General features: G+C 63.2%; 50 protein-coding genes and 1 tRNA gene (2 of these 51 cut by a window edge). 19 read left to right on the plus strand and 32 right to left on the minus strand.

Annotated features, from left to right (window positions below):
- The 6 genes from AC1D08_RS19470 to AC1D08_RS19495 form a co-directional block, all read left to right on the plus strand.
- On the plus strand, positions 1-372 hold the final stretch of the coding sequence (locus tag AC1D08_RS19470; protein ID WP_457150360.1) for an aldehyde dehydrogenase family protein. It extends 1,017 nt beyond the left edge of the window; only the last 372 of its 1,389 coding nucleotides appear in the window; the start codon falls outside the window, past its left edge; the stop codon is at positions 370-372.
- Positions 373-389: 17 nt separating this feature from the next.
- The gene (locus AC1D08_RS19475) at positions 390-1,562 is read left to right on the plus strand and encodes an iron-containing alcohol dehydrogenase (RefSeq protein WP_457150359.1); all 1,173 of its coding nucleotides are present in this window, start codon (positions 390-392) and stop codon (positions 1,560-1,562) included.
- Positions 1,563-1,804: 242 nt separating this feature from the next.
- A complete protein-coding gene (locus AC1D08_RS19480) occupies positions 1,805-2,911 on the plus strand; it encodes an ABC transporter substrate-binding protein (RefSeq protein ID WP_477227980.1) in 1,107 nt (368 codons plus the stop codon).
- 63 nt (positions 2,912-2,974) lie between these two features.
- The gene (locus tag AC1D08_RS19485) at positions 2,975-3,889 is read left to right on the plus strand and encodes an ABC transporter permease (RefSeq protein WP_457152572.1); all 915 of its coding nucleotides are present in this window, start codon (positions 2,975-2,977) and stop codon (positions 3,887-3,889) included.
- Positions 3,886-4,677 carry an ABC transporter permease gene (locus tag AC1D08_RS19490; RefSeq protein WP_184876711.1) on the plus strand — a complete coding sequence of 264 codons (792 nt, stop codon included), beginning with the start codon at positions 3,886-3,888 and terminating at the stop codon, positions 4,675-4,677. The genes AC1D08_RS19485 and AC1D08_RS19490 overlap by 4 nt, the downstream gene beginning before the upstream one ends.
- A gap of 30 nt (positions 4,678-4,707) precedes the next feature.
- Entirely contained in the window at positions 4,708-5,772 is a 1,065-nt protein-coding gene (locus AC1D08_RS19495) for an ABC transporter ATP-binding protein (RefSeq protein WP_457152573.1), read from the plus strand.
- Between the two features lie 39 nt (positions 5,773-5,811).
- Here AC1D08_RS19495 and AC1D08_RS19500 read toward each other — a convergent pair whose 3' ends face one another.
- Positions 5,812-6,438, minus strand: coding sequence for a glutathione S-transferase family protein (locus AC1D08_RS19500; protein WP_457152574.1), 627 nt, complete (start codon positions 6,436-6,438; stop codon positions 5,812-5,814).
- A 126-nt stretch (positions 6,439-6,564) separates the two neighbouring features.
- Between AC1D08_RS19500 and AC1D08_RS19505 the strand changes: the two genes are divergently transcribed.
- The 3 genes from AC1D08_RS19505 (at position 6,565) to AC1D08_RS19515 (ending at position 9,972) form a co-directional block, all read left to right on the plus strand.
- The gene (locus tag AC1D08_RS19505) at positions 6,565-8,115 is read left to right on the plus strand and encodes a cation:proton antiporter (RefSeq protein ID WP_457152575.1); all 1,551 of its coding nucleotides are present in this window, start codon (positions 6,565-6,567) and stop codon (positions 8,113-8,115) included.
- Between the two features lie 92 nt (positions 8,116-8,207).
- Positions 8,208-9,119, plus strand: a complete 912-nt coding sequence (locus AC1D08_RS19510) for an endonuclease/exonuclease/phosphatase family protein (RefSeq protein ID WP_477423771.1) — start codon at positions 8,208-8,210, stop codon at positions 9,117-9,119.
- A gap of 7 nt (positions 9,120-9,126) precedes the next feature.
- Positions 9,127-9,972: an EamA family transporter gene (locus AC1D08_RS19515; RefSeq protein WP_457152577.1), complete on the plus strand. Its 846-nt coding sequence runs from the start codon at positions 9,127-9,129 to the stop codon at positions 9,970-9,972.
- 9 nt (positions 9,973-9,981) lie between these two features.
- On the opposite strand, the gene AC1D08_RS19520 is transcribed toward AC1D08_RS19515, so the two are convergent.
- From AC1D08_RS19520 to AC1D08_RS19585, 14 genes are all read right to left on the minus strand, one after another.
- Entirely contained in the window at positions 9,982-11,199 is a 1,218-nt protein-coding gene (locus AC1D08_RS19520) for an MFS transporter (protein ID WP_457152578.1), read from the minus strand.
- 90 nt (positions 11,200-11,289) lie between these two features.
- Positions 11,290-11,607, minus strand: a complete 318-nt coding sequence (locus AC1D08_RS19525) for a Dabb family protein (RefSeq protein WP_095084596.1) — start codon at positions 11,605-11,607, stop codon at positions 11,290-11,292.
- Positions 11,608-11,617: 10 nt separating this feature from the next.
- On the minus strand, positions 11,618-13,246 hold the full coding sequence (locus AC1D08_RS19530; RefSeq protein WP_477423773.1) for a GMC family oxidoreductase: 1,629 nt from the start codon (positions 13,244-13,246) through the stop codon (positions 11,618-11,620).
- Positions 13,247-13,259: 13 nt separating this feature from the next.
- The gene (locus AC1D08_RS19535) at positions 13,260-14,021 is read right to left on the minus strand and encodes a 3-ketoacyl-ACP reductase (RefSeq protein WP_457154397.1); all 762 of its coding nucleotides are present in this window, start codon (positions 14,019-14,021) and stop codon (positions 13,260-13,262) included.
- Positions 14,018-15,535, minus strand: coding sequence for a GMC oxidoreductase (locus AC1D08_RS19540; RefSeq protein WP_457154398.1), 1,518 nt, complete (start codon positions 15,533-15,535; stop codon positions 14,018-14,020). Before AC1D08_RS19540 ends, AC1D08_RS19535 begins: the two co-directional genes overlap by 4 nt.
- Positions 15,536-15,540: 5 nt before the next feature.
- Positions 15,541-16,656, minus strand: coding sequence for an ABC transporter ATP-binding protein (locus AC1D08_RS19545; protein ID WP_457154399.1), 1,116 nt, complete (start codon positions 16,654-16,656; stop codon positions 15,541-15,543).
- Between the two features lie 4 nt (positions 16,657-16,660).
- Entirely contained in the window at positions 16,661-17,605 is a 945-nt protein-coding gene (locus AC1D08_RS19550; RefSeq protein WP_095084591.1) for a carbohydrate ABC transporter permease, read from the minus strand.
- Complete coding sequence (locus tag AC1D08_RS19555) at positions 17,602-18,558, minus strand: carbohydrate ABC transporter permease (protein WP_095084590.1); 957 nt, start codon at positions 18,556-18,558, stop codon at positions 17,602-17,604. The genes AC1D08_RS19550 and AC1D08_RS19555 overlap by 4 nt, the downstream gene beginning before the upstream one ends.
- Positions 18,559-18,647: 89 nt before the next feature.
- Positions 18,648-19,901 carry an ABC transporter substrate-binding protein gene (locus AC1D08_RS19560; protein ID WP_095084589.1) on the minus strand — a complete coding sequence of 418 codons (1,254 nt, stop codon included), beginning with the start codon at positions 19,899-19,901 and terminating at the stop codon, positions 18,648-18,650.
- A gap of 59 nt (positions 19,902-19,960) precedes the next feature.
- Positions 19,961-21,472 (minus strand): aldehyde dehydrogenase family protein, encoded by a 1,512-nt coding sequence (locus AC1D08_RS19565; RefSeq protein WP_457153390.1) that lies wholly within the window; start codon positions 21,470-21,472, stop codon positions 19,961-19,963.
- Between the two features lie 15 nt (positions 21,473-21,487).
- On the minus strand, positions 21,488-22,264 hold the full coding sequence (locus AC1D08_RS19570) for an enoyl-CoA hydratase/isomerase family protein (protein ID WP_457153389.1): 777 nt from the start codon (positions 22,262-22,264) through the stop codon (positions 21,488-21,490).
- A complete protein-coding gene (locus AC1D08_RS19575) occupies positions 22,257-23,858 on the minus strand; it encodes an acyl CoA:acetate/3-ketoacid CoA transferase (RefSeq protein ID WP_457153388.1) in 1,602 nt (533 codons plus the stop codon). The genes AC1D08_RS19570 and AC1D08_RS19575 overlap by 8 nt, the downstream gene beginning before the upstream one ends.
- The gene (locus AC1D08_RS19580; RefSeq protein ID WP_457153387.1) at positions 23,855-24,871 is read right to left on the minus strand and encodes a Gfo/Idh/MocA family protein; all 1,017 of its coding nucleotides are present in this window, start codon (positions 24,869-24,871) and stop codon (positions 23,855-23,857) included. The genes AC1D08_RS19575 and AC1D08_RS19580 overlap by 4 nt, the downstream gene beginning before the upstream one ends.
- Positions 24,868-25,926: a LacI family DNA-binding transcriptional regulator gene (locus tag AC1D08_RS19585; protein ID WP_095084585.1), complete on the minus strand. Its 1,059-nt coding sequence runs from the start codon at positions 25,924-25,926 to the stop codon at positions 24,868-24,870. Before AC1D08_RS19585 ends, AC1D08_RS19580 begins: the two co-directional genes overlap by 4 nt.
- A gap of 241 nt (positions 25,927-26,167) precedes the next feature.
- Here AC1D08_RS19585 and AC1D08_RS19590 point away from each other — a divergent pair, with 241 nt between their 5' ends.
- Together AC1D08_RS19590 and AC1D08_RS19595 are read left to right on the plus strand one after the other, a co-directional pair.
- Complete coding sequence (locus AC1D08_RS19590; RefSeq protein ID WP_477423776.1) at positions 26,168-27,328, plus strand: dihydrodipicolinate synthase family protein; 1,161 nt, start codon at positions 26,168-26,170, stop codon at positions 27,326-27,328.
- A 57-nt stretch (positions 27,329-27,385) separates the two neighbouring features.
- The gene (locus tag AC1D08_RS19595; RefSeq protein ID WP_477395315.1) at positions 27,386-28,210 is read left to right on the plus strand and encodes a M15 family metallopeptidase; all 825 of its coding nucleotides are present in this window, start codon (positions 27,386-27,388) and stop codon (positions 28,208-28,210) included.
- A 62-nt stretch (positions 28,211-28,272) separates the two neighbouring features.
- Here AC1D08_RS19595 and AC1D08_RS19600 read toward each other — a convergent pair.
- Together AC1D08_RS19600 and cpdR are read right to left on the minus strand one after the other, a co-directional pair.
- Positions 28,273-28,347, minus strand: a tRNA-Val gene (locus AC1D08_RS19600).
- Between the two features lie 221 nt (positions 28,348-28,568).
- A complete protein-coding gene (cpdR, locus tag AC1D08_RS19605) occupies positions 28,569-28,931 on the minus strand; it encodes a cell cycle two-component system response regulator CpdR (protein WP_006199474.1) in 363 nt (120 codons plus the stop codon).
- A 163-nt stretch (positions 28,932-29,094) separates the two neighbouring features.
- Here cpdR and AC1D08_RS19610 point away from each other — a divergent pair, with 163 nt between their 5' ends.
- Both AC1D08_RS19610 and hisN read left to right on the plus strand, forming a co-directional pair.
- Positions 29,095-30,036 (plus strand): N-formylglutamate amidohydrolase, encoded by a 942-nt coding sequence (locus AC1D08_RS19610; protein WP_457154182.1) that lies wholly within the window; start codon positions 29,095-29,097, stop codon positions 30,034-30,036.
- Between the two features lie 316 nt (positions 30,037-30,352).
- Positions 30,353-31,126: a histidinol-phosphatase gene (gene hisN / locus AC1D08_RS19615; protein WP_095084986.1), complete on the plus strand. Its 774-nt coding sequence runs from the start codon at positions 30,353-30,355 to the stop codon at positions 31,124-31,126.
- Between the two features lie 16 nt (positions 31,127-31,142).
- On the opposite strand, the gene AC1D08_RS19620 is transcribed toward hisN, so the two are convergent.
- The 3 genes from AC1D08_RS19620 to AC1D08_RS19630 all read right to left on the minus strand — a co-directional run bounded on the left by AC1D08_RS19620 (position 31,143) and on the right by AC1D08_RS19630 (position 32,586).
- On the minus strand, positions 31,143-31,973 hold the full coding sequence (locus AC1D08_RS19620) for a helix-turn-helix domain-containing protein (RefSeq protein ID WP_477423826.1): 831 nt from the start codon (positions 31,971-31,973) through the stop codon (positions 31,143-31,145).
- A 202-nt stretch (positions 31,974-32,175) separates the two neighbouring features.
- Positions 32,176-32,427 (minus strand): DUF1127 domain-containing protein, encoded by a 252-nt coding sequence (locus AC1D08_RS19625; RefSeq protein WP_457154181.1) that lies wholly within the window; start codon positions 32,425-32,427, stop codon positions 32,176-32,178.
- Positions 32,428-32,430: 3 nt separating this feature from the next.
- Positions 32,431-32,586, minus strand: a complete 156-nt coding sequence (locus AC1D08_RS19630; RefSeq protein ID WP_167392101.1) for a hypothetical protein — start codon at positions 32,584-32,586, stop codon at positions 32,431-32,433.
- 175 nt (positions 32,587-32,761) lie between these two features.
- On the opposite strand from AC1D08_RS19630, the gene AC1D08_RS19635 reads away from it, so the two are divergent.
- Positions 32,762-33,274 (plus strand): DUF1579 domain-containing protein, encoded by a 513-nt coding sequence (locus AC1D08_RS19635; RefSeq protein WP_477227996.1) that lies wholly within the window; start codon positions 32,762-32,764, stop codon positions 33,272-33,274.
- 18 nt (positions 33,275-33,292) lie between these two features.
- Here AC1D08_RS19635 and AC1D08_RS19640 read toward each other — a convergent pair whose 3' ends face one another.
- Positions 33,293-34,270 carry an alpha/beta fold hydrolase gene (locus AC1D08_RS19640; RefSeq protein ID WP_477423778.1) on the minus strand — a complete coding sequence of 326 codons (978 nt, stop codon included), beginning with the start codon at positions 34,268-34,270 and terminating at the stop codon, positions 33,293-33,295.
- 478 nt (positions 34,271-34,748) lie between these two features.
- Here AC1D08_RS19640 and AC1D08_RS19645 point away from each other — a divergent pair, with 478 nt between their 5' ends.
- The gene (locus AC1D08_RS19645; RefSeq protein WP_023759726.1) at positions 34,749-35,216 is read left to right on the plus strand and encodes an Hsp20 family protein; all 468 of its coding nucleotides are present in this window, start codon (positions 34,749-34,751) and stop codon (positions 35,214-35,216) included.
- Between the two features lie 67 nt (positions 35,217-35,283).
- On the opposite strand, the gene AC1D08_RS19650 is transcribed toward AC1D08_RS19645, so the two are convergent.
- Both AC1D08_RS19650 and AC1D08_RS19655 read right to left on the minus strand, forming a co-directional pair.
- Entirely contained in the window at positions 35,284-36,153 is an 870-nt protein-coding gene (locus tag AC1D08_RS19650) for an MBL fold metallo-hydrolase (protein ID WP_477423780.1), read from the minus strand.
- 36 nt (positions 36,154-36,189) lie between these two features.
- Positions 36,190-37,239: a threonine aldolase family protein gene (locus tag AC1D08_RS19655; protein WP_095084577.1), complete on the minus strand. Its 1,050-nt coding sequence runs from the start codon at positions 37,237-37,239 to the stop codon at positions 36,190-36,192.
- Between the two features lie 468 nt (positions 37,240-37,707).
- Between AC1D08_RS19655 and gltB the strand changes: the two genes are divergently transcribed.
- Both gltB and AC1D08_RS19665 read left to right on the plus strand, forming a co-directional pair.
- Complete coding sequence (gltB, locus tag AC1D08_RS19660; protein WP_477423782.1) at positions 37,708-42,444, plus strand: glutamate synthase large subunit; 4,737 nt, start codon at positions 37,708-37,710, stop codon at positions 42,442-42,444.
- 141 nt (positions 42,445-42,585) lie between these two features.
- Positions 42,586-44,040: a glutamate synthase subunit beta gene (locus AC1D08_RS19665; protein WP_457150803.1), complete on the plus strand. Its 1,455-nt coding sequence runs from the start codon at positions 42,586-42,588 to the stop codon at positions 44,038-44,040.
- Positions 44,041-44,135: 95 nt separating this feature from the next.
- Here the strand turns inward: AC1D08_RS19665 and AC1D08_RS19670 are convergent, their stop codons facing one another.
- Together AC1D08_RS19670 and AC1D08_RS19675 are read right to left on the minus strand one after the other, a co-directional pair.
- A complete protein-coding gene (locus AC1D08_RS19670; protein WP_457150802.1) occupies positions 44,136-45,371 on the minus strand; it encodes an SGNH/GDSL hydrolase family protein in 1,236 nt (411 codons plus the stop codon).
- A 125-nt stretch (positions 45,372-45,496) separates the two neighbouring features.
- Positions 45,497-46,717, minus strand: coding sequence for a lytic murein transglycosylase (locus AC1D08_RS19675; protein WP_457150801.1), 1,221 nt, complete (start codon positions 46,715-46,717; stop codon positions 45,497-45,499).
- Positions 46,718-46,926: 209 nt separating this feature from the next.
- Here AC1D08_RS19675 and galU point away from each other — a divergent pair, with 209 nt between their 5' ends.
- Complete coding sequence (gene galU / locus AC1D08_RS19680; protein ID WP_457150800.1) at positions 46,927-47,832, plus strand: UTP--glucose-1-phosphate uridylyltransferase GalU; 906 nt, start codon at positions 46,927-46,929, stop codon at positions 47,830-47,832.
- A gap of 157 nt (positions 47,833-47,989) precedes the next feature.
- On the opposite strand, the gene AC1D08_RS19685 is transcribed toward galU, so the two are convergent.
- Positions 47,990-49,780, minus strand: a complete 1,791-nt coding sequence (locus AC1D08_RS19685; protein ID WP_457150799.1) for an outer membrane beta-barrel protein — start codon at positions 49,778-49,780, stop codon at positions 47,990-47,992.
- A gap of 229 nt (positions 49,781-50,009) precedes the next feature.
- Here AC1D08_RS19685 and AC1D08_RS19690 point away from each other — a divergent pair, with 229 nt between their 5' ends.
- Positions 50,010-51,011 carry a KpsF/GutQ family sugar-phosphate isomerase gene (locus AC1D08_RS19690; protein ID WP_477423784.1) on the plus strand — a complete coding sequence of 334 codons (1,002 nt, stop codon included), beginning with the start codon at positions 50,010-50,012 and terminating at the stop codon, positions 51,009-51,011.
- 4 nt (positions 51,012-51,015) lie between these two features.
- On the opposite strand, the gene AC1D08_RS19695 is transcribed toward AC1D08_RS19690, so the two are convergent.
- From AC1D08_RS19695 to omp10, 6 genes are all read right to left on the minus strand, one after another.
- Entirely contained in the window at positions 51,016-51,480 is a 465-nt protein-coding gene (locus AC1D08_RS19695) for an NfeD family protein (protein WP_457150797.1), read from the minus strand.
- A gap of 13 nt (positions 51,481-51,493) precedes the next feature.
- Positions 51,494-52,444 carry an SPFH domain-containing protein gene (locus tag AC1D08_RS19700; protein ID WP_095084570.1) on the minus strand — a complete coding sequence of 317 codons (951 nt, stop codon included), beginning with the start codon at positions 52,442-52,444 and terminating at the stop codon, positions 51,494-51,496.
- Between the two features lie 118 nt (positions 52,445-52,562).
- Positions 52,563-53,777: an NAD(P)/FAD-dependent oxidoreductase gene (locus AC1D08_RS19705; protein WP_457150796.1), complete on the minus strand. Its 1,215-nt coding sequence runs from the start codon at positions 53,775-53,777 to the stop codon at positions 52,563-52,565.
- 52 nt (positions 53,778-53,829) lie between these two features.
- Complete coding sequence (gene hemH, locus AC1D08_RS19710; RefSeq protein ID WP_457150795.1) at positions 53,830-54,894, minus strand: ferrochelatase; 1,065 nt, start codon at positions 54,892-54,894, stop codon at positions 53,830-53,832.
- Positions 54,895-55,032: 138 nt separating this feature from the next.
- On the minus strand, positions 55,033-56,958 hold the full coding sequence (locus AC1D08_RS19715; protein ID WP_477423787.1) for a 5'-nucleotidase C-terminal domain-containing protein: 1,926 nt from the start codon (positions 56,956-56,958) through the stop codon (positions 55,033-55,035).
- 192 nt (positions 56,959-57,150) lie between these two features.
- Positions 57,151-57,262, minus strand: partial view of an outer membrane lipoprotein Omp10 gene (gene omp10 / locus AC1D08_RS19720; protein ID WP_457154080.1) — the end only. 266 nt of this gene lie beyond the right edge of the window; the window shows 112 of its 378 coding nt (coding positions 267-378); its start codon lies beyond the right edge, outside the window — the gene reads right to left on this strand; its stop codon occupies positions 57,151-57,153.

The raw sequence follows: 57,262 nt of genomic DNA on the forward strand, positions 1-57,262 counted from the left end.
AAGGCCGGCTCGCCCTATCTGGCGCCGGAAGTGCTGACGCAAGTCGACCATCAGATGAGCGTTATGCGCGAGGAGAGTTTTGGGCCGATCGTCGGCATCATGAAGGTGCGCAACGATGAAGAGGCGATCGCGCTGATGAACGACAGCCCCTATGGGCTGACCGCTTCGATCTGGACCCGCGATACAGAGCATGCCGTGGCGATCGGCAACCGCGTCGAGACCGGCACGGTGTTCATGAACCGCTGCGACTACCTCGATCCGGCCCTGGTCTGGACCGGCGTCAAGGACACCGGCAAGGGTGCTGCCTTGTCGGCCATCGGCTACGACAACCTGACCAGGCCGAAATCGTTCCACCTGCGCGAAGCCATCTGATTTTCGAAAGACAAAAAATGTCCAAGCTCATCTCCAAATGGAACTACCCCACCACCGTTCGCTTCGGCGCTGGGCGCATCAAGGAACTGCCTGAGGTGTTGGCGGCTACCGGCATCAAGCGGCCGCTGTTCGTCACTGATCCCGGCCTGGCGAAACTGCCGGTCGTTGCCTCGACCCTGAAGATCCTCGACGATGCCAAGGTCCCCTACGGCGTCTTCTCCGAAGTGAGGCCGAACCCGGTCGAGTCCAATCTGACCGCCGGCATCGCGGTGTTCAAGAAAGGCAAGCATGACGGCGTCATCGCCTTCGGCGGCGGCTCGGCGCTCGATCTCGGCAAGCTGATCGCCTTCCAGGCTGGCCAGACGCGGCCGGTTTGGGACTTCGAGGATGTCGACGACTGGTGGACGCGCGCCAATTCCGACGCGATCGCGCCGATCATCGCGGTGCCGACCACGGCCGGCACCGGATCGGAAGTCGGCCGCGCCGGCGTCATCACCAATGAAGCGACGCACACCAAGAAGGTCATCTTCCATCCTAAATTGCTGCCGGCCATCGTCATCGCCGATCCGGAACTGTCGGTCGGGATGCCCGGCTTCATCACCGTCGGCACCGGCATGGATGCACTTGCCCACTGCCTCGAGGCCTATTGCGCGCCGGGTTACCATCCGATGGCCGACGGCATCGCCGTCGAAGGTGTCCGGCTGGTCTTCGAGAACCTGCCGAAGGCCTATGCCAACGGCAAGGATCTCGTCGCGCGTGCCCATATGATGAGCGCCGCCGCGATGGGCGCCACCGCCTTCCAGAAGGGGCTGGGCGCCATCCACTCGCTGTCGCATCCGGTCGGCGCGCTGTACGACACCCATCACGGCATGACCAATGCGGTGTTCATGCCCTATGTGCTGGCCTTCAACCGGGACTCCATCGAGGAGCGCATCGGCCGGCTTGCCGCCTATTGCGGCATCAAGGGCGGCTTCGACGGCTTCGCCAAGGCGATCATCAAATTGCGCAAGGAACTCAAGGTGCCGCATGCGCTTCCGGGCCTGATCAAGGGGCTCGACATGGACAAGAAGCGCAAGGGGCTGATCGCCGATATGGCGGTGGTCGATCCGACCGCTGGCGGCAACCCGGTCAAGCTGACCAAGAAGGCGGCCCTGACCTTGCTTGAAAACGCTATCGGCGGCACGGTGTAAGACGGCTTTCTTGTTGAAAATTGATCTGGAAAATCAGGGCAAACCAAGGGGGAAAGGATGAAACACATGGCGGAAAGTAATTAGCCGGAAAAATAAGTGATGGCTAATTGCTACAGCCGGTTAAAAAGAGTTAAATTTTCGCGCTGCGAGCAGCCGGTTTCACAAAGCTTTCATCTGGCTGTCACATGAAAACGATACCGGATCGCAGGCGTCCAACGGCGTCAGTTCAACGGAGAGAACACATGTTCAAATTCACGGGGAAAGTGCTTTCCCTTACGGCCGCGACCCTTATGGCGTCGTCGGTGATTTCGTCCGCGGCTTCGCTGGACGATCTCGTCAAGGCCGCTAAGGCTGAAGGCCAGCTCACCACCATCGCCTTGCCACATGACTGGTGCGGCTACGGTGACGTCATCGCCGGCTTCAAGGCGAAGTATCCCGAAATCACTGTCAACGAGCTCAACCCCGATGCCGGCTCCGGCGACGAGGTCGAGGCAATCAAGGCGAACAAGGACAACAAGGGTCCGCAGGCGCCTGACGTCATCGACGTCGGCCTGTCCTTCGGCCCGTCCGCCAAGAAGGATGGTCTGATCCAGCCTTACAAGGTGTCGACGTGGGACTCGATCCCCGATAGCGCCAAGGATGCTGAAGGCTACTGGACCGGCGACTATTACGGCGTGCTGTCCTTCCAGGTGAACAAGGACATCGTCAAGGAAGCTCCGGCTGACTGGGCCGATCTGCTGAAGCCGGAATTCGCCAACACGGTCGCACTCGCCGGCGATCCGCGCGCGTCGAACCAGGCCATCCAGGGCGTCTATGCTGCTGGCCTGTCGTCGGGCGCCGCTGCTGGTGAAGCCGCCGGCACCGCTGGCCTCGACTTCTTCAAGAAGCTCAACGCCGCCGGCAATTTCGTCCCGGTCATCGGGAAGGCCGCGACGCTGGCCCAAGGCCAGACTCCGATCCTGATCACCTGGGACTACAACGCGCTCGCCGGCCGTGACACGCTGAAGGGCAACCCGCCCGTCGACGTCGTCGTGCCGAAGACCGGTGTCGTTGCCGGTGTCTACGTGCAGGCGATCAGCGCTTACGCGCCGCATCCGAACGCTGCCAAGCTGTGGCTGGAATACCTCTACTCCGACGAAGGCCAGATCGGCTGGCTGAAGGGCTATTGCCACCCGATCCGCTTCAACGATCTCGCCAAGAATGGCAAGATCCCCGCGGACGTGCTGGCCAAGCTGCCGCCGGCCGAATCCTATGCCGCGGCGGTGTTCCCGACGCTGGACGAGCAGGCCAAGTCCAAGGAAGCCATCACCAAGAACTGGGATGCCGTCGTCGGCGCCAACGTCAAGTAACTCAGACCATGCCGGGCGGCCTCGAGGCCGCCCGGCCCTTTTCTCAAAGACGGTAGCCGGCGCATGACCGATATCCCAATGTCAGACCACGCTGTTGCCGGGAAGACCGCGCCTCCCGCCGAGGCACGCAGCATGAGGCTGCCGACGCAATGGCTCGGCGTTGCTCCCTTCTTCATCTTCGCCATCATGTTCCTGATCCTGCCCACGCTCTATCTGATGCTGGGCGCTTTCCAGAACGATGCGGGTGAGTTCACCTTCGAAAATATCGCAGCACTGGCGCAGCCGTCGATCGTTGCCGCCTACTGGATCTCGATCAAGGTCAGCCTTGCCTCATCGTTGATTGGTGCCTTCGCCGGTCTCGCCATCGCCATCGCCATCGTGCGAGGCGGTCTGCCGGAATGGATACGCTCCGCGACGCTGACCTTCTCCGGGGTCGCTTCCAATTTCGCCGGTGTGCCGCTGGCCTTTGCCTTTATCGCCACACTCGGCCGGCTGGGGCTTGCCACGGTGATCCTGAACACCTTGTTTGGCCTCAATATTTACGCTCACGGCTTCAACATCCTGTCGTTCTGGGGGCTGACGCTGACCTATGTCTACTTCCAGATCCCGCTGATGGTGGTGATCATCGTGCCGGCCATCGACGGCTTGAAGAAGGAATGGGGCGAGGCCGCCGCGACCCTCGGTGCAACCATGGCGCAGTACTGGCGCATGGTGGTCATTCCGGTGATCTGGCCAAGTTTCCTTGGCACCGTCATCCTGCTGTTCGCCAACGCCTTCGGCGCTATCGCCACCGCCTATGCGCTGACAGGCTCGTCGCTCAACATCGTGCCGATCCTGCTCTATGCGCAGATTCGCGGCGACGTGCTGCATAATGCCCATCTTGGCTACGCGATCGCCTTCGGCATGATCTTCATCACCGGCCTAGCCAATGTCTTCTATATCTGGTTCCGGACCCGTTCCGAGAGGTGGCTCAAATGAAGTCGGGAAAGTTCTGGGCCTGGGTCGTCTTCGCGCTGGGCGCGGCCTATTTCTTCATCCCGCTGATCGCGACGGTGGAGTTTTCCATGCGCATGCGGCGTGGCGCGTACTCCTTTGACGCCTACAAGGTGGTGTTGGGCGATCCTCGCTTCCAGGCGACCTTCGGCTATTCAGTGCTTGCCGCCGTCTTCACCATCATCCTCGGCGTGCTGATCGTGGTGCCGGCCGCCTACTGGATCCGGCTGCGCCTGCCGCAGCTGCGGCCGCTCGTCGAGTTCATCACGCTGTTGCCGCTGGTCATTCCGGCCATCGTCATCGTGTTCGGCTATATCAGGATGTACGGATCGAACTCGCCGCTGCCGTTCCTGGCCAGCGATACCGGTACGAACGCCCTGCTGGTTATCGGTTATGCCACGCTGTCGCTGCCCTATATGTACCGTGCGGTCGACACCGGGCTCAGAACCATCGATGTGCGAACGCTGACTGAGGCGGCGCAGATCCTTGGCGCCGGCTGGTCGACGATCATCACGCGCGTTATCCTGCCCAATGTGCTGATCGCGGTGTTGTCGGGTGCGTTCCTGACCTTCGCGATCGTCATTGGCGAGTTCACCATGGCCAGCCTGCTCAACCGGCCCGCTTTCGGTCCGTATCTACAGAACATAGGCGCCAACCGCGCCTATGAGCCGGCGGCCCTTGCCATCATCGCCTTTGCCATCACCTGGGGCTGCATGTCGCTGATCCAGATCCTGTCCCGTTTCGCGCCGAGATCGGCGAACCGCCCCAATTGATCGAAAAGTACTGATCGAAAGAGCAACACCATGGCCGACCCGTTCCTCTCCATCCAGCACGTGCGAAAATCCTTCGGTGCCACCACGGTGGTGGAGGATTTCAATCTCGACGTCGAGCGTGGCGAATTCGTCTCGTTCCTCGGCCCGTCCGGCTGCGGCAAGACCACCGTGCTGCGCATGGTCGCCGGCTTTGAGGAGCCGACTGCCGGCAAGATCGTGGTTGGTGGCAAGGACATCACGAGGCTGAAGCCCAACCAGCGCAATGTCGGCATGGTGTTCCAGGCCTATGCGCTGTTCCCGAACCTGACGGTGGCACAGAACATAGGCTTCGGCCTGAAGGTTGCCGGCATGCCTAGGGCGGACATCGATGCCCGAGTCGCCGAGATGCTCGGCATCATCAAACTGCCGCAGATGGCGGACCGCTATCCCTATCAGCTCTCGGGCGGCCAGCAGCAGCGCATAGCGCTGGCCCGCGCCATCGCACCGAAGCCGAAGCTGCTGCTGCTCGACGAGCCGCTTTCGGCGCTCGACGCCAAGGTGCGCGTGTCGCTGCGCGAGGAAATCCGCTCGATCCAAAAGAAGCTCGGCATCACCACCATTTTCGTCACGCATGATCAGGAAGAGGCGCTGTCGATCTCGGACCGCATTGCTGTCATGTATGGTGGCAAGGCTGAACAGGTCGGCACGCCGTTCGAGATCTACAACCGTCCGGCAACCAAGTTCGTCGCCAATTTCGTCGGTACGCTGAACGTGCTCGAAGGCAAGGTCACCGATGCTGCGTCCGGCAAGGTGCAGGTCGACACGCAGGAAGTCTCGCTCAAGGGCAAGCTCAACGGCTCGAAGTCCGGCGACACCCTGTCGCTTGCCCTGCGTCCGGAAGCCATTTCGCTAGGCCTTCAGCCCGGTCGCGACTCCAGCCTTTCCGGCGAGATCTCCGAAGTGCATTTTCTCGGCTCTGTGATCCGGGTTCGCGTCGGCATTGGCGGCAACACCGTGTCGCTCGATACGTTCAACAGCCCGGCCACACCGCCGCCCGCTGTCGGCGAAAAGGCCGAGATTTCGTTCTCGTCGAGCGATATGCTGGTGCTGCACTAGGCGGTAGAGCGGACGGGGCAGAGGAAGAACCAAGCCCCCTCAGGCCGGCGCTATGAATGGCTGCATGACTGTCTGAAAGACCGGCAGCGCTTCCATTTTTGCGGCATGTGCGTCCAGCGCCGGGAAGTCGGCCAGCGACACAAGCCCGGGATGCGCCTCGCCGATGAAGCGGAGCACGGCGGCAACCGCGATGTCGGCATGGCCAATGCGGTCGCCGAACCAGTAAGGTGTCGACCTTCCCTGACGATCGGTTTCCAGGACTGCAAGGACAGCCTCGATCTGTGTGCGGCAGCGCCCGGCCCAAAGGTCGGATACTTTCTCATGCAGCCGCGTCTCATAGAACAGGCTGACCGCCTTGTCGCCGAGGCCGGTTGCCAGGGCTGATATCCGCAGCGCCTGGTGACGCGCCGGTTCGGCCGTCGGAAACATCCTCCGCTCGGCCGGAACGAGGCTGTCGAGATAGTCGAGCATCAAATGGCTTTCGATCAGCACCTCGCCATTGTCCAGCACCAGGGTCGGCACCCGGGTCAGCGGGTTGTAGGGCCGGATCTTGTCGGCAGCGCCGAAGGCCGACCACGGACGGTGCTCGTAGGCGATGCCGTATAAGGTCATCGCAATGCCGATGCGGCGAACGAAGGGGGAGTCAAATTGGCCAATCAGGATCATGGTCGGTGCCTTACGCTGCAAGTGACCGCTGGACATACTGCCACGGGGCTTGTGCGCAATAGCCAATCAACAGCATCTTGCTGGCTTGCCACTGCCGACAATGCAGCATCACGGGGGTAACAGGCCATGGCTCTTTTCGAACTGACGCTTGTCCTGCTTTTGACTGCCGTTGCGCTGACGGCGCTGTCGCGACGGCTGGAGATTCCCTATCCGTCCCTGCTGGCCTTGGCCGGGGTTGGGATTGCCTTCGTGCCTGGTGCGCCAATGATCGAGATCGATCCGGAACTGGCTCTTGCCCTGTTCATCGCGCCGGTGCTTCTGGATGCCGCCTACGACACATCGTTGCGGGATCTCAACCGCTACCGGCTGCCGCTCGCGCTGCTGGCGCTCGGCGCCGTCGTCTTCACCGCGGCGGTCGTTGCTTTCGTCGGCTGGAAGATGGCCGGGCTGCCGATCGCGGCGGCAATCGCGCTCGGCGCCATCGTCGCGCCGCCCGATGCGGTCGCGGCGAGCGCCGTACTCGGGCAGTTCAAGGTGCCGCACCGCATCACCGCCATCCTGCAAGGCGAGAGCCTGCTCAACGATGCCACGGCACTCCTGATCTACCGCCTGGCGGTTTCGGCAGCGCTCGGCTCGATCATGCTGAGCAACGCCATCCCGACGATTCTGCTGTCGACGATCGGCAGCCTCGTCGCGGGTTATGTGCTTGGCCGCTTTTCGCTGCTGACGCTCAGCCGGATCGAGGATGCGGCAAGCAGCACCGTGGTGCAATTCGCCGGGACATTCGGGGTGTGGATACTGGCCGACAGGCTGGGCCTGTCCGCCATCATCACTATCGTCGTCTACGCCATGACCATAGCGCGGATGGCGCCGCGCCGCATGTCGGCCAGGCGGCGCGTCAGCACCTATTCGGTGTGGGAATCGGCGGTCTTCGTGCTCAACGTGCTGGCCTTCGTGCTGATGGGCCTGCAGGCACGATCGATCGTCGGCCGCCTCTCCGGCGAAGGGCAGGGCGAAGCCTTTCTATTCGCTGCAACGGTGCTGGCCGTCGTCATCGTGGCACGCCTCGTCTGGGTGGGGAGTTACGTTGCGATCATCCGATGGTTGGCCCGCTTCGGAAGCGAAGACCAAAGGCGAGATGTGCCGACGTTTGGCGGCGCGGTGCTCGTCGGTTGGTGTGGCATGCGGGGGCTGGTGACGCTGGTGGTGGCCATTGCTCTGCCGGCGGGTTTTCCCGGCCGCGATCCAATCGTGCTTGCCGCCTTCGCGGTCGTTCTCGGCACGCTGGTGCTGCAAGGCATGACGCTGAAGCCGCTGCTGCGGATACTCAACTTCGACCCGGACAGAACGATCGACAATGAGGTGGCGCAGGCGCGGGTGGCCATCATGCAGGCCGCCCTTGACGTGTTGAGCCGCAAGACATCGGCCGCTGCTGCTGTTGTGCGCGAGCAGTATGAGGCGCAGCGCCTGATCGCTCAAAACCCGGAGGACGCACAGGCGGCCACCGAATATGACCGGCTGCGCCTCTATGCCATCAACCGCCAGCGCGACACGCTCGAGGAACTGCGCCGCAACGGCACAATCGGTGACGAAGCCTATCACCGGCTTGAAGAGGAAATCGACTGGTCGGAACTGGCGGCATCGCCAGCTGGAAGTTTCCAGCCGCTGACGACGTGAGATATCTGGCCCAAGCCGCTGCCATTTCCCTGCACATTGCAACCAATCTGCCGAACCGCTACTGCCATCATCGAAAATGAGCCGGATAAGCAATGAAGCTGGTCAGCTACAACATCCAGTACGGGTTCGGCAGCGACGGCCGCTACGATCTTTCGCGCGCCGCGCGCATCGTCGCCGGCGCCGACATCATCGCGCTGCAGGAAGTCGAACGGCACTGGCAGCGCAGCAACTACGACGACCAGCCGGAGCTTGTTTCCCGCCTGCTGCCGGACTATCACTGGGTCTATGGTCCGGCCTTCGACATGGACGCCAGCGAGCAGCGCGACGGCCGTCTGATCAACCGGCGCCGGCAGTTCGGCACGATGGTGCTGTCGAAGCTGCCGATTGTCTGGTCGCGGCTGCACGCGCTGCCGATGCGCAGCACGCTGCGGCCGCTCAACACGCGCAACGCAGCACTTGAATGCATGATCCGCACGCCGGCCGGCCCGGTTCGGGTGTTTTCGTTGCATCTCGCCCATATCGCGGCGGAGGAGCGGCTGGAACAGATCGATTACCTGTTGGGCGAACATCGCCGTGCGACCCGCGAGGGCGGACCCTGGAGCGGCATCGATGACGAGCCGTCGCGCAACTGGAGCAATGGCGAGCCGGAGCCGGAGAACCCGCTGGAAGCCATCTGGATGGGCGATTTCAACATGGAGCCGGGCAGCGTCGAATATAGCCGCATCGTCGGCAGCACGCCCTATCATCGCGGCGCCGCCTACCTCGATGGCTTCGTCGATGCCGCCGCCGTTGCCAGCCAGCCGACCGCGGATTTCCACACCCATGTGAAGACCATCGACGGCAAACTGGCCAAACGCCGGCTTGACCATTGCTTTGTCGGCGGCATGTTTGCCGGGCGCGTCCGCTCGGTCGGCGCCGATGTCGGCGAGGTCGCATCGGACCATTTCCCCCTACGGCTCGACATCGATCTCGAAACACCGCTCGCCGTGCTGCGCGGCGGATGAGCCGGCAATGACGCCCTTCGTTTTCTTCGCGGTGCTTGCCGCCGCCGCCATGCACGCGATCTGGAATGCGCTGGTCAAGGTGCATCTCGACCGCTTCCTGTCGATCACGCTGATGACGCTGGGAATGGGCGCTGCTGCCCTTGTCGTGTTGCCTTTCGTCGAAGTGCCGAAGGCGCAGGTGTGGCCCTACATCATCGCCTCGGTGATCTTCCACATGGGCTACCGGACCTTCCTGATCGGCGCCTACCAGGCCGGCGATTTCGCCCAGACCTATCCGCTGGCGCGCGGCACAGCACCTTTGCTGGCAGCCCTTGGCGGTATGTTCGTGGTCGCCGAGGTGCCGGCACCGCTTGCCATTCTGGGTATTTTTCTGCTGTCGACCGGCACGCTGGTGATGTCGTTTCGCGGCGGTGCGCATCTGGAAAAGCTGAACCTGCGCGCGGTCGGCTTTGCGCTGGGCACCTCGATCTTCATCGCCAGCTACACGCTGTCCGACGGCAGCGGCGCGCGGCTGGCGGCCACAGCGCAAAGCTATGCAGCCTGGCTGTTCATCTGCGATGCCCTCGGAGCGCTGGTGCTATGCCTTATCTTCCGTGGGCCGAAAGCGCTGCCGGTGCTGGCGCGCGACTGGAAGGTGGGCCTGTTCACCGGCGTACTCAGCGGTGCGGCCTACTGGATCGTGATGTGGGCAATGACCAAGGCGCCGATCGCATCGGTGGCGTCGCTGCGCGAGACCTCGATCTTGTTCGCCATGATGATCTCGGTCTTCGCCCTCGGCGAGAAGATGACGGGCTGGCGCGCGGCCGCCGCGCTCAGCATTGTCGCCGGCGTTGTTGCGCTCCGACTGGGCTAGCTGCCGCCGTTAGCCCAGCACGGTCATCACTTGGCCGCGTCGCTCCGGACTGAAGCGGATGACGACGATGATGCAGACGGCAACCACGCCGGCAAAAAGCGCAAGCGCATATCCGTAGCTGCCTCCAGGGGCTTCCGCGATGCCTGCCTGGTAAGGGCCGCCATAGGACGCCGCGAGATTGCCGGCCTGATAGATGAAGCCGGGCAAGGTCGCACGCACGGACCCCGGCGAAAGCTCGTTGAGATGCACCGGGATGACGCCCCAGGCGCCCTGGACAGCGACCTGCATGACGAAGGCGCCGATGGCGAGCATGAAGGGCGTGGTGCTGTAGGCCCACAGTGGAATCGACGGCAAAGCAATCAGGCACGCCAGGGTGATGGCGTTGACGCGGCCGATCTTCTCGGACAGCGCGCCGAATGCCAGGCCGCCAACGATGGCGCCGATGTTGGCGACGATGGTGATCCAGCTCACCGTATGCGGATCGAAGCCGTGCTGCTTCTTCAGGAAGGTTGGGTAGAGGTCCTGTGTGCCATGGCTGAAGAAGTTGAAGAACATCATCAGCACGACGGCATAGAGGGCGACGCCCCAGTGCTTTTGCAGCGTCTCCAACAGTCCCGGCCTGGCGGTCTTCTGCGCGTCGACGAAGGCCGGCGATTCCGGCACGTGCGAGCGGATGAACAGCACGATCAATGCCGGCACGAAGCTGAGCAGGAACATGGCGCGCCAGCCGATCGTGTAGCCGCCGATCGTCTGCTGATAGAGCAGGCCATAGACCACTGCCGCCAAGAGGTAGCCCGTCGGATAGCCGCATTGCAGGATGCCCGAGACCATGCCGCGCGCGCTGGGCGGGATAGACTCCATGGCGAGCGAACTGCCAAGTCCCCATTCGCCGCCCATGGCAATGCCGAACAGGGCGCGCAGTGCCAGGAAGATGCCGAGATTGGGCGAGAAGGCGGCCAGCGCGCCAATCACCGAATAGCTGACGATGTTGAGCATGAGGATGGGCTTGCGCCCGTATTTGTCGGCAAGCATGCCGAAGAAAAAGGCGCCGATGAAGCGTGTCGCCAAAGTCAGGAACAGCGCCTTCGATACGGCTGGGACATCGGTCTGGAATTCAGTCGCAATATCCGTGAGCAGGAATGTCAGGAGGAAGAAATCGAAAGCGTCGAGCGTCCAGCCCAGAAATGAAGCCAGGACGGTTTTCTTCTGTTGGGAATTGAGGTTCAAGACGTTCCTCCTTTACCGTCCCCGGGCAACGATATGTCGCCCGGTCGGCAAAAGAGAACAGCCGTCAGCCGGCTTTCGAAAAACCGGCGGTCACTTTTTCGTAAGATCGAGATCGAAGACCATCAATCCGTCGGTGCCGCCTTCGAGAGCGGCGACCAGTCGGGCGCCGGCGCGCTGATGCGCCTCATGCACCAGATAGGCGTCGCGGGTGGCGGCATCGCGGAAATCGATGGTGAAGCCATGCGTGAAGCCGCGGCCGAACGGCTCGGGGCTGACATTGGCGCTGAATTGGACCGCTTCCATGCCCTCCACCACCTGTCGCAGCGCTTCGAGATCGGCATGGATTGCCATGCGCTCGGCGGCGGGAACATCGTTGCGAAACCTGGCGAACACACAGTGCCTGATCATTTTTTTGCTCCTAAGCCGCCCGGTTTCCGGAAAACACGGCCGGCGGCAGCGGTTCGCGGTCGAGGATCAGATCGGCACCCTTTTCGCCGACCATGATGGTCGGCGCATTGGTGTTGGAGGAGGGCACGCGCGGCATCACCGAGGCGTCGCAGACCCGCAGGCCGTCGATGCCGCGCAGCCGAAGATCGGGTGTCACCACGGCCATGTCATCATGGCCCATGCGGCAGGTGCCGACCGGATGATGGTCGGTCTTGGAACTGCGGCAGGCATAGTCGAATAACTCGTCGTCGCTAGCGAGCGACGGGCCGGGCAGCACCTCGCGCAACACGTAGGGCGCAAGCGCCCTCTGCCGCATGATCTCGCGCGCCAGCCGCAGTCCCTTGATCGACATGGCGCGATCATAGGGATCGGACCAGTAGTTCGGATCGATCAGCGGATGCTCGGCGGGGTCGGCGCTCTTCAGCCGCACCGTGCCGCGCGAGCGCGGCCGCAGGAAGGCGGAATTCAAGGTGACGCCCGGGTTGTTCAGCTTCTCGACACCGGCCTCGATGCCGGAGCCCAAGCCGAGATGGAACTGGATGTCGGGCGAGGCTGCAGTCGGGTCGGCGTACCAGAAGCCGCCGGTCTCGAACAGGCTGGAGGCCACCGGTCCCTTCTTCAGCAGCAGGTATTGCAGGCCGGCCCAGGCTGTGCGGTGCAGCTTGGCGTAATTGTCATAGGTGTGGTCGCCGGTGCATTCGGCGATGACGAACAGGTCGAGATGGTCCTGCATGTTGGAGCCGACGCCGGGCAGGTCATGCACCGGCGTGACGCCGACCGATTTCAGATGGTCGGCCGGGCCGATGCCCGACTGCATCAACAGCTTCGGCGAGCCGATGGCGCCGGACGAGACGATCACCTCTCGGTCGGCGCGCAGGATTTTCTTCTCGCCGCCCGGCCTGTCGACGATCTCGACGCCGATGGCGCGGCCTCTCTCGACGACGATGCGCGTCACCAGCACATCGGTCCTGACAGTAAGGTTCCTGCGAGCGCGGATCGGCTTCAAATAGGCGACCGAAGCGGAGGAACGCCTCGCGTCCTTCTGGGTCAATTGGTAGTAGCCGACGCCCTCCTGGCTGGCGCCGTTGAAATCCGGGTTGAAGGGAATGCCCATCTCCTGGCCGGCGCGGAAATAAGCCTCGCAGATCGGCAGTGGCGAAATCGGGTTCGACACGCCGAGCGGGCCCTGGTCGCCATGAAAGTCGTTGGCGTAGCGCTGGTTGTTTTCGGCGCGCTTGAAATAGGGCAGCACATCGCGATAGCCCCAGCCGGCGAGACCTTCTTCCTTCTCCCAGGCGTCATAGTCGCGGGCATTGCCGCGCGTGTAGATCTGGGCGTTGATGGAAGAACCGCCGCCGACCACCTTGGCCTGCGTGTACCAGAAGACGCGGTCCTTCATGTGCTTCTGCGGAACGGTCGACCAACCCCACGAAGCAATGCCCTTGGTCATCTTGGCGAAGCCCGCCGGCATATGAATGTAGGGATGCCAGTCCTTGCCGCCGGCTTCCAGCAGCAGCACCTGATGCGTCGGATCCTCGCTCAACCGGTTGGCCAGAACGCAGCCGGCCGGGCCGGCGCCCACGATGATGTAGTCGGTCATGACACTATCCACCTTACAGCCGCGGCACGGAGAGCGCGCCGTCGACATTGATGATCGAGCCGGTCGAAAAGCCGAGCTTGCCGCCGGCAAGCGCCGCCACCACGGCGCCGATGTCCGATGCTTCGCCCCAGCGCTTTGCCGGCACCAGCCCGCCGTCGATCAAGGCGTCGTATTTGGCGGTGACGCCCGATGTCATGTCGGTTCGGATGATGCCCGGCCGCACCTCGAACACAGCGATGTCTTCGGCGGCGAGCCTGAGTGCCAGGGTCTTCACCCACATCGACAGGCCGGCTTTCGAGATGCAGTAGTCCGGCCGTTCCGGCGACGCCATTTCGGCGCTGACCGAGGTGATGGTGATGATCGATTTCGGGTGATCTCCGGGTACAGCCAGCATCGCCTTGGCGACGGCCTGGCTGAGGAACACGGTGCCGCGCAGATTGATGTTGAGCGCCTTGTCGAAATTCTCGGGCTTCAACTCCAGGAGGTCGCCGCGCACCACGGCGCCGACACCGGCATTGTTCACCAGGCAGTCGATGCGGCCGAAGGTGCGCATCGTGGCATCGACCAGTGCCGCATGGCCGCCGAGATCGGCGATGTCGCAGCTGACATAGGCGAACTGCGCGCCGTGCGTGGTGATGTCCTCGGCTAACCCGTCAGCGGGTTTTTCGGCAAGGTCGGCGACGAGGATGTCGAAGCCGGCATCGGCAAGCGCCTGGGCGCAGGCAAGGCCGATGCCGCGCGCGCCGCCAGTGACGATGGCCGCCGGGCGGGTCATGCGGAAAGCTCGCTCTTGCGAATATGCGCGGCGACACGCAGCGCTTGCGCGGCGATCGACAGCGCCGGATTGACGGCGGCCGAATTCGGCAGGAAGCCGCCATCGACAACGAACAGATTCCGATGATCGAAGGACCGGCAGAACGGGTCGAGCGGCGCGCTGGCCGGATCGTCGCCCATCTTCACCGTGCCGCACTGGTGCGACGGCGTGCGCTTGTCAAAGGGGCGCGACAGCACGATCGGATAGCCGCAGGCGCGGAAGTTTTCGCGCATCACCTTGGTCAAGCCGTCGAGCGACTGCATGTTGGAGCGCCGCCATTGCATGATGATGTCCTTGCCGTCGACCATGATGCGGCTTTCGGGATCGGGCAGGTCCTCGCACATCAAGTACCAATCGACGGCATGGCCGGCCATGAAATCGAGCGCAAATTTGGGCGCGAATTTCACATTGGCGCTGAGGATGTTGCCGTCGATCTTGCCGAGCAGCTGGACGTTGCCGAGCGGCTTGCCGCCCTTGCCGTCGGAAAGGTAATAATCGTTCAGCATCAGCGTCTTCTGGTAGACGGCATCGTTGCGGCGACGCGGATCGATGGCCAGCATGGCGCTGGAATTATGGTTCATGAAATTGCGGCCGACCTGATCGGAGCGGTTGGCGAGGCCCTTGCCACCGCCCTTGCCGTTGGCGGGTGACGGCGAGCGCAGCAGGATGACGGCGGAATTGACCGCGCCGGCGGAGAGGATGACCAGCTTCGGCGTCAGCTTTTTCAACGCGCCATTCTGGCGATAGTGAACAGCGACGATGGTTTTGCCGTCGGCCGAGGCTTCGAGATACTCGACATAGGCGCCGGTCTCCAACTTTATGTTCGGGTCGGTCAGCGCCGCCGTCAGCGGTCCCGTTTGCGCGTCGACCTTGCCTTGGCCGGTGTTGGGAAACGCGTCCCAGCCGGTCTTGCCCTCCTTCAGCCAGGTGTCGATGTCGACGCCAAGCGGCAGCGAGGCCGGGTGCAGGCCGAGGCCCTTGAGCTCGGCGCGGGCGCGCGCGATCGGCGCCTCGTCGGGCACAGGCTTGAAGGCATAGGGGATCGAATGGAACGGCTCGGTCGGGTCCTCGCCGAGTGAGCCACGCACACGAAACAATTGCTCGGCCTTCGAATACCAGGGCTCGAATTCTTCATAGGAAAACGGCCACGCCGGCGAGACGCCGCCGAAATGCTCCATGGCCGCAAAATCTTCCCTGCGGTAGCGGATCAGCACGGCGCCGTAGAATTTCGAATTGCCGCCGACATAGTAATAGTTGCCGGGGTTGAAGGCCGCACCGCCGGCCTCGCGCCACATCTCCTTCGGCCGATAATGACCGTCGACGAAGATGGAACGCGTGTCGCGCGCATGCGGCGTTGCCGTCAACGGTTCGCCGCGCTCCAGCATCAGGATCGAGGCGCCGCTGCCGGCCAGACCGGAGGCGATCGTGGCGCCGCCGATGCCGGAGCCGATTATGACGATATCGGGATTTGTCATCTCGGTCAGAGAATGCGGTTTTCGGTCGCCGGATCGAAGAACACCGCTTTGGTCAGGTTGAAGGCGAGCGGGGTGTTGGTGCCGGGCTGGATGTTGGCGTCGGCGCGCAGCCTCGCCACCACGCCCTTGCCGCCGAGATTGGTGACGGCGAAGGTGTCGGAGCCTGCCGGTTCAACGACCTCGATAAAGCAGTCGGCAGTGGCGATGTTCGAGGCATTGCGCTCGGCGCCTTCCGGATCGGTCAGGGCTTCGGGGCGGACGCCGAAGATGATCGGCTTGCCCTGGAATGCCGACAGGCCCGCCGGCGCATTGGCCATCGGCAGCGAGATCGGCTCGCGCGCCTCGCGCTGCAGCACGACGGACAGCGCATTGCCGTTGGTGCCGATCGTCGCCGGGATCAGGTTCATCGCCGGCGAGCCCATGAAATCGGCGACAAAGAGATTGGTCGGGTTGTTGTAGATCTCGGCCGGCGTGCCGAACTGCTGCACCTCGCCGTCGCGCATGACGGCGATCTTGGTCGCCAGCGTCATCGCCTCGATCTGATCGTGGGTGACATAGACGATGGTGGTGCCGGTGGTCGCATGCAGGCGCTTGATCTCGATGCGCATGTCGACACGCAGCTTGGCGTCGAGGTTGGACAACGGCTCGTCGAACAGGAACAGTTTTGGGTCGCGCACCAGCGCCCGGCCCATGGCGACGCGCTGGCGCTGGCCGCCAGAAAGCTGGCTCGGCTTGCGCTGCAGCAGGTGGCCGATCTGCAGCACCTTGGCCACCTTGTCGATCGCCTTCTGCCGCTCTGCCGCCGGCACGCCGCGCATCTCCATGCCGAAGGAGATGTTTCCGGCCACTGTCATGTTCGGATAGAGCGCATAGCTCTGGAACACCATGGCGATGTCGCGCTTGGACGGATGCAGATCGTTGATTGCGCGGCCTTCGACGCGGATTTCGCCCGAGGTGATCGTCTCCAGGCCGGCGATGGTGTTGAGCAAGGTGGACTTGCCGCAGCCGGACGGGCCGACCAGCACCAGGAAGCCGCCCTTATCCAGTTCGACATCGATCCCCTTGAGGATCTCGACCTGGCCGAAGCGCTTTCTCAGGCCATCAATTTCCAGAAAAGCCATCAGATTATCCTTTGACGGCGCCCGCCATCAGACCGCGCACGAAATAGCGGCCGGCGAGCACATAGACGAGAAGGGTTGGCAATGCGGCGATCATCGCGGCCGCCATGTTGACGTTGTATTCGACGACGCCGGTCGAGGTGTTGACGACGTTGTTGAGCGCCACCGTCATCGGCATCGCGTCGCCGGTGCCGGCATAGGCAGAGGCGAACAGGAAGTCGTTCCAGATGTTGGTGAACTGGTAGATGACGGTGACGACGAAGATCGGCATCGAGTTCGGCAGCATGATGCGACGGAAGATCTGGAAGAAGGAGGCGCCGTCGACCTGCGCCGCCTTGACGAGTTCGGTCGGGAACGCCTCGTAATAGTTGCGGAAGAACAAAGTGGTGAAACCGATGCCGTAGACGACGTGGACGAAGACGAGATTGACCGTCGCGTTGCCCAGGCCGAAGCTCGTTCCGACCGAGTTCTGCAGCGACACGCCGAAACGGCCAAGGCTGCCGAGGATCGTCGCCATCGGCAACAGCACCGACTGGAACGGGATGAAGCAGGCGAACAGCATCAGCCCGAACACCAGCGTTGCGCCGCGGAAGCGCCATTTGGTCAGCACGTAGCCGTTGAGGGCGCCGAGCATCGTCGAGATCAGCACGGCCGGAACCACCATCTTGATGGAGTTCCAGAAATAGCCCTTGATGCCGGCACAGGTGAGGCCGACGCAGGTCTCGCCCCAGGCCTTCACCCACGGGTCGAAGGTCGGTGCCTGGGGCAGCGCCAGCATATTGCCATTCTGGATCTCATCCATGGTCTTGAACGAGGTGACCAGCATGACGAACAGCGGCATCAGATAGAACAGTGCAAACAGCGCCAGCAGCCCGTAGATGACGATGCGGTTGACGATCCTAGCGTTGACGCCGCCTGAGGCCTGGCGGGCGGGCGTGGTGACGGCGCTCATCGCGGCTTCTCCCGCAGTTCCGAATAGAGATAGGGCACGATGATGGCGATGATGGTCATCAGCATGATCACCGCGCTGGCCGAGCCGACGGCCATTTCGTTGCGCTTGAAGGTGTATTCATACATGAAGTTCGACGGCAGCCAGGCCGAGCCGCCGGGGCCGCCACTGGTCAACGCCACGACAAGGTCATACGACTTGATGGCGAGGTGGGCGAGCACGATGAAGGCCGACAGGAAGATCGGCCGCAGCAGCGGGATGACGATGCGGCGATAGAGCTGGAAGGTGGTGGCGCCATCGATCTGCGCCGCCTTCATGATCTCGCCGTCGATGCCGCGCAGGCCGGCCAGGAACATCGCCATGATGAAGCCGGAGGCCTGCCAGACGCCGGCAATGACCACGGTGTAGATGACGAAGTCCTTGTTCTTGATCCAGTCAAAATGGAAGCTCGTCCAGCCCCATTGATGCAAGGTCTGCTCGAGGCCGAGACCGGGATCGAGGAACCATTTCCAGGCGACACCGGTGACGATGAAGGACAGCGCCATCGGGTAGAGGTAGATCGGCCGCAGCACACCTTCGCCGCGGATCTTCTGGTCGAGCAGGATGGCCAGGAACAGGCCGAGCGCCAGGCAGATGAAGATGTAGAGAAAGCCGAAAATGCCCATGTTGGTGATCGACGTGTACCAGCTCGATGGCGGGTCGGTGTCGAAGGTCCAGCCCCAAAGCCGCTGGTAGGCGCGCGAGCCGGTGATGACATAGGACGGGAAGGTCTTGGAATTGGTGAAGGACAGATAGATCGTCCACAGGATGAAGCCGTAGACGAAGACAATGGTGATGGCGAAGCTCGGCGCCAGCACGATCTTAGGCAGCGCGTCCTGCAGGCGCGAGCGCACCGAGGCGCGCGGTCGGGCCTGCTCCGGCGTCAGCTTGATCTGGCTTGTCGCTACCGTGCTCATAGGGCTCCTCCCGTCGGCGCGAGGCCAACCAGGTTCGCGGATCGGAGCCTTCCCCGCTGGAGCGGGGAAGGCGTTTTTGTGTGTGGCGCTTACTTGGCGTCGTCGATCGCCTTGACCAGTTCGGTCACGGCCTCGTCCGAGGTCTTGATCTGACCATGGACGAACTTGGAGACGACATCCTTGTAGGCATTGGCGACCGCCGGAGGCGCGCCATAACCCTGGGCGAGCGAGCCGAACAGCGTGCCGCCGTCATTGGCTGCCTTCAGGTCGGCGATGCCCTTCTTGCCGCAAGCGTCGAAGTCGGTGTCCGGAACGTCGGTACGGGCCGGAACCGAACCCTTGACGACGTTGAAGGCCGACTGGAAGCTCTTCGACAGGGTGGCGGTGGCCAATGCGACCTGGGCGGCCTTGCGGTCGTCCGGAACATTGAACATGCCGAACATGTCGGAGTTGTAGATCACCGAGCCGTCGGTGCCCGGGAAGCGATAGCACAGGAAGTCCGTGCCCGGGGTCTTCTTGGCGGCGTGGAATTCACCCTTGGCCCAGTCGCCCATGACCTGCACCAGGGCGTCGCCCTTGATGACCATGGCGGTGGCAAGGTTCCAGTCGCGGCCGGAGAAGTTCGGGTCGACATAGGTGACGAGCTTGGCGAGGTTGTCGAACGACTTCTTCATCGTGTCGGACTTGAGCGAAGCGTCGTCGAGGTCGTTGAAGGCCTTCTTGTAGAACTCAGGTCCGCCGGTCGACAGCACGACCGAGTCGAACATGGTGGCTTCCTGCCAGTTCTGGCCGCCGAGAGCGAGCGGGATCACGCCTGCCGCCTTGGCCTTGTCGAGCAGGGCAACGAAGTCGTCGAAGGTCTTCGGCTCGGTGCCGCCGATCTTGTCCATGACGGCCTTGTTGATCCACAGCCAGTTGACCGAGTGGACGTTGACCGGAGCCGCGACCCACTTGCCGTCATAGACCGAGAACTTCTGCAGGGCGGCCGGAACCGACTTGTCCCAGCCTTCCTTCTTCGCCGTCTCGGTCAGGTCGCCCATCACGCCGGCCGCCGCATAGTCGAGCACGGTGTAGCCGAGCATCTGCGAGGCGGTCGGGTAGTTGCCGGCCGCGACCATCGCCTTCAGCGCGGTCATGGCTGCGTCGCCGCCGCCGCCGGCCACCGGCACGTCCTTCCAGGCATAGCCTTCCTTGGCCAGATCGCCCTTGAGGACGTTGAGAGCAGCCGCTTCGCCGCCCGACGTCCACCAATGCAGCATCTGGACTTCCTTGACGTCCTCGGCATGGGCCGCGAAAGCAAGGCCCGATGCGAGAGCCGTTCCGATAAGAAGTTTGCGCAACATGTACTTCCTCCCTTGTTGCATCTACACGACCGGCGAATGTCCGCCGGGTTCTTCTCAACTCAGCCGACCCACCATCCGGTGCGTTGGCCGCGATGAAACTGGATTGTCTTTTCTTCGGTATAGTCCTCTACGGCGCGTTTGCCGAGTTCGCGTCCGAGACCGGACTGCTTGTAGCCTCCGAATGGCAGCTCGGGGTAACCTTCCATGAACGTGTTTACCCAGACGGTTCCCGAACGCACATTCCGCGCCACCGACATGCAGGTGTCGATGCTGGCGCTCCACACGCCCGCAGACAAACCATAAGGCGTGTTGTTGGCGATGTGCAACGCCTTTTCAATCGTTTCAAAAGTCAGCACCGAGAGCACCGGTCCGAACACTTCCTCGCGCGCGATGGCCATGTCCTCGGTGACGCCGCGGATGATGGTGGGATCGAGGTACTGGCCGGCATTCGAGGACAACTGCTTGCCGCCGCTGTAGACACTGCTGCCGTCGCTTGCCGCTGCAGTAACATAGCCGGCTACCTTGGCCAGATGGTCGGCCGAGATCATCGCGCCGACCTTGGTTCGGTCGTCTAGTGGATCGCCGACCGTCACCTTGGCGGTGAGCGCCTTGACCGCGTCGAGAAAATCATCGGCGATCGCTTCGTGCACGATCAGCCGGCTGCCGGCATTGCAGCATTCGCCGGCGTTGAAGAAGCCGCCGAATACGGCCGCGTCGGCCGCCGCTTCGAGGTCCGCGTCCGGAAAGACGATCTGGCCGTTCTTGCCGCCGAGCTCCATCGAGACTTTCTTCAAGGATTGCGCGGCGGAGGCCATCGTCATCTTACCGACGCGGGTGGAGCCGGTGAACGAGACCATTTCGACCAGGGGATGGCTGACCACCGGCGCGCCGACATCGGCGCCAAGACCGGCGAGGATGTTGACGACGCCGGCGGGCAGGCCGGCCTGCATCAGGATATCACCGAGGACGAAGGTCGAGGCCGAAGTCATCTCGCTCGGCTTGACCACCGCCGTGCAGCCGGCGGCGAGCGCGAAGGGCAGTTTCTGGCTGACGATGAGGAAGGGGAAGTTCCATGGCGTGATGATCGAGACGACGCCGATCGGCTCGCGCAGCACCACGCCAAGCATGGCGTCGCCGAGATTGGCGTAGGATTCGCCGTGCAAGGTGCGGGCGAGCGAGGCGGCATAACGCCAGATGTCTACAGCACCACCAATTTCGCCGCGCGCCTGGGCGATCGGCTTGCCGGATTCCAGTGCGTCGAGCCGGGCGATCTCCTCCAGCCGCGTCTCGATCAGGTCGGCCGTCTTGAGCAGAATCGCGGCGCGCTCGGCCGCCTTCATGCGCGGCCACGGGCCGGTCTCGAACGCCTTGTGCGCGGCCTGCACTGCGGCTTCGACTTCGGCTTCGCCGGCCTGTGCATAGTGCGAGACGGTGAAGCCGTGGCCGGGGCTCTTGCGCTCCAGCGTGCGGCCATCGCGGGCATCGACATGCTTGCCGTCGATCAGCAGCCGATAGGTTCTTGGCGCTGCGGATGCCTCGGCGGGCATGATGATGTTGAGAGGGGCGTTCATCTAACTGTGTAATCCTCAGGATCTTGAAAATGCTGGTTTTTGCTTGGTCTTGAAAGAGCCGACACCGGCTATGAGATCGCCGGTCAGGGCGATGAAGCCGCTGGCCAGCGCTTCCGTCGCCGCGGCACTTTCCTCGCCTTCGGCGACCGCGATCATCAGCTTGGCGGCTTCCGTCGCCAGCGGGCCGCGCTCGGCGATCTTTTCAGCCCAGGCCTTGGCTTCGGACAGGCCGCTGCCGGTTTCGACCACCCGGTCGACCACGCCGAGCGCCAGCGCTTCGGGAGCGAGCAGAATCTCGCCGCCCAGCGCCATACGCCGCACTGTCTGCGCGCCGAAGCGGCGCACCGCGCGTTGTGTGCCGGACCAGCCGGGGACAACACCGATCGAGGTTTCGGGGAAGCCTAATTTCACCTGTGTCTCGGCCACGCGGAAGTCGCAGGCGACCGCCAGTTCCAGCCCGCCGCCCAGCGCATGGCCGGACAGCATGGCGATGGTTGGTTGCCGCAACCGCGCCAGCCGGTCGAAGACACGATGGCCGTAGCGGACCCATTGCACCTGGAAGTCGGCGGCACTCATCTGCGCCCACGCCTCGACATCGCCGCCGGCGCAAAAGCCCTTGCCTTCGCCGCGCAGCAGCACGACACGAACGACTTCCGCCATCTCCGCTTCGTCCAGCGCTGCCTCAAGCGCGCGCAGCATCGGAATATCAAGCGCGTTGAATTTCTCCGGCCGGCGCAAGGTGACGATGCCGATCGCGCCGTCCTGCTCGAAGGTGACGAGACGCTCAGCCATGCTCGCCTCCAAGCGAGGCGCCGCCATTCAGCGACAGCCCGATCGGCTGGTCCAGGTAGAGCGCTGCCGGTGTCGTCTTGAGATCTTTGGCGACGCCGAGCGGGATCTCGGCCTGGGCCAGCACGTCGCGCTGCAGGTCGATGCCGGGTGCGAGTTCGGTGACGACCAGGCCCTCCGGCGTCAGCTTCATCACGCAGCGCTCGGTGACATAGGTGATGTCCTGTCCCTGCGCGACGGCTCGCTTGCCCGAGAAGGAGATGTGCTCGACCTCCTTGACCACCTTCTTGACCTTGCCCTCCTGGTCGATGCGGATGCCGCCATCGGCCAGGGAGAGTTTCGCCCCGGCGTTGAAGAAGCCCGAGAAGACGATCTTCCTTGCCCGCGCGGTGATGTCGACAAAGCCGCCGGCACCGGCGGTGACATGCGGCCGTGCGGACAGTTTCGAGACGTTGACCGAACCGTGGCGGTCGATCTGCAGGAAGGACAGCAGCGACGCGTCGAAGCCGCCGGCCTGGAAATAGATGAACTGGTGCGGCGAGGGCATGATCGCCTCGGCGTTCGAAGCGCAGCCGAACTTGAAGTCGAGCAGCGGCACGCCACCGACGGCACCCTGTTCGATCACCCAGGTGACCTTGCCGTGCTGGCCTTCCTCGAGGAGGATACGCGGCACATTGGCCGAGATGCCGAAGCCGATGTTGACGGCCATGCCGTCGCGGAGTTCCAAGGCGACGCGGCGCGCGATCACCTTCTGGACGTTCATTTCGGCATTGCGGAAGCTCGACAGCGGCCGGAAGATCTCGCCCGAGATTGCCGGATCGTAGGGTGTCAGCGTCGTCTGCAACTGGTCGGGCGCGACGACGATGTGGTCAACCAGCACGCCGGGCACGCGCACGTCGTGCGGCTTCAGGGTGCCGTTCTCGACAACGCGCTTGACCTGGGCAATGACGACGCCGCCATTGTTGCGAGCGGCGAGCGCCTGCTCCAGGCCGCCAAGATAGGCGCCCTCATGCTCGTAGGTGAGGTTGCCGCGCTCGTCCGATGTGGTGGCGCGGATGATCGAGACCTGCGGCACGATCGAGCGGAAATAGAGCCATTCCTCGCCGTCGAACTGCTGCACCGAAACGATCGGCTCACTGGCGGCCGCGTTCATGGCGCAGCCCTGGTGGCGGGGGTCGGCGAAAGTGTCGAGGCCGACCTTGGTCAGCACACCCGGACGCTTGGCGGCGGCTTCGCGGTGCATGTCGAACAGGATGCCGGACGGCACATTGTAGGCTGCGACCGAATTGTCGCCGATCATCTTCCAGATCTGCGGCGGCTCGGACGAAGAGGGGCCCGACGGATAGGAGCCACACAATGTGCGCTTCAACAGGCCAGGCTTGGCCAAATGGTCGATGCCCTTGATGCCATACATGTCGCCGGCGGCGATCGGGTGCAGCGTGGTGATGCCTTTCGGATGGCCTTCGCTGTCGAAGCGCTCGCCGATCGCGGCCAGCACCGCGTCCGGGCAGCCGAGACCGCTCGACGACGAGACGGACACGACCATGCCGTCCTTGATCAAGCCTGCGGCTTCAGCGGCGGAAACGACCTTGCTCAATTCTTGCTCCCGAGTTTCGGGTCGATCTTGACGGCCTTGCCGGAGCTGGCCGATTGAAGTGCCGCTTCGGCAGCAGCGAGCGACCAGATGCCGTCCTCGCCGGTGGCGGACGGTTGGCCTTCGCCGCGGATCGCGGCATGGAACTGGCGCAGTGACCGGGAATAGAGGTCCTCGCGGTCGAAGCTAAGGTCCTCTTCGCCTTTTGCCGTGCGCAAGGTCACCGAGCCGACCGGCTTCTGCGTCATCACATTCCTGGCGATCAGCGAGCCCTCGGAGCCATGCACCTCGAAACCGGTGTCGGCGAATTTGAGGGTGAAGCCTTCATGCGACTGGGCGATGACGCCCGACTTGAAGCGCCAGATGCACATGGCGCCGTCCTCCAGCCCACTACCGGCCATGCCGGCCGATTGCGTGAAGGCCGACACTTCGACCGGATCGTCGCCGAGCACGAAGCGCAGCGTGTCGGCATCATGCACGGTGATGTCGAGCACCACGCCGCCGCCTGCCTCAGGCTTCGTGATGCGCCAGCCCTGCAGGTTTTCGGGCAGGTAGACGGCATGGAAGACGCGCGCGGCGATCGGCTTGCCGATACGGCCGGCGGCGATCGAGTCACGCATGGCGCGGTGCGCGCCGGCATTGCGCAGATGGTGGTTGGTGCCGAGCACGATGCCGGAGGCTTTTGCCGTGGCGACCATTGTGCGCGCGTCGTCGCTGGTCAGCGCCAGCGGCTTTTCGCACAGCACATGCTTTCCCGCCTTCGCAGCGGCCAAAGCCTGATCGAGATGCAGTTCGTTGGTGGTCGAGATGTAGACCGCGTCGATGTCGGCGCCGAGCAGAGCATCAAGCGTCGAAACAGCCAGCGGGATGTTGTTTTCCGCGGCATAGGCCGTGGCGCGCTCGGGATTGGAACTCATGACCGCCGCGATCTCGCCATCGCCCTGCGAACGGATGGCGTTGATCATGAACTGTCTGGCGATCGTGCTGGCGCCGATCAAGCCCCATCTGGCGCTCATGCCGCGTCCCCCATTCCTGCGGGCCTGTTTCGGGCGCGGCGATCCGGGCCGCAGCTTTCCCTGACCACCAGATTGACCGCACCGATATGATCTTCGGCCCGCGTCGTGCGCGACTGGATCATCTTAAGCATGACATGGGCGGCGCGTTCGCCGAGGCCGGCCGTGTCCACCGAGACGCTGGTCAAGGCCGGCATGTAGTGCTCGGCCTCGACCACGTCGTCGAAGCCGACGACGGCGAAATCCGGTCCGGGCTCAAGCCCACGCTTGCGCAGCGCCAGCATGACGCCAAAAGCGACCGCATCGTTGAAGCAGAGTGCCGCGGTCGGCGGTTCGGATGTTGCGAGAGCGGTATCCAGACAGGCGATGCCGCCCCTGCGGCTGGTCTCGCCTTCGATCACGGTCATGTCGCGGGCGGCGATGCCAAGCGTCTCACAGGCTTCACGAAAGCCGCCCAGCCGCTCTTGATAGACCACGAGGTCGGCCGAGCCGCCGAAGAAGGCCAGCCGGCGATGCCCTTTGCCGATGAGATGGGCGGCGGCCAGGTAGGCGCCGCGATGATTGTCGGGCGTGATCACCGGAATGCGGCTTTCGGGCAGCCGGCGCATGGCGAAGACGACCGGAACGCCCGCCATCTCCAGGCGGCGGAATGCGCCCGGCGTGGTGCCGCGCGCCGGCGACACGATGAGGCCGGCGACGCCTTGCTCCATCAGCGATTTGAGCACCTCTTCCTGGCGCACCGGATTCTCCGCCGTGTTGGCTATGAAAGGCACGATGCCGGCCGACTGGAAGACGCGCTCCATGCCGACCGCCAGTTCGGCGAAGAAGGGATTGGTGAGATCGTTGATGACCATGCCGATGACGTTGGAGTGAGCCTTGCGTAGATTGGCGGCGCCACGGTTGTAGACGTAACCGACATCCTCGATTGCCTTGCGAACCTTGACCGCGGTCTCAGGCCGGATCAGCCCGCTGCCCTGGAGCACGAGCGACACCGTCGATTTGGACACGCCTGCCTCGCGGGCGATGTCGAATATCGTTGCCTTGGCCCGGCTGGCCATCCAGATGCATCCTCCCTGATTTTCAAGCCGATCTATTGGAACGTTCTAATCACTAACCTCATCTGGAGTCAATCGAGGTTCTTTCCGGATTCGAAAAATTGATCCGGTGAGGCCGGCGAGCCCATTCCATAAGGCTTTCTGTGTTGCGGCGCAGCATTTATCCGCGAATGAGCTCTGAATCGTAAAGGTTCTTGATTTATTGGAACGTTCCATTTATAGGCACGGCGATAGGGAGAGAACGATGGACATTGTCTTGCCTGGTGAGGGTGGCCGCAGCAGCCGCTACGCTCTGGTCGGCCAACCGGTGCAGCCGGTGGTCGGCGCGCGGTTTTCGCGCATCGCCTATGCTGCAGCCCATGTCGTTGCCGATCCGCTGGCGATGACCGATCCGTGGTCGCAGCCGGTGGTCGACTGGGACAGAACGATGGCATTCCGTCACTATCTGTGGCGGCTCGGCTTCCGCATCGCCGAGGCGATGGATACCTCGCAGCGCGGCATGGGTTTCGACTGGACTAATGCGCAGGAGTTGATCCGCCGCTCGATCGCGGAAGCGCGCACCGTCGAAGGCGCCGATCTCGCTTCTGGTGCCGGCACCGACCAACTGGCGCCAAGCGCCGCCCGGACGCTCGACGATGTCATCGCCGCCTATGAAGAGCAGTTCGCTTTTATCGAAGGGCTGGGCGGCAAGGCGATCATGATGGCCAGCCGCGCCCTGGCGGCTGTTGCCAAGGGCCCCGACGACTATGCCCGTGTCTACGACCGCATCCTGTCCCAAGCGTCCGGCAAGGTCATCCTGCACTGGCTGGGCGACATGTTCGATCCGGCGCTGAAAGGTTACTGGGGCAGCGGCGATTTCGAGTCCGCGCTCGACACCGTCGTCGCGATCATCGAACGCCACGCCGGCAAGGTGGAGGGGATAAAAATCTCGCTGCTCGATGCCGGCAAGGAAGTCGCGCTCAGGAATCGGCTGCCGGACGGCGTCGTCATGTTCACCGGCGACGACTTCAACTATCCCGAACTGATCGCCGGCGACAGCCGCAAACACTCGCACGCGCTGCTCGGCATTTTCGATGCGATCGCGCCTGTCGCCAATGCGGCACTGGCGAAACTGGCGGACGGCGACCGCGCCGGCTATGACGCGCTGATGGCGCCGACCGTGCCGCTGTCGCGAAAAATCTTCGAGGCGCCGACCGAATACTATAAGGCCGGCATCGTCTTCATGGCCTGGCTGAACGGCCATCAGGATCATTTCGCGATGGTCGGCGGCATGCAGTCGGCGCGCGGTATCCGCCACTATGCCGATGTCTTCCGCCTTGCCGACCAGGCCGGGTTGCTTGCCGATCCGGAACTGGCGGTGGCCAGGATGAGAAGTTTGTGTGCCGTCGCGGGCATCTCAGGATAAATGTGGGCTCGTGCCCTGATCCACATTCCCTTTTCGTTTATGATCGAAAGGGTAGGCGTGCGATTTCGGGGGGCCGTGCTGGCGATGAAGCCAAGGATTTCCATCGGTTTCGTGGTTTTGCTGGCGGCGATCCCCTTGTCAGCCGCGCAAGGCGGTGATGGCGTCGATCAGGCTGACGCCAAGGCTGCGCTGCTCGAAGCCTACCCCGGCCTTTTTACCATCTCGGGCAATACGGTGACGTGGTCGGATGGTGCCACGATGGTGTGGGATGACGGCAAGGCACGCACAGCCGAGGAGTTGATCAAGTCCCCCGATATCGAGGACATGTTCCACTACATTTATCCGCCAGCCAGTGCCGGAGACCTTATCCCCGACGTGGATTTCGATCCCGGGCGGATTCGCAACGAGGCTTTCTTCAAAAAACTTTATGGAGCCAGTGCCGCGGCGGTCGGCGATCATTTGACGACCGTCAAATGGCTGCCCAAACTGGGCAAGTATCCGGTTCGGATAACCTCGCTCTTCGGTGTCGACGCGCGCCTCTCCAAAATCTCGAATGCCTTGCAGGAGTTGCCCGCCGACATGAGCCGCTACGGCCTCAAGCCAGGCGGCGGTTTCAACTGGCGGGTCATCGCCGGCACGGATCAGCTCAGCGTCCATTCCTTCGGCGCTGCATTCGATATCAATGTCGGTTATTCCGACTATTGGTTCTGGAACAAGCCCGATGACAAGGGCCGTATCCCGTTCAAGAACCGCATTCCCTTATCAATCGTCACGTTGTTTGAAAGGCAGGGTTTTATCTGGGGCGGGCGCTGGTATCACTACGACACCATGCATTTCGAATATCGGCCTGAATTGCTGCTCTACAAGGAAAAGCAGGGCTAGCCGGCCCTTGGATGCCTGGTCAGCGGAAACTCAACGCAACGTATTGATCGTCTGGGATTGGATGGTGGGCGTGACAGGGATTGAACCTGTGACCCCTGCAATGTCAATGCAGTGCTCTCCCGCTGAGCTACACGCCCATCCGAAGCCGCGCATACACCATTTTTGATCCAGCGCGTCAATAGCAGGAAAAAGGAAAGAAGGCGTCGTCTCGCCGCAGTGGCGACAAGGGTGCTTACGCCTAAAGCGCGTCGCGTTTGAACGGAATCAAGCGCCGCGCTTCAGGTCTTTGTTTTCTTGAATGTCGTTCTCCCAAAACCGGGGCCACTTTTGGGCGACATGCATTGGCTCGGAAAGCGGCTCAGGCCGCCTGCAGCATCTTTTCGACCTCGTTGACGAGGTCGCGCAGGTGGAACGGCTTCGACAGCACCTTGGCGTCCTTAGGCGCCTTGGAATCCGGATTCAACGCAACGGCGGCAAAACCGGTGATGAACATGACCTTGAGGTCGGGATCGATCTCAGTGGCGCGGCGCGCCAGTTCGATGCCGTCCATCTCCGGCATGACGATGTCGGTCAAAAGCAGCGAGAACGGTTCCTCGCGCAGCCGCTCATAGGCGCTGGCGCCATTGTCGAAATCGCTGACCTGGTAGCCGGCGCGCTCCAGCGCCTTGACGAGGAACCGACGCATATCGTCGTCGTCTTCCGCCAGTAGAATGCGTGCCATGATATCCCGTCCGAATCACCCGCTCGAGATTGCCGTTGGGCAAGCCCGTTAACCATCCTGTATATGAGGAGGTGAGGGTAAACATCAAGTGAACGAGAACCGGGATGGACCATATTTGCCCGGCCTGTGCTGCCGCTGAAATGCTGGACACGCGGCCAGCAAGGTGGCACCTTCATATCATGATGCACTGGTGTTTGCGGGTTCGCACAAATTGAAGACGGCAGCCGAGGATTTTTCGGTCTTTCCACCCTTCGAAATCCGTTCGGGCGCCGAGCAGCGCGTCCCCTTCCTTTTCAACTCACCGCATAGCGGCCGCTACTATCCGGAGCGCTTCCTTGCCATGGCAAGGCTGGACCGCAACGCCATCCGCCGGTCGGAAGACTGCTATGTCGACGAACTGTTCGGCGGCGCCGTGGCGCTGGGGGCGCCGATGCTGGCGGCGAATTTCCCGCGCGCCTATCTCGACGTCAACCGCGAGCCGTGGGAACTCGATCCGCGCATGTTCGCCGAGCCGGTGCCGTCGTTCTGCAACATCCGCTCGGCGCGGGTGGCCGGCGGGCTTGGCACGGTGCCCAAGCTGGTCGGCGAGGGGCTAGATATTTATTCCGGCCGCCTGCCGCTGTCCGAAGCGGTCGCCCGCATCGAGGCCGTCTACAAGCCCTATCACGAGACGCTGAAACGGCTTTTGACCAGGACCCATGCGCGTTTCGGCTTTGCCGTTCTGATCGACTGTCATTCGATGCCGGCGAGCATCCGCGTCGGCGACAATGGCTTGAGGCCCGACTTCATCATCGGCGACCGTTTCGGCATCTCGGCCACCGCGGCGTTGACCGAGACCGCGATCGGCCTGCTCACCGCAATGGGCTACACCGTCGCCCACAACAAGCCCTATGCCGGCGGCTTCATCACCGAGCACTATGGCCGCCCGGCGCGCCATCTCCACGCCCTCCAGATCGAGGTCAATCGCGGGCTCTACATGAACGAGCGGACATTCGAGAAGGCCGCCGGCTTCGACGCGCTCGCCGACGATCTGTCGCGATTTTCGGCGAATCTGATGGCAATGCCGGACCATCATTTCATCGACCTGCCGCTGGCGGCGGAGTGAAACCTTGGTCCGGGGTGCTCCGGCGTAAAAAAAGACCGCATCGTTTGCACGATACGGTCGAAGTCTAGGGAGGAAACGCCCAAGGAGGGCATGGACAGGAAAACCTGTCCGAGGCTGAGGGTATTGTGCGCTGCACAAATGTCAAGCGACCTTCAGGCTTTTTTAATTCACTCTGAAGTGGAAATTGCTTTTCGGTGACGCTTGTGTGACATCCGGGCAACAGGTGCCGCAGCGGGAAAATCGTCGAACACCCTTGTTTTGGCAGGAAATTGGCGGCAGAGCACGGCTCGGGCATGCTGCAATGCGGGAGAATCAGTTGGATATCAGCATCGATTTCATGCGCCGCATCGCGCGGGCGGCCGCGGCGGAAACCCTGCCGCGCTTCCGCAGCCAGGGCGCCGTCGCCAATAAGGAAAAAGGCAGTTTCGACCCGGTTACCGAAGCCGATCGCGAGGCCGAGCGCGCCATCCGGGCGCTGATATCGGCTGAGTATCCCGACCATGGCATCCTTGGCGAGGAGCACGGCAGCGAAAACATTTCGAGCAAGCATGTCTGGGTGATCGACCCCATCGACGGCACGCGTGCCTTCATCTCCGGCCTGCCGGTGTGGGGGACGCTGGTCGGGCTGACGGTCGACGGCGATGCGGTTGCCGGCATGATGTCGCAACCTTTCACCGGCGAGCTCTACTACGCCAACGCCTCGGGCTCTCACTATGAGGGGCCGGGTGGCCCGCGCAAGCTGACAACCCGCAAGACGACGAAGCTCGCCGACGCGACTCTGTTCACCACCACGCCGGCACTGTTCAAGGGCGAGGCGCGCGAGCGCTACGACCAGTTCGAAAAGCAGGTGCAACTCGCCCGCTACGGCACCGATTGCTATGCCTTCGCCATGATCGCATCGGGAAGCGTCGATATCGTCGCCGATCCCGGATTGAAGCCGTACGACATCGTGGCGCTGATCCCGATCATCGAAAAAGCCGGCGGCGTGGTCACCACATTCGATGGCGGGCCGGCGGAGAAGGGCGGCGATGTCGTGGCAGCGGCGACGCCGGAGCTGCATGCGGCGGCGATGGCTGCGCTCCGAGGCTGACTTTTCCTGAACTGCTTCAGCGCGGCTTGATCGAGCGCTGGAACTCCGCTGGGGTGCGGCCGTAAACCTGCCTGAACGCGGAGCTGAAATGGCTGTGGCTGGAGAAGCCAAGGTCCATGCCCAGCGTCGTCAGATTGTCGTAGCGGCCAAGCAGGTCGAGCGCGCGCGCCAGCCGCAGGCGCAAATGATAACGGTAGAGCGGCATGGCCTCGACCTGCTGGAACATCTGCGTCAGGTAGACCGGCGAGACGCCGACCTCGGCGGCAATTTCGGCCAGAGTCCAGCGTCGCGACAGATCCGAGGACAAAACGAGCTTGGCACGGTCGACCAGTTTCTGTCGGCCCGGGCTGGCGCCGGCGACATGCGAGGTCCGCTCGCCGAGAGAGCGCCGCACCAGCGTCAGCGCCAGGGTTTCGGCCTCGAGCGTTTCGGCTATGTTGCGGCTCAAGCTGTGGCGCAGCAAAGCCACCAAAGCCTGCGCCCGTGGGTCGATGCGCCGGCGTTGGCGACGGAACGCCGGGGTCGCGCCGCTGCGCAATTGCTCCTTCGGCACCAGCTCCAGCAGCTGAGCCTCCTCGACGACGAGATCGAGGCAGGCGTCGCCACCGTCGACGGGGTGGCTGATCCGATAGGCTTCCGCCTCGTTGAAGAACAGCAGCTGATTGGCTTCGGCGACCGCATCATTGCGGCCGACATGGCGCACGAAGACGCCGCGATAGGGAAATACCAGATGCGTCGCCGACGTGCACTCTTCCTCGCTCCTGTGCCGGCACTGCCCGCTGCAGGCGACGTCGCGCACCCTGACAGTGCCGGTGTCGAGAAGCGGCTGGACCGTGAATTGCGATATGGCCATTGCGTTGTTTTCCTGTGCCGGGCCATGGGTCCTGCATCGGCACTCTACGCAATCGGCCCGCCCATTCCTGTCAGGAGACTTCCAGGCAGGCTGCTTCTCAAAGCGCGTCGCATCAAAATGGATTCACGCGCGCTTTGAGTTTTTGTTTCACGCATATCGTCGCCCCAAAACGGGGACCACTTTTCGGCGGTATGCATCAATCCCACAGCCGGCGCGTGAATTCTGAGTAGGCTTCGCCGCGCGACAGACCGATGTCCTTGAGTTGGTCGTCGGTCATCTCGAGCAAAGCGCGGCGGCTTCGGCGCCTCTCCATCTGACTGCTGATCCAGCCAGCCGTCGCAATGAATTGTGCGTACAAAGTCTGGCGAATGGTCATGGTGCGGATTGTCGGCGCCTGCGTCGGCACCGTGCCGGCCAGGCATTGCGTCGCCGTATGATCAGGGCGCATCGCTCAGTCCTCCCTGGTGCCGGCTGCCGAGGCGCCGGCTTCGTTCAGCGCTTGCGCGCATTCCTCGCAGCAGACTTCGACGGTCTTGCCGCCGACCTTGACGCGGATCGGGTTGGCGTCCAGCTGGCAATCGCAGGCGGCGCAGGTTTTCTCGGTCATGATCTCATCTCCATGGCGTTCAGTTCGACACGGACAGATGAGCACTGCGGGACGGCGCGGGCTGTCAGATTCTTTAGCACTTTGTGTGCGCGGGCAGCGCCGGCCCATCCCTACTGACAACAGGGTGTCAGTAGGGACCGACTATGGAAGGGGCCTTTCCAGAGGAGGACGAGACATGCCGACACAATCAACAGCCAGCCACGCCAATGACATTCCGGCGGACGGCCGCAGCGATTTCGACTTCTTCTTCGGCTGCTGGAATGTCAGCCATCGAAGGCTGCAAAAGCGCCTTGCGAGCGATACCAACTGGGACGAATTCGGCGGCACATGCGAGGTGCGTCCGCTGCTCGGCGGTCTTGGCAATGTCGACGACAATGTGATCGAGCTGCCGGACGGCGCCTATCGTGCCGCAACGGTGCGGACCTTCGATCCGGCGACACGGCAATGGTCGATCTGGTGGATCGATGGCCGCAACCCGCTGACCATCGACGTGCCGGTGCGCGGCGCGTTCACCGACGGTGTCGGCACGTTCCTGTGTGACGACGTCTTCGACGGACGGCCGATCCAGGTTCGTTTCCTCTGGTCACGGATGATGGAGAATTCGGCGCGCTGGGAACAGGCCTTTTCGCTCGATGGCGGCACGAGCTGGGAGACCAACTGGGTCATGGAGTTCGCCCGCCAGGCGTGAGCCGGGGATCGGCGTCTGTCAGGCCGTAGGATCGTCGCTGCCGGGAATGAAGGCATCGAAGGCGGCGAGGAGTTGCTCGCGGTACATGTCGGCCTCCTGCAGGATTTCGTGGCGGGAGCCGTCGATCATCAGCAGTGAACCGAGCCGCAGACGCCTGGCATAGGCTTCCACCGCCTTGGTCGAGACGACCTGGTCGGCGCCGGCGGCGATTATCAGCATGGGGACCTGAATGCGAGCCATGAAGTCGGGGTCGCTGACAGCCTCGGATGCTTTGGCGGCGGCCTGCAGCCAGCGGATGGTCGGGCCGCCGAGCGCCAGCTGCGGGTACTCTTGGTAGATCCGCGTGTTGCGCCGGTAGCGCACCGGGTCGGACGTCAGCTTGTTGGTCTCGAAAGGGGCCGGCATCTTCGGCCGTGGACCCCAGGCGGCATAGAGCCTGCCAAGGCCGAGCGCGCAGAAGAACGAACAGACGCGCCGAACCGTCGATATCGAGACCGGCAGGTCGGGCACGGTCAGGAATGGTGCGATCAGCACCATGCGCCGCACGCGGTTCACCATCGACGGCGTGGCAAGCAGCGTGATCACCGCACCGGCTGAATGGGCGAGGATGTAGTAGGGGCCGCGGCAGTCGGGCAGCACGATCTCCTCGAAGAACTGCTCAAGGTCGGCGGTGTAGTCGCGGAAGCTGCGGACATAGCCGCGCTGGCGATCGCGGATCAGACGGGAAGAATCACCCTGGCCGCGCCAGTCGAGGGTGGCGACGCCAAAGCCACGGTCGGCAAGATTGCGGATCGTTTCGAAATATTTCTCGATGCACTCGTTGCGGCCGGTGAGCACGACCACGGTGCCCTTCAACGGGCGAGCGACCGCGCCGAACAGGCCGTATCGGATCTTCTTGCGGTCGCGGGTGGTGAAGAAGCCGCCGCTGGCGTTTTCCGGTCGTGGATTGCCCTCGATTTCGTAAAAAGGGGGGATGTCTTGGACAAGATCCGTCATTCGGCGCTTCGTACTCGTGCCCGCCCGTGCTGGCTGGCTCCGCTAAGGTGATAGACGCCCATGCGCCAAAAGCAAAGGAATTCCCGGTGACGCGAGACCCACAAAGGGGAAGGCCGGAAGCCGCTTGAAAGCGTGCTTCCGGCCTCTGTCGATCCGGGAGGAAGGGACGTTACACCCCGGTCGGCCTCGTTGCGGCGTCTCAAGAACGGTTCATCGTCCGGCGCGCCGCCAATCCTTGATCTTGGGCCTACTCTAGCGCCGGCTGTCTGAACGCGCGCCGAAGCTTTGGTTCATCTGCCGTTCATCAACGAACAGCCGCACGGTTTTTGCCGGCAGGAGAAATCTTGAAATGCCTTCGAGCGCTCCCCAAATGTCGGATGCGGTCGCCAATATCGGGGCCGCTGGTCCAGCCGAAACGCCGCTCAAGGGTTTCGCACCGGCCATACGCAAACCATGTTGCTCAACAGGAGAACACCTCATGCGTCACGTTGACTTTTCCCCGCTTTATCGCTCGACCGTCGGCTTCGACCGCCTCTTCACCATGCTCGATTCGCTTGCGCAGCCCGATGGCGCGCAGACTTATCCGCCCTACAACATCGAGCGCACCGGCGAGGATTCCTACCGGATCTCGATGGCTGTTGCCGGCTTCTCGGACGAGGAGATCTCGATCGAAGCCCATCGCAACGTGCTGACGGTAAAAGGTGAGCGCAAGGACGAGGGCACGGGCGAAGGTTCCGAACTGCTCTATCGCGGCATCGCCTCGAGGGCTTTCGAGCGCCGCTTCCAGCTTGCCGACCATGTTGAAGTCGTCGGCGCCGCGCTGAAGAACGGCCTGCTCTTCGTCGACCTCAAGCGCAACATTCCCGAGGAGTTGAAGCCGCGCAAGATCGCGATCACGTCGGCTCCGGCCAAGGCCAAGCAGATCGAGGCCAAGACCGCCAACTAAAGACCGCCAACTAAACCGATAGCCTCCCAAGGCAAAGGCGGCGCCGAAGGGCGCCGCCTTTTTATGTTTAGCTGGCAGTCCCCGAAGCCACCACGGCCTCAACGTTTTGTAGGTGAACGGCCTCGTATGGCGCGAAATAGCTGACCGCACCGGAGGCGAACACTTCGGCAGCGAAGGCTCTCAAATCTTGCCTCACCAGATCGGGCTCGTGTCGGCAGCGAAGCAGCTTTTCGACATAGGATCGGGTAGCGGCAATGAACTCGCGACCGTACCCACCGGATTGGATCATCTGCAACGAACCGTGATTGGGTAGGATGCGGTCAAAGGTCCAGCCGGCCATGCGTTCGAGATCGTCCAGATGTTTAGTCAGCCGTTCCGGTTCGCCGACATAAGTGATCGGATCTTCAAGTGTATCGCCGGCAAAGAGCAGACCGGCGCTGGGCATGACCAACACGGTACCGTCGTGACTGTGGATTTCGACCTGCCGAAGGTCGACCGCTATCGACCCGACCATGAGGTCGAGATTGCCGTCGAATGTCCGATTCGGAAGGATAAGGGGTCTGATCGGCGGGTTCTCATTTTCCAGTTTGGTCCGGTTCTCTGCGAGAGCAGAGGCTGTGAGGTTGTTGGCAATGATTTCGCAATCCCGGAACACCTCGTTGCCGGCGACATGATCATCATGCCAATGACTGAGGACCACCCGCATCGAGGTGACGCCCATACCCTCTAGCGTTTGCCGGATGATCCGGGCGTGCTGAAGCGAAATATGCGTGTCATAGACAAGCGCTTCCGAGCCATCGACAATTGCATAGGTGCAAATGCCAAGGGCATAGGCGCCGTCATCGAGCCAATTGGGCTGATCTGACCAGCCGCGAACGCCCTCTATCCGGCCGTCATAAAAGCCGAGCACGTTTGGAGCGGGGCGGATCAGCCGCATAGTCGAGCCGAGCGGTGACATGGTCATAGGAAAAGCTCAAGCGATCAGGTGGCCAAGGTGGTCGATCTCTTCGGTCGTGGTCGCGAAGCTGGCGACGAAACGGTAGATCACTTCATTGTCGCCGAGGTGGCTGTCGAAGCCCTGCGGCAAACCCCATTCGTAGAATTTTGCCCCGGCCGCCTGCAGCTTTTCGGCTTTGGCGCGGTCGAGGATCGCGAACACTTCATTGGCCTGCGGCAGCCAGGCCAGCCGGCCTGCCGGTGCATCCTCGATCGTCGCGGCCAGCCGCGCGGCCATGGCATTGGCGTGGTGCGCCATCCTCAGCCAAAGATCGTCGGTGAAATAGGCTTCGAACTGAGCCGAGATGAAGCGCGCCTTGGAAAAGGTCTGCCCGGCGCGCTGGCGAAGCAGGCGCAGGTCGCGTGCCACGTCGGGGTTCAGGACCACCACAGCATCGGCCATCCAGCAGCCGTTCTTGGTGCCTCCGAAGGAGATGATATCGACGCCGCTCTTCCAGGTCATTTCTGCGGGACTGATGTCCGTCGCCGCAATCGCGTTGGCGAACCGCGCTCCGTCCATGTGCAGAGGCAGGCCGTGACGGCGGCTGACTTCGGCGATCGCCTTGACATCGTCGACGGTGTAGACGGTGCCGACCTCGGTCGCCTGGGTGATCGTGACCGCCATCGGCTGGCCGGCGGGGGCGAGGTCTTGCGAGTAGCGCGTGATGGCCCGGTCGAGGGCCTGCGGATTGATGCGCCCCAGTGGCCCCGGAACCGGCGACATGCGCGCTCCACCGGTGTAGAAGCCCGCGGCGCCGAATTCATCGACATTCATGTGCGCTTCGGAATGGCAGAAGGCGACGCCGCCGATGCGATTGCACGCCGCCATGGACAGCGCGTTGGCCGCCGTGCCGGTCGCGACGAAGAACACCGCGACATCCCGTTCGAAAATCTCGCTGAAGCGCCGGTAGACGGCGCGGTCGAGCTCGCCGTCGCCATAAGCCGTGGCGATGCCCGCGGCATGCCGGGATAAATTGGCAGAGATGTCGGGATGGACGCCCGCCCAGTTGTCGGATGCAAAAAACATCAGGAATCCTGCTTCGATTGAAAACGGCGCGACCTTGGCTGCTTTGGGGTTTCACGCGCAAGGGCCACGTGTCGGAAAAGCGGTAAAGCCAGCCGGATCCGAAAAGCGGCTGTGATCGAAGCTTACGTTTTTCCTCAACTTCACGTAATTTTATGTCGCTGGCGGCTCAAGTTTTTTGTGAATCGGTCTTGTGTGCGTCCAGGATTTCTGTCATAAAAATTTAGGACAGTAGTGCTGTCTTATTTTGTCGCACAAAACGAGCTGGATTGGCGTATCATTTGGGCCTCTCCGGCTGTTGCTGCGGGCGACAGGTTGGACAGCCAGACGCTGGCCTGTACGAATACGAACCATGCGGAAAGCCGCCTGGCTCGGCAAGGATTTCGCAAGACGTGCCGCAAGGATCAGGGTGAGCCAGGCGCTTGCCGGGGCAGACCAGCGCCCGAAGGGCTGGGAATGGAGGACCGAGAGATGACGGACATGACGCACTCTGCGACGAACGGCCAGGCCGCGCAGACGAAAGCGGCTACCGTCAAAACCGCGTCCCGAACCAACATAAGCCGAACCGACAACGGCTTTTCCGCCCAGGGCCTATACGATCCGCGCAACGAGCATGATGCCTGCGGCGTCGGCTTCATCGTCAACATGAAGGGCGTGAAGTCGCATCAGATCGTCGAGGACGGCCTTGCCGTGCTAGAAAACCTGACGCATCGCGGCGCTGTCGGCGCCGATCCGTTGGTCGGCGATGGCGCCGGCGTGCTGGTGCAGCTTCCCGACCGTTTCTTCCGCGAGGAGATGGCAGCCCAGGGCATCGAACTGCCGCCGGTAGGTCAGTACGGCGTCGGACACTGGTTCATGCCGCAGGACGCGGCACTTCGCGCCCATATCGAGGACATCATCGCCGAATCGGCGCAGTCCGAGGGGCTTCCGCTCATCGGTTTCCGCGACGTGCCCGTAGACAATTCGTCGCTGTCGAAGGCGCCGGACATCGTCGCGTCTGAGCCGTTCCATCGGCAGGTCTTCATCGGCCGCACATCAGACATCCCCGATGACGAGGAGTACGAGGCCAGACTCTATCTGCTGCGCAAGGTCATATCGGGCCGCATCTACGCCGAGAACGACAACAAGGACATTGGCTCCTACTGTGTGTCGCTGTCGGCGCGCACCATCGTCTACAAGGGCATGTTCCTGGCCTATCAGGTCGGTGCCTATTACAAGGACCTGACCGATCCGCGCTTCGAAACCGCGCTGATTCTTGTCCACCAGCGCTTCTCGACCAACACGTTCCCGTCGTGGAAGCTGGCGCACCCCTACCGCATGGTCGCCCACAATGGCGAGATCAATACGGTACGCGGCAACAACAACTGGATGGCGGCGCGACAGGCGTCGGTCGATTCCGAACTGTTCGGCAACAACATCTCGAAGCTGTGGCCGATTTCCTATGAAGGCCAGTCCGACACCGCCTGTTTCGACAATGCGCTCGAATTCCTGTTCCAGGGCGGGTACAGCCTCAGCCACGCCATGATGATGCTGATCCCGGAAGCCTGGGCCGGCAACAAGCTCATGGATGCCGATCGCAAGGCCTTCTACGAATACCATGCCGCGCTGATGGAGCCGTGGGACGGACCGGCGGCGGTGGTCTTCACCGATGGCCGCCAGATCGGCGCCACGCTCGACCGCAACGGATTGCGCCCGGCGCGTTACATCGTCACTGACGATGACCGCGTCATCATGGCTTCGGAAGCCGGCGTGCTGCCGGTGCCGGAAGAGAAGATCGTCAAGAAGTGGCGGCTGCAGCCCGGCCGCATGCTGCTGATCGACCTGGAGAAGGGGCGCATCGTCTCGGACGAGGAGCTCAAGTCGGAGATCGCGACCAAGCACCCCTACAAGACCTGGCTCGCCAACACGCAGCTGATCCTCGAAGACCTGAAGCCGGTCGAGCCGCGCGCGCTGCGCAAGGATGTCAGCCTGCTCGATCGCCAGCAGGCGTTCGGCTACTCCCAGGAAGACACCAAGCTGTTGATGTCGCCGATGGCGACGACAGGCCAGGAAGCCGTTGGTTCGATGGGCACCGATACGCCGATCTCGGCGATGTCGGACAAGTCGAAGCTGCTCTACACCTATTTCAAGCAGAATTTCGCTCAGGTCACCAACCCGCCGATCGACCCGATCCGCGAGGAACTGGTGATGAGCCTGGTGTCCTTCATCGGGCCGCGGCCGAACATCTTCGACCTGGTCGGCAATTCGCGCCGCAAGCGGCTCGAGGTGCGCCAGCCGATCCTGACCAATGGCGATCTGGAGAAGATCCGTTCCATCGGCCATACAGAGGACCGCTTCGACACCAAGACGATCGACATCACCTATGGCTCGAATGAAGGAGCCGCAGGCATGCAGGGCGCCATCGACCGCTTGTGCGAGAGGGCGGAAGCGGCGGTCGCCGGCGGCTACAACATCATCATCCTGTCCGACCGCCAGGTCGGGCCAGACCGCATCGCCATCCCGGCGCTGCTGGCGACGGCCGCGGTGCATCACCACCTGATCCGCAAGGGGCTGCGCACCTCTGTCGGCCTCGTCGTCGAATCCGGCGAGCCGCGCGAAGTGCATCATTTCTGCTGCCTTGCCGGCTATGGCGCCGAGGCGATCAACCCTTACCTTGCCTTCGACACGCTGCTCGACATGCACAAGCGCGGCGAACTGCCGAAGGAGGTCGACGCCTACGAAGTCGTCACGCGCTACATCAAGTCGATCGGCAAGGGCATCCTCAAGGTGATGTCCAAGATGGGCATCTCGACCTACCAGTCCTATTGCGGCGCGCAGATTTTCGACGCGATCGGGCTGAAGACCGATTTCGTGCAGCAGTATTTCACCGGTACCGCGACGCTGATCGAAGGCGTCGGGCTGGACGAGATCGCGACCGAGACGCTCAGCCGCCACAATGACGGCTTCGGCAACGATCCGGTGCTGCGCAACAGCCTGGAAGTCGGCGGCGAATACATGTTCCGCATGCGCGGCGAGGCGCATATGTGGTCGCCCGACGCGGTCGCTACCCTGCAGCACGCCGTGCGCCAGGGCTCGTGGGAGACGTTTAAGGACTATTCCGCGCAGATCGACAGCGAGACGGCCCGAGCCCAGACCATTCGTGGCCTGTTCAGGATCAAGCTGGCCGAAGAAACCGGCCGCAAGAAGGTCGCGCTCGACGACGTCATGTCGGCGGCCGACATCGTCAAGCGGTTCTCGACCGGGGCGATGTCCTTCGGCTCGATCTCGCGCGAAGCGCACACCACGCTGGCGCGCGCCATGAACGCCATTGGCGGCAAGTCCAACACTGGCGAGGGCGGCGAAGAGGCGGACCGCTATCTGCCGCTGCCCGGCGGCGGCAAGAATCCGGAACGCTCGGCGATCAAGCAGATCGCCTCGGGCCGTTTCGGTGTGACGGCCGAATATCTCGTCAATTCCGACATGATGCAGATCAAGGTGGCGCAAGGTGCCAAGCCGGGCGAGGGCGGCCAGCTGCCCGGCCACAAGGTCGACGCGACCATCGCCAAGGTCCGGCACTCGACGCCGGGCGTCGGCCTGATCTCGCCGCCGCCGCATCACGACATCTATTCGATCGAGGATCTGGCGCAGCTGATTTACGATCTGAAGAACGTCAACCCGGCGGCCGACGTGTCGGTCAAGCTGGTCTCGGAAGTCGGCGTCGGCACGGTTGCAGCAGGCGTTGCCAAGGCGCGGGCCGACCACATCACCATCTCGGGTTATGATGGCGGCACTGGTGCCTCGCCGCTGACGTCGCTGAAGCATGCCGGCAGCCCGTGGGAAATGGGCCTTGCCGAGACGCACCAGACGCTGGTGCTGAACGGCTTGCGTTCGCGCGTGGCGCTGCAGGTCGATGGTGGCTTGCGCACCGGCCGCGACGTCATCGTCGGCGCGCTGCTCGGTGCCGACGAGTTCGGCTTCTCGACCGCGCCGCTGATCGCAGCCGGCTGCATCATGATGCGCAAGTGCCATCTCAACACCTGTCCGGTCGGCGTGGCGACGCAGGACCCGGTGCTGCGCAAGCGCTTCAAGGGCACGCCCGAGCATGTCATCAACTTCTTCTTCTACGTGGCGGAAGAGGTGAGGGCGCTGCTCGCCGAGATGGGTTACACCCATATCGACCAGATTATCGGCGACACCGACCTTTTGGAGAAGCGCGACCTGATCGTGCACTGGAAGGCGCGCGGGCTCGATTTCTCGAAGATGTTTTTCAAGCCGGACGCGCCGCATGAAGCGGTGCACTGGACCGAGCGGCAGAAGCACCCGATCGACGATGTGCTCGATCGCAAGCTGATTGAACTGGCGAAGCCCGCGCTTGAAAGCAAGCAGCCGGTCAAGATCGAGGTCGACATCCGCAATGTCGACCGTTCGACCGGCGCCATGCTGTCGGGCGAAGTGGCCAAGCGCTTCAAGCACAAGGGCCTCCGCGAGGATACGATCTCGGTGAAGCTGACCGGCACTGCCGGACAGTCCTTCGGCGCCTTCCTGGCGCGCGGCATCTCGTTCGATCTCGTCGGCGCCGGCAACGACTATGTCGGCAAGGGCCTGTCGGGCGGCCGTATCGTCATCCGGCCACCGGAAGAGGCCAAGATCGTCGCGGCGGAGTCCATCATCGTCGGCAACACGGTGCTCTATGGCGCGACCGAGGGCGAGGCCTATTTCGCCGGCGTCGCCGGCGAGCGTTTTGCCGTGCGCAATTCGGGCGTGGCCGCCGTCGTCGAAGGCGTTGGCGACCATGGCTGCGAGTACATGACCGGCGGCATAGTCGTCGTCATCGGCAAGACCGGCCGCAACTTCGCCGCCGGCATGTCGGGCGGCGTCGCCTATGTGCTGGACGAGGCAGGCGATTTCGCCGAGCGTTGCAACATGGCGATGGTCGAGCTGGAACCGGTTCCGGAAGAAGACGACCTGATGGAAAGGCTGCTGCACCATGGCGGCGACCTCGACCACAAGGGTCGCGTCGACGTCTCCGGCGACATGACCAGCCATGACGAGGAGCGGCTCTACCAGCTGATCTCGAACCATGTGCACTTCACCGGTTCGGTGCGCGGTCGCGAAATCCTCGACGACTGGACGACCTTCCGGCCGAAATTCCGCAAGATCATGCCGGTCGAATACCGCCGCGCACTGATCGAGATGGAACGCATGCGCATGGGCGTGGCGGCGGAATAGACTTTGCAGTTGCCGGGAGGCCCAGGTTTCCCGGCCCACCTTCATCGAAAGTTTGACCTCGAAGGCAAGGTTGCCATGGCTGCCTCAAGAGGTTAACGGGTGCGGCGAAAACCGCACCATCTGGACAGCAGGAACTGGACTATGGGCAAGGTAACAGGCTTTCTCGAAATCGACCGGCAGGTGCACAAGTACCAGCCGGCCTCCGACCGCATCCGGCATTTCCGCGAATTCACGCTGCCGATGTCGGACAAGGAGGTCGAGAAACAGGCCGCGCGCTGTATGGATTGCGGCATTCCGTTCTGCCACGGACCGACAGGCTGCCCGATCCACAACCAGATCCCGGACTGGAACGACCTCGTCTACAATGGCGATTGGGACAACGCGATCCGCAACCTGCATTCGACCAACAACTTCCCGGAGTTCACCGGTCGCATCTGCCCCGCGCCCTGCGAGGAAGCCTGCACGCTGAACCTCGAGGACATTCCCGTCGCCATCAAGACGGTCGAGCAGGCGATCGCCGACAAGGCCTATGAGACCGGTCATATCAGGCCCTATCCGCCGGAGAAGAAGACGGGAAAGCGCGTCGCCGTCATCGGCTCCGGCCCGGCCGGCATGGCGGCTGCCCAGCAGCTTGGCCGCGCCGGCCACGACGTTCATGTCTATGAGCGCGAAAGCCGGCCGGGCGGGCTGATGCGCTACGGCATTCCCGACTTCAAAATCGAGAAGCACTATATCGACCGGCGCATCGAGCAGATGCAGGGCGAGGGCGTGACCTTCCATTGCGGCGTCAATGTCGGTGTCGACAAGCCGGTTGCCGAGCTGCTCGCCGAACATGACGCCGTGCTCTATTGCGGCGGTTCCGAAACGCCGCGCGCGGCCGGCATCCCGGGAGACGATCTCGGCGGCGTGCATGATGCGATGCCCTATCTGGTGCAGCAGAACAGGCGGGTCGGCGGCGAGCCGATCCAGTCCGTGGCCTGGCCGTCGCATCCGATCATCGCCGGCGGCCAACATGTCGTCGTCGTCGGCGGCGGCGATACCGCGTCCGACTGCGTCGGCACCGCCTTCCGCCAGGGCGCCGTGCGCGTTACCCAGCTCGACATCCGCCCGCAGCCGCCTGAGAAGGAAGACAAGCTGTCGGTATGGCCCTACTGGGCGACCAAGATGCGCACCTCGTCCTCGCAGGCCGAAGGGGCGGAGCGCGAATTCCAGGTGGCGACGCTCGAGTTCATCGGCGAGGAGGGTCAACTGACCGGCGTCAAGTGCTGCGAGGTCGACGAGAAGCGCAAGCCGATCGCCGGCACCGAATTCGTCATCCGAGCAGATCTCGCCTTCATCGCCATTGGCTTTGCCGGCCCGACCATCGCCGGCCTGGTGTCGGAATTGGACGGCCAGATGAAGATCGTCACCGACAGCCGCCGTTCCAGGAACGTCGAAGCCAATGATCGCGACTATAGGACCAGCGTCGACAGGCTCTATGCGGCGGGCGACGTGCGTCGCGGCCAGTCGCTGGTCGTCTGGGCGATCCGCGAGGGTCGCCAGGCGGCGCGCTCGATCGACGAGGCCTTGATGGGGTCCACCGTACTGCCCAGCTGAGCCCGTTGGAAATTCTACTCCCGCAGCCATCTGGAGGCGTTTTCTGCGCTTCCGGTGCTCGCGGGAGCGAATTTCGAAACGGGCTCAGGGAGCTTCTAAGGATTTATCGCCGTCGTCGTGCCGGGTGCGGCCACCGCCGCCGCAGGCTGCGGCCGGGGTGGCCAGGAGAAATCGTCGGCGCGGCCGGGCGAGGCTTCCGGGGCCTTGCCTTCGACCACCAGTTTTTCACCGGGCAGATCCGGATTGGGCGTTGGCTGCGGCGCCGCGCCCAGAAGTTCGGAGCCGCCGTCGAGTGCCGGATCGCTGAGCAGCATCGGCGCGGTGCGGTCGATGACGATGGGCGCGGCGGCCGGCCCAGGCGCCTCGACGGGCGCGCCCGCCGGTGCGGTCGCCGGGGTTACGCTTCCGGGGGCGGCGAGGCCGAGGATCTTCATCAGCGGCTTTTCGGTATAGAAGGCGAGCTTGCGCTTGCCGGCCTTCGAGACGTTGATGCCGTCGTCGGCACGCAGCCGCACGGGCTGGCCGTTCATGTCGGGGCCGCTGGTGACGAAGGTGCCGTTCTCGTCGACAAAGCCGTCCCAGACGTCGACGAATTCGCCGCCATGGCTTTCGGTGGCCTGATGGTAGATGTCGTTGAAGGCCAACATGTCGGAGGTCATCTTCGGCACCCGGAAGGCCGGCATGCCAACCCACAGGAAAGGCACCTTGGCGTCGGCGATGGCCTTGCCGAGCGCATCGGTGCGGCGCTCGTATTCCTTGGTCCAGTTCTCGGACCGGGGCTGCTCTCGCACATCCCCCACCTTCATCTGCTGACGGTCGTTGGAACCCAGCATGACGACGACGGCGGCCGGTTTTTCGGTCTCGATCAGCGCCTTGATCTGTTCGGGCCAGTTGTAGAAATCATCGCGTACGAAGCCGGACGAGCCATTGCTGCGAGCCACGATCCTGATGCCGGTGTTCTCGGCAAAGGCGGTGTCGAGGCCTTCGGCAAGCCCGGACGCCATGAAATCGCCGACCACCAGGACGGTACGGGCATCCGGGACTTTCTCGGCGATCGGCATTTGCGGCTCGGCCGGCGCACGCGGGACGCGGGGTTTGCGCGGCTTTGGCTTCGCCTTCTGGATGTTCAGCGGCGGCTCGATCCGCTCGCTGCGGCGTGGGAACAAAAGGTCGCGCAACGAGTCGCGCAACGACCAGCCGCGGTATTGCTGCTCCTGCGCCATGGCCGGCGCGTGGAAGGCGCCAGCCAAGCCGACGGCGATAACGACGACGGCCAGAATCAGCACCGGCATGCGACGAACAAGCCCTGCGATGCGCGCAGCCGAAGCCAATCGTTTCCTCCATCCCGTGGCGCACTGCCTTGAAAAGTCGCGTCGACTTTCGAAGGTCATGCACCCTACAGATTGCTACAGTGTCCTTTGCGCGTCCGAAAGGCCGCGTGGCACTGCAGGTGGCCCTATTTCTGCCTGAGCCACTTCAGCACTTCCATGCTCGGATAGCCGTCCTGGGCCAATCCGGCCTTGGCCTGGAAGGCCATGATGGCGGTTTTCGAGCCGTCGCCGATCTTGCCATCGAATTTGCCGTCGTAGAGGCCGTGCTGGGAAAGCCGCTTCTGCAGCTCCTGCCTTTCCTCGAAAGTGAGCTTGGTGAAAGGCCGCTTCCAGTCCTGCACGAGACCGCTGGAGCCGGCGATTTCGTCGGCGAGAAGACCGACGGCGAGCGCATATTTGTCGGCATTGTTGTAGGCCTTGATGACCGAGAAATTCTTGACCATCAGGAAGGCTGGCCCGCCGCGGCCGTCCGGCACTTTCAGCGTCGCCTTGTCGGAGCCGTTCTTGAACGGCTTGCCGTTGGCCCTGGCAACGCCGAGAGCCTGCCATTGCGACAGCGTCTTAGAACCGCCAGGAAGCTTGCCGGCCGGCAAGGTGACCTCATAGCCCCAGGTCTTGCCGGCCTGCCAGCCATTCTTCTTCAACAGGTTGGCCGCTGTCGCCAGCGCATCGGGGATCGAATTCCAGATGTCGCGCTTGCCGTTGCCGTCCATGTCGACGGCATAGTGCAGATAGCTGGTCGGGATGAACTGGGTGTGGCCCATGGCGCCGGCCCAGGATCCGCTCAGATGGCTTTCGTCGATATCGCCGGTCTGCAGGATCTTCAGCGCGGCGATCAACTGGGTGCGGGCGAATTTTGCCCGCTTCGGATCGGCATAGGCCAGGGTCGCCAGCGAGCGCACGACGTTGCGCATGATGTCGTCGCGCTTGAGGATTTCGCCATAGTTCGATTCCATCGACCAGATGGCGAGCAGGATGTAGCGGTCGACGCCGAACCTGGCCTCGATCCTGTCCAGCCATGGCTTCCACTTCTTGGCCATTTGCTGGCCGACGGCGACAGACTGGTCATGGACGCGGTTGTCGAAATAGTCCCAGGCAGGTGCGGTGAATTCAGGCTGCGTACGCGCCTTTTCCAGCACTACCGGGTCGATATCCCTGATGTCCCTGAAGGCCTGGTCGTAGAGGGCACCGGAAACGCCGCTCTGCACGGCTGTGGCGCGGAAGCCGGCGACCCACTGCCGGAAACCGGCATCGGCGAAAGCCGGGCCGGGCATCAGCAGGGCGAGCGAGAGGCTGACTGCCGCGATGACGCTGGTAAAACGCTTTGCGGCACTGCGAACGGACATCTTTTCCCCTTTCTCTGTCTCAGGAAAGACCATTCATCGCCGAACCAGGTTAGGAATTAGTTTACCATAGGTGCTGCCGGGAACGAAAAGACGCCTCAAAGCTTTACCGGGGCATGTTCCCCTCAGTTGCTCGGTAGTCCTCAATTCCGGCATGAAAATGTCTTGAAACRGGGATTGCGGAGCAGGCCATCAAATGGATAATTGACAGCATGAAGAGAGTTCGCAAGGCAGTCTTCCCGGTCGCCGGTCTCGGCACACGGTTTCTCCCGGCCACCAAGGCCATCCCCAAGGAAATGCTGACGGTCGTCGACCGGCCAGTGATCCAATATGTGGTGGATGAGGCGCGCGAGGCCGGTATCGAGCATTTCATCTTCGTCACCGGCCGCAACAAGGCCGTCATCGAGGACCATTTCGACGTCCAGTTCGAGCTCTATGACACGCTGGCCCAGCGCGGCAAGGACGACCAGCTCGCCCGCCTGCAGCGCCTGCAGCCTGCGCCAGGGCAGACCAGCTTCACCCGCCAGCAGGTGCCGCTCGGCCTTGGCCATGCCGTCTGGTGCGCGCGCGAGCTGGTCGGCGACGAACCGTTCGCCCTTTTGTTGCCCGACATGATAATGCAGTCGGAACAGAGCTGCATGAAGGACATGGTCGAGCTCTACCAGGAAACCGGCAACAACATCATCGCGGTGCAGGAATGCGACCCGGCCGAAGCCCACAAATACGGCATCGTCGGCCGTGGCGAGGACACGCATCACGGCTTCCGCATCACCGAGATGGTGGAAAAGCCGAAGACCGGCACCGCACCGTCCAATCTCTACATCAACGGCCGCTACATCCTGCAGCCCGAGATATTCAAGATCCTGGAAGGCCAGGAAAAGGGCGCCGGCAACGAGATCCAACTCACCGACGCGATGCTGAAGCTGGAAAAGCAGCAGCCCTTCTATGGCTACCACTATCAGGGCCGTACCTTTGATTGCGGATCGCCGGAAGGCTTCGTCGAGGCCAATGTCGCCTTCGCGCTGTGGCGCAGCGACATGAACGAGAACATGGCCGGCGTCATCCGCACGCTTCTCGACGAGCTGAAACCATCAGAGCGTCGCGGCGCCGCTTTCTAAGGCTATGTCGATATTCAGGTGAGGCCGGCCTGCGAGCGACGGTTTCCTGCGCTTCCGGTGCTGACGTACCCAACGTACGCTCCGCTCCGGTTCTCGGAATCCATCGCTCTCGACTCGGCCTGATCTGAATCTCGACATACGCTTCCTGGCGCAGTGCTCAGCGCTGCACCTTCACGCCGAGGAAGATGCTGTTGGCGGTGTAGTCGCGGCCCGGCAGGTTGCTGGTCAGCTTTTCGGTCCTCACCCGGGTGGTGAGGCCGGCATAGCGGTTCAGCCACCATGTCAGGCCGGCCTCGGCGCTCAGGGTCCTGTCATGGCCGTCGACGCCGACATAATCGCGCCAATCAAGGCCCAGAGCCGCATTTCCGGTGAGGTTGGCGCGGATCTGCCGCTCGCCCGTCAAGCGGCCTGAATAAAGGATATCGCCGCTTTGCCCGGCGATGGTCGTGGGCTCGACGGTGGTCAGGCCGGTCAGGCCGATCGTGGTGCCGCGTTCCGGAGACCATTTGAGGTCGGCGTTGACGGTCGCCCCTGAAATCACTTCGAGCCGATCGTCGTCGATCGCCTCCCGCAGCCAGCCGGCCGAGAATTCGCCCGACAGCTTCTCGCCCATGTCGAGCTCAAGGCCGGCGCGGCCCCCGAGGCGCGTCGAGGAGCGCTCGAAGCCATCGGTGTCGATGCGTTGATCATAGGTCCGGTGACCGGCCTCGATTTCGGTGAAGGGGGTGAGTGCCGGAGAAATCTCGTAGCCGGTGCGCAGGGTTGCCGTATAGAGCGTGGAGTCGCGGTCCTTCTGCGACAACGAGGTGCCGTCCGAAAGCTCGGCGTCGCCATAGAAATCGTGCGTCACCGCGCCGGTCAACGCATAGCGCATCTTGCCAACGTCCTTCTCGATGCCGAGGCTGCCGTCCACGGTCTGCCGCAGCGGCTGCGTGTTGACGCCAGCAATGGCGTCCGGCGAGGAGGCCGATTCCGGCACGGCCTCGTAACCGAGCTTGGCGATGGCGCGCAGCTCATTGTCGAGGTCGACGTTGAGCTGGCCTTCTATGCGGCCCTGCTCATCATGAACCGAATAGCCCGACACGGTCTCGCGGAAAAGGCCGTAGCCGTCGATCGTCGCCGAGTTCTCGCGCCAGTCGGAGGCGGCGGAAAAGCGCAGCGCCGTCTCGGACAGCAGCGCCGACGTGCCGGCACTGCTCGCATCGCCGTTCGAGGTGGCGGTCAGGCCCTGTTCGATCGTCGGCCGAATGACGAAAGAGCCCCATTTGACGCCGGTGGCGGCAAACGGATCGTCCTCGGCCTTCTTGTCCTGGCCTTCGATGGAGGCGGTGCGTTCGGCGCCGCGGTCAAGCTCTTGCCTGTCGACGCTGTCGATGGTGACGGCGCGGCGGTTGGCCGCCTCCTGATCCGTTTCGGTGGTGTCGTCGTCCGTCGTAGAGGTGATGGCGCCCGTGGTCGTGGCGTCCGTGGCCGCGGTCGTCGACTTTTTCTTCCTCGACTTGCCGGTCGCCTTGTCCTTGGCCGGATCCGCCGCACTTTGTCTGGCAGTCGATGGCCGGCGGTGAGGTTTTGGCGGTGCCGCGGCATCGGCGGAGGCATCGTCGGTCGCCGAAGGCGGATCGAACACGCTGCCGGTCGCAGTCGCGGCGCCGGCGTCCGTGTCATCAGGCACCGCGCCGGCGCTGGCCGGCAGGTAGGTTCGTGCCGGCGCATTGTCCTGCGCCGCGTTGACCGGAGCCTGCTGGCCTTGGGCTGCCAGAGCCAGCTGTCTCGCCTTGCGCTGCTGGTCGGACAGGATTGCCGTTTCGGAAACCTCGCCGCGCAGCTCCGTTTCCTGGGCATGGAGCGCCGTCGGGCGCAGCAAGGCAAGCATGCTGGTCGCCAGCAGCAAGGCGCAGGCAGCCTTGCCCTTTCGTCCTCCTGATTTTTCTGGCTGGCCCCCGGACATCGTCACCACTGCTTGCGCGGCGCACGCGCGCCATACTTACCGAACCGTAAATGGGGATGGTTAACGGAGGGTTGAGGCTGGAGGTCGTCAGCGGCCTCAAGTACCGATTTCCAAAGGGTTTCATGCGGCGTGCGTTAGGCCTTTTGATTGCCTGCTTGTCGTTGTCCCTAGCCATCGTGGGGCCATTTCTGTTGGACAGGCGGGCGGCAACGCGCTAATCGCATCAGCCATGCATGCGGGATCCCTGAATAAGAAGCCTTTGGACAGGCAAGCCTCGATCGCTTCGGCACTGAGAACGGTGGCAACGGAGCAGGCTGGTGTCGCGGCCCTTGCCGAGGCACTCGAGAACGGACTGGCTGAGCCTTTCGCCCAGGCCGTCGAGATGATCTCGAAGATCGAGGGTCGGCTGATCGTCACCGGCGTGGGCAAAAGCGGCCATATTGGTTCGAAGATCGCGGCGACGCTGGCCTCGACCGGCACACCGGCCTTTTTCGTCCATCCCGCCGAAGCCAATCACGGCGATCTCGGTATGATTGCCAGGGACGATGCCATCATCGCCATGTCGTGGTCGGGTGAGAGCAGGGAACTGATGGGCATTGTCGCCTATTCCAGACGCTTCTCCATTCCGCTTATCGCCATCACCGCCGGAGAGACATCGGCGCTCGCGCGGGCCGCGGACGTGGTGCTGCTGCTGCCCCGCGCGCCTGAGGCCTGTCCACACGGCCTGGCGCCGACGACGTCGACGCTGCTGCAACTGGTGATGGGCGATGCGCTGGCGATCGCCCTGCTCGAAGCACGCGGCTTCACGCCGGACCATTTCCGTACTTTCCATCCTGGTGGCCAGCTCGGCGCCAACCTGACGCAGATCCGCCAGATCATGCATGTTGGCGACAGGCTGCCGCTGGTGGTCACGGGCACCGGCATGCAGGACGCGATCCTGGAACTGTCGCGCAAGGGATTTGGCTGCGTGGCGATCACCGACTCCGACGGCGCGCTGGCCGGCATCATCACCGACGGTGACATAAGGCGTCACATCGGCAGCAATCTGCTGGCGATGACGGTGGATGAGGTGATGACAAAAGGACCGAAAACGGCGTCGCCGGATACGCTCGTGGCAACGGCGCTGCAGACGATCAACAGTTCAGCCATCACCAGTCTGATGGTGGTGGAAGGCAGACGGCCGGTGGGCCTCATCCACCTGCACGATCTCCTGCGCATCGGCGCAGCCTAGGCGTTCAGACCCGCTCCACGGTCAGTTCCAGATCCGTGTCGGCCGCAGCCGTCACCCGCACCTGCGTGCCTGCCGGCAGGTCCGGGCCGGAGACACGCCACAGCGTATCGCCCAGCTTGATGCGGCCACGCCCGTCCCGGATCGGTTCGGCTAGCGTTGCCATCTTGCCGACCATCTGCGCGCCGCGCCGGTTGAGCAGCGGCTGGTCGGTCGGATCATCGTGACCACCGACCAGCTTCTTGCCGACATAGGCCGAGACCAGCGACAGCGCCAGGAAGGCGAGGACCTGGACTTGCCAGGTCCAGAAACCGGCATCCCAGATCAACAGCGACACCGCGCCGATGATCAGGGCGGCGATGCCGATCCACAGCATGAAGATGCCTGGCGCGATGATTTCCATCACCAGCAGGACGAAGCCCAGAACCATCCAGTTCCACGGGCCGAGTTCGGAAATGATGCGGTCCAACATGGGAGTATGCCCCTCAGTTCTCGCTTGGGCGAACCACCGGCGGGCGTGCGGCCTGCCTTTGCGCGCCGGCCGTGCCATCGCTGCGGAAGACTTCCTTGGCGATCTCGCCGATACCGCCAAGCGTGCCGATCAGCGACGAGGCTTCCATCGGCATCAGCACGATCTTGCTGTTGGTGGCTGTGCCGATCCTGCCAAGTGCTTCGGTGTATTTCAGCGCCACAAAGTAGTTCAGCGCCTGCACATCGCCCTTCGAGATCGCTTCCGACACCACTTGCGTGGCGCGCGCTTCGGCTTCGGCAGAACGCTCGCGCGCCTCGGCGTCGCGGAAGGCGGCTTCCTTGCGGCCCTCGGCCTCGAGGATCTGCGACTGCTTGAGGCCTTCGGCGGCGAGGATCTGCGCGCGCTTGTTGCGCTCGGCCGTCATCTGGCGGCCCATCGATTCGATGAGGTTGGCCGGCGGGTTGATGTCCTTGATCTCGACGCGGGTGATCTTGATGCCCCACGGATGCGCGGCTTCGTCGACGACGCGCAGCAGGCGCTCGTTGATGGCGTCGCGGTTCGACAGCAGCTCGTCGAGGTCCATCGAGCCCATGACGGTACGGATGTTGGTCATTGTCAGGTTGAGGATGGCGTTCTGCAGTCCGGCAACCTGGTAGGCGGCCTGCGCCGCATTGAGGATTTGGTAGAAGGCGATGCCGTCGACCCCGACGATGGCGTTGTCGCGGGTGATGATTTCCTGGCTCGGAACGTCGAGCACCTGCTCCATCATGTTCATCTTGGCGCCGATGCGGTCGACGAAAGGCGTGATGAGATTGAGGCCTGGACTCAGTGTCTTGGTGTAACGGCCAAAACGTTCGACCGTATAGTTATAGCCTTGCGGAATTGTCTTGATGCCTTTGAACAGCACCAGCACGACAAGCGCGACCAGAACAATGACCGCAATATCGAAACCACTGAAATCCATTTGGCTCTCCCTCAGAGGCAGGCCGCGAAAGCCATTCTCGCGCAGCCGGCTTCACCAAAGACTTAAGTGTGTTTCAGGAACGTTACAATCAGGTGATGATGGATTGTTTGTGGGTCTGCTATCGACGGTTGAAGGCAAACAACCCTGCATCCGTGTCGCTCCGCCCGTTGATCGAGGCCGAGACAATCTCGGAAGCGATCTGCGAGAAGGTGATGCCGTTGCCGCCGTAACCCATCACGGCATGGATGCGCGGGTGCCTGGGAATGGCGCCGATATAGGGCAGGCCGGTGGTCGTGGTGCCGAACGAACCGGTCCAGGCGAATTCCGGCCTGACGTCGAGATGCGGGAACAGGCGGCCAAGTTTTTCGGCGATGCTTGCACTCTTGTCGGCGATCAACTCGTCGCGCCGCGTCTCGTCGACAAAGTCCTCGTCCTCGCCGCCGCAGACGACCCTGCCATCTGATGTCGCGCGCATGTAAAGGTACGGGTCCGACGCCTCCCAGATGAACGCTGAGCGCGGCCAGATCTTTCGCGGTTGCGGGCGTGTCGCGATCGCCCATGTCGAGATGATCCGGTGGGCCGCCGCCGGCACGATGTCGACGAGTTCGTAGCCGGTGGCCAGAACAACATGCCGTGCCGTGATGGTGGGCCCATCCCTGGTTGCCACGACCACCTCGTCGGCACTGTCCTCGATCGCCGTCGCTTCGACGGGAGCATAGAAGCGTGCCTTGCGCTGCGAGGCCTTCAGCAGCAGCCCGGCTGTCAGCTTGCGCGGATCAAGCGCGATGTTGCCGTGGCTGAGGATGGCGGCTTCGCGGTCGATGCCGAATTTCTCCGCCAGCGGTGCCGCCGTGAGATAGGTCGCGGCGATGCCTGCCTGTCTTCGAGCGTCGGCTTCGTCACGGAGTTCCGACGGGCCGAGCAGCGTGCCCGCCAGATAGAGCGACGGGTTGCGGCTCGGGCTGCAGTTGATGTCGAGTTCGGCAATGCGGGCAGCGAGGTTGGAAACGGCGAGCCGCGAGCGCCGCCAGGCCTGCTCCGCCGAGGTCTTGCCGATCATCTTCGAGAGTATCGAAAGCGGCTGGTCGATTTCGAACTGCACGAGAGCAGTGGTTGCGGACGTCGAGCCTTTCAGCGGGCCGCGCCGGTCGATGCAGATCACCGCATGGCCGTGCGCCGTCAGCGCCTCGGCCGTCATGGCGCCGCTGATGCCCATGCCGACGATCAGCACGTCAGCCTTGGCGTCACGGGTCAGCGCGGCCGTCGGGACAGCAGGCGCCCGGTAGGCGGACCAGACGGGCCGGCCGCTTCTGAGGTCAAGTTTGCGAGGCATCAAAGTCTCCGGAGGTGCTGCACAACGCCCCGGAGCTTGTGTTGTTCCGGTGTCAGACCCAGCCGGACAGTTCGCGCCGTACCATCGCCTCGATCACCGCCATCCCCTCGGCGCTGTCGTTGAGGCATGGGATGTGGGCGAAGTTCTTGCCGCCCGCGTGATGGAAGGTCTCGGCCGCCTCGCGGCCGATCTCGTCCAGCGTCTCGATGCAGTCGACCGAAAAGCCCGGATTGACGATGGCGATCGACTTCACCCCGTCCCTGGCCAGTTTCTCCACGGTCTTGTCGGTGTAGGGCTGCAGCCATTCCTGCGCGCCGAAGCGCGACTGGAAGGTGATGATCAGTTTGTTGTCATCCCAGCCGAGCCGTTCGCGCAACAGCCGCGTCGTTTTCTGGCAGTGGCAATGATAAGGGTCGCCTTTCTCGAAATAGGGTTTCGGGATGCCGTGAAAGGAGGCAATGACAACCTCCGGTTCGAAATCCAGCGTGGCCAGATGCCGCTCGATCGAACGCGCCAGCGCTTCGATGTAGACCGGTTCATCGTAGTAAGGCGGCACGCTGCGGATGGCCGGTGCGCGGCGCATCTTCATCAGGGCACGAAACAGCTGGTCGTTGGCGGTGGCGGTGGTGGTCGCCGAGTACTGCGGATAGAGCGGGAATGAAAGAATGCGGTCGCAACCCTTTTCGACCAGCCCCTGGGCGATGCTCGCGGTCGAAGGGTTGCCGTAGCGCATCGCCCAGTCGACCACGACCTCGGGCAGGTCGCGCAACGCCTCGGCCAGCTTCTCGCCCTGGGCGCGGGTGTAGGTGCGCAAGGGCGACTCGTTCCTCTCCCGGTTCCAGATCCGGGCGTAGTTGGCGCCCGACGCCTTCGGCCGCCTGGTGAGCACCAGCCCATAGAGGATCGGATACCAGATCGCCTTGTTGAGCTCGATGACGCGTGGATCGGACAGGAATTCACGCAGATAGCGCCACATCGGCTTGAAATCGGTGCCATCCGGCGTGCCGAGATTGACCAGCATGACCCCGACCTTGCCAGCCTTGACCGACGGATGCCCGGCGGGCAACGGGCCGCCGGCCTTCGCGGCTTTGGGATCGGCAGGGTTGGATAGGGTCATACCTAGTCTCCGGATACGGCGCGAAACTAGCGATGCCACGCCAGTTTTCAATGCAGCGTCTGGCCGCACCTTAGCAGGCAACGAAAAAACCCGCCCGGCTTCCCGGGCGGGCGCGTCGTTGAAAGAGGCGCAGCGACGTTACTTTGGCGGGATGGTCAGGGTTGCGCCAAGCGCAAGCCGATGAGGCCTTTGGCCCTTGTTTGCCTCATAGATCAGCTTCCATTTGGTCGCGTCGCCATAGGCCTTCTTTGCCAGATCCCAATAGGTGTCGCCGGCAACGATGACATGGCTGCTTTCGGTCGGCGCGGCCTCTGCCGGCTTTGCCGGTTCGGCGGGGGCGGGCGCCGGTGCCGCTTCCGCAGGCTTGGCCGGTTCCGCGGCCGGTGCGGCCTCAGCGGGCTTTGCTGCTTCGGCAGGCTTGGCCGGCTCGGCCGCCGGCGCCGCCGCGACGGTCGCGGCGATCTCCGTGATGCGGCCATCGAGCTTTGGCGTGTAGGGCCGGTGCGCGCCGAGATAGTCGGCAACCACCTGTTCGAGGCCCGGACCGTAGTCATAGGCGTTCTTGGCCTTGTCGGCGAAGATCTTGTAGCCGTCGCCACCCTGGCGGACATAGTTGTTGGTGGCGACGAGGTAGTCCTTGTCGGGATTGATCGGCGTCCAGGCGCCGCCTTCCATGACTTCCACCGATTTGACGCGACCGGCATTGGGCGCAACCGACTTGTCGAAGGAATATTTCAGGCCGGCGACCTGCGGGAAGCGGCCGGCGCCGTCCTCGATCTGGCTGAGGCCGTTCTCGAGGCCGGCCACCAGGTCCTTGCCGGAAATCTGGAAGGTTGCCAGCGTGTTCTGGAACGGCAGCACGGTCAGCACCTCGCCCATGGTGACGGTGCCTTTGTCGATCGAGGCACGCAGGCCGCCGCCATTGGAGATGACGATCTCGACGCCCTGTCCCTTGACGCGGTCGAGGATGGCGTCGGAGACGAGGTTGCCCATCGCGCACTCACGGGTGCGGCAGTTCTCGCGGCTGCCGTCGATGACGTCGGTGGTCTCGGCCACTTCCTTGTTCTTCAACGCCTCGATCGGCGCGCCAAGCTCCTTGATGCGGGCGAGCACAGCCGGGTCGGGAGTGATCGACTTGTCGAGAAAGATCGGGTCGCCGCTGGCCGATTTGACGACGCCGTTGTCGTCGAACACCACCTTGAATTCGCCGAGATATTTGGAATAGGACGCCGCCTGCACGACCGGCACCTTGTAGCCGTCGGGATTGTCGACCATCGTCGGGTAGGGTCCCTCCGCCTTCGGGTCGGTGTTCGACAGCAGCGAGTGGCTGTGGCCGCCGACGACCACGTCGATGCCCGGGATCTTGGCGATGACGTCGCGCTCGCGCTTGTAGCCGATATGGGTCACGGCGATGATCTTGTTGACGCCTTCGCCCTTCAGCTTCTCGACCTCGGCGGTGATCGACTTGACGTCGTCCTCGATGGTGATGTTGGGGCCGGGGGAAGCGAGTTCCGGGGTGTCATTGGTCACCGCGCCGATGATGCCGATCTTCTGGCCACCGACCTCGACGACAACAGACGGCTTGACGCGGTCGCCGAGCTTGGATTGCGCGTTGGCCTTCACATTGGCGCCGAGCACCGGGAACTTGATCATGTCGAGGAACGGCGCCAACGCCGTCTCGCCATCGTCGAATTCATGGTTGCCGAGCGCCATGGCGTCGAACTTCATCTCGTTGAGGAATTCGCCTTCGACCTTGCCTTTGTAGGTCGTGTAGAACAGCGATCCCTGGAAATTGTCGCCGGCGCTGAGCAGCAGCACGTTCTGGCCTTCCAGCTTCTTGCGTTCCTGGGCGATCGCGGTGATCAGCCGGCCCGCGCCGCCAATGCACTCGCCCTTGGTCTCCTCATCGGCCGAGCAGGTTGATTCATATTTGTTGTTGCCTTCGATGCGGCTGTGCCAGTCGTTGATGTGCAGGATGTTCAGCGTGTAGTCGGCAAAGGATGAGCCGGACGACAGAGCGAGCGTCGAGGCGGAGAGGGCGGCAATGGCGGCAAATTTCTTCATCTTCGTCTCCCGGAAGGCTGATCAGAGGCGTTTAACGCTCTTGCTTGACTGGAACATAACAGTCGGCGTTTGGAACCATGTTCCCATCGCGTTCCAGATGACGCAAGCGGAAATCCGGGGACTTTTGCCGGCATAAAAAAGGGACGGCGGCCGATGGCCGCCGTCCCCTTGGGGAACCGAATACTCGCTGGCTCAGGTGCGCCGTGTCAGCACGAAGTTCTGGCCGCTGGAGCTGGTGCAGTTGAGCTGGCTTGTCGACACCATCAGGCAGTTGAAGCTGACCGCGGTCTGGCGGATCAGCGAC

This window comes from Mesorhizobium sp. P2_E6 (genome assembly GCF_056403835.1).

Excerpts from the sequence above, each read along its gene's own strand:
- AC1D08_RS19475 (WP_457150359.1), top strand. The coding sequence starts at position 390 with ATGTCCAAGCTCATCTCCAAATGGAACTACCCCACCACCGTTCGCTTC.
- AC1D08_RS19480 (WP_477227980.1), top strand. The coding sequence starts at position 1,805 with ATGTTCAAATTCACGGGGAAAGTGCTTTCCCTTACGGCCGCGACCCTT.
- AC1D08_RS19485 (WP_457152572.1), top strand. The coding sequence starts at position 2,975 with ATGACCGATATCCCAATGTCAGACCACGCTGTTGCCGGGAAGACCGCG.
- AC1D08_RS19490 (WP_184876711.1), top strand. The coding sequence starts at position 3,886 with ATGAAGTCGGGAAAGTTCTGGGCCTGGGTCGTCTTCGCGCTGGGCGCG.
- AC1D08_RS19495 (WP_457152573.1), top strand. The coding sequence starts at position 4,708 with ATGGCCGACCCGTTCCTCTCCATCCAGCACGTGCGAAAATCCTTCGGT.
- AC1D08_RS19500 (WP_457152574.1), bottom strand. The coding sequence starts at position 6,438 with ATGATCCTGATTGGCCAATTTGACTCCCCCTTCGTTCGCCGCATCGGC.
- AC1D08_RS19505 (WP_457152575.1), top strand. The coding sequence starts at position 6,565 with ATGGCTCTTTTCGAACTGACGCTTGTCCTGCTTTTGACTGCCGTTGCG.
- AC1D08_RS19510 (WP_477423771.1), top strand. The coding sequence starts at position 8,208 with ATGAAGCTGGTCAGCTACAACATCCAGTACGGGTTCGGCAGCGACGGC.
- AC1D08_RS19515 (WP_457152577.1), top strand. The coding sequence starts at position 9,127 with ATGACGCCCTTCGTTTTCTTCGCGGTGCTTGCCGCCGCCGCCATGCAC.
- AC1D08_RS19525 (WP_095084596.1), bottom strand. The coding sequence starts at position 11,607 with ATGATCAGGCACTGTGTGTTCGCCAGGTTTCGCAACGATGTTCCCGCC.
- AC1D08_RS19530 (WP_477423773.1), bottom strand. The coding sequence starts at position 13,246 with ATGACCGACTACATCATCGTGGGCGCCGGCCCGGCCGGCTGCGTTCTG.
- AC1D08_RS19535 (WP_457154397.1), bottom strand. The coding sequence starts at position 14,021 with ATGACCCGCCCGGCGGCCATCGTCACTGGCGGCGCGCGCGGCATCGGC.
- AC1D08_RS19540 (WP_457154398.1), bottom strand. The coding sequence starts at position 15,535 with ATGACAAATCCCGATATCGTCATAATCGGCTCCGGCATCGGCGGCGCC.
- AC1D08_RS19545 (WP_457154399.1), bottom strand. The coding sequence starts at position 16,656 with ATGGCTTTTCTGGAAATTGATGGCCTGAGAAAGCGCTTCGGCCAGGTC.
- AC1D08_RS19550 (WP_095084591.1), bottom strand. The coding sequence starts at position 17,605 with ATGAGCGCCGTCACCACGCCCGCCCGCCAGGCCTCAGGCGGCGTCAAC.
- AC1D08_RS19555 (WP_095084590.1), bottom strand. The coding sequence starts at position 18,558 with ATGAGCACGGTAGCGACAAGCCAGATCAAGCTGACGCCGGAGCAGGCC.
- AC1D08_RS19560 (WP_095084589.1), bottom strand. The coding sequence starts at position 19,901 with ATGTTGCGCAAACTTCTTATCGGAACGGCTCTCGCATCGGGCCTTGCT.
- AC1D08_RS19565 (WP_457153390.1), bottom strand. The coding sequence starts at position 21,472 with ATGAACGCCCCTCTCAACATCATCATGCCCGCCGAGGCATCCGCAGCG.
- AC1D08_RS19570 (WP_457153389.1), bottom strand. The coding sequence starts at position 22,264 with ATGGCTGAGCGTCTCGTCACCTTCGAGCAGGACGGCGCGATCGGCATC.
- AC1D08_RS19580 (WP_457153387.1), bottom strand. The coding sequence starts at position 24,871 with ATGAGCGCCAGATGGGGCTTGATCGGCGCCAGCACGATCGCCAGACAG.
- AC1D08_RS19585 (WP_095084585.1), bottom strand. The coding sequence starts at position 25,926 with ATGGCCAGCCGGGCCAAGGCAACGATATTCGACATCGCCCGCGAGGCA.
- AC1D08_RS19590 (WP_477423776.1), top strand. The coding sequence starts at position 26,168 with ATGGACATTGTCTTGCCTGGTGAGGGTGGCCGCAGCAGCCGCTACGCT.
- cpdR (WP_006199474.1), bottom strand. The coding sequence starts at position 28,931 with ATGGCACGCATTCTACTGGCGGAAGACGACGACGATATGCGTCGGTTC.
- AC1D08_RS19625 (WP_457154181.1), bottom strand. The coding sequence starts at position 32,427 with ATGCGCCCTGATCATACGGCGACGCAATGCCTGGCCGGCACGGTGCCG.
- AC1D08_RS19630 (WP_167392101.1), bottom strand. The coding sequence starts at position 32,586 with ATGACCGAGAAAACCTGCGCCGCCTGCGATTGCCAGCTGGACGCCAAC.
- AC1D08_RS19635 (WP_477227996.1), top strand. The coding sequence starts at position 32,762 with ATGCCGACACAATCAACAGCCAGCCACGCCAATGACATTCCGGCGGAC.
- AC1D08_RS19640 (WP_477423778.1), bottom strand. The coding sequence starts at position 34,270 with ATGACGGATCTTGTCCAAGACATCCCCCCTTTTTACGAAATCGAGGGC.
- AC1D08_RS19645 (WP_023759726.1), top strand. The coding sequence starts at position 34,749 with ATGCGTCACGTTGACTTTTCCCCGCTTTATCGCTCGACCGTCGGCTTC.
- AC1D08_RS19650 (WP_477423780.1), bottom strand. The coding sequence starts at position 36,153 with ATGCGGCTGATCCGCCCCGCTCCAAACGTGCTCGGCTTTTATGACGGC.
- AC1D08_RS19655 (WP_095084577.1), bottom strand. The coding sequence starts at position 37,239 with ATGTTTTTTGCATCCGACAACTGGGCGGGCGTCCATCCCGACATCTCT.
- gltB (WP_477423782.1), top strand. The coding sequence starts at position 37,708 with ATGACGGACATGACGCACTCTGCGACGAACGGCCAGGCCGCGCAGACG.
- AC1D08_RS19665 (WP_457150803.1), top strand. The coding sequence starts at position 42,586 with ATGGGCAAGGTAACAGGCTTTCTCGAAATCGACCGGCAGGTGCACAAG.
- AC1D08_RS19675 (WP_457150801.1), bottom strand. The coding sequence starts at position 46,717 with ATGTCCGTTCGCAGTGCCGCAAAGCGTTTTACCAGCGTCATCGCGGCA.
- galU (WP_457150800.1), top strand. The coding sequence starts at position 46,927 with ATGAAGAGAGTTCGCAAGGCAGTCTTCCCGGTCGCCGGTCTCGGCACA.
- AC1D08_RS19685 (WP_457150799.1), bottom strand. The coding sequence starts at position 49,780 with ATGTCCGGGGGCCAGCCAGAAAAATCAGGAGGACGAAAGGGCAAGGCT.
- AC1D08_RS19690 (WP_477423784.1), top strand. The coding sequence starts at position 50,010 with ATGCATGCGGGATCCCTGAATAAGAAGCCTTTGGACAGGCAAGCCTCG.
- AC1D08_RS19695 (WP_457150797.1), bottom strand. The coding sequence starts at position 51,480 with ATGTTGGACCGCATCATTTCCGAACTCGGCCCGTGGAACTGGATGGTT.
- AC1D08_RS19700 (WP_095084570.1), bottom strand. The coding sequence starts at position 52,444 with ATGGATTTCAGTGGTTTCGATATTGCGGTCATTGTTCTGGTCGCGCTT.
- AC1D08_RS19705 (WP_457150796.1), bottom strand. The coding sequence starts at position 53,777 with ATGCCTCGCAAACTTGACCTCAGAAGCGGCCGGCCCGTCTGGTCCGCC.
- hemH (WP_457150795.1), bottom strand. The coding sequence starts at position 54,894 with ATGACCCTATCCAACCCTGCCGATCCCAAAGCCGCGAAGGCCGGCGGC.
- AC1D08_RS19715 (WP_477423787.1), bottom strand. The coding sequence starts at position 56,958 with ATGAAGAAATTTGCCGCCATTGCCGCCCTCTCCGCCTCGACGCTCGCT.